The following is a 57,671-nucleotide window of genomic DNA, read 5'->3' as shown; positions in this document are numbered from 1 at the left end:
TCAGTCAATTCTGTAGGTCACGGAGTAATGGTTTTTGTGATGATTTACCGCTTAATTAAATGCTTAAACCAAGGATTGCCATTAGATATTAATGTATATGATAGTGTTTTATGGAGTGCTATTACGCCTCTTTCTGAGTTATCTGTAGCACAGAACAGTAGCTCTATTAAAGTTCCAGATTTTACAGGCGGAACCTGGAAAAACAACAACAAATCAGAAATGTTAAGAGATATTTAATCTATAATCAAAAAACACTAACTTGTAATGAGTTAGTGTTTTTTTAGTATTTATTTTTATCTGTTTTTATAGAAAATTCACTTTAATCTTCTTCCACAACCCCAGTAGAATATATACTGTTACGAATGCAATTCCTGTTAACACCATAGCAATTGTATAATTTCCGTAAATCCAATTTCCAGTTGCAAACAAACTACTAAAGACTAAAATACAACCAGTAAAAGCAGCTAATAAACCATTACCTAAATTAACCGTTTCTTTCTGCTCATCTATTACAATATTTTTCTCTTTTGCTTTAGCTAACACATACAACCATCCTGCTTTTTTAGGTTGAATCTTTTTATAAAAACTAATCAGTACTTCATCATCTTCTGGTTTCGTTAGCAGAGTTACCAACAGCCAAACAATAGTAGTACACAACACCACTAATGGAAATTGCCAATAACTTTCAAACACTCCTTCTGTTCCAAATAAATATTCAGCATTAAAATAAAAAATCAGTGAAAAAATTCCTGATGCTATCATTGCCGAAATCTCACTCCACGCATTGATACGCCACCAAAACCAACGCAATAAAAATATAAGTCCAGTACCTGCACCAAACATTAATATAAATTTAAAAATCTCTAACGCATTGGTAAATAGTAAAGCTAGTATTGCGCTAAAAATCATTAAAACTACGGTTGCTAATTTCCCTACATTTACCAATGTTTTTTCACTAGCATTTGGATTTATATTTTGCTTGTAAAAATCATTTACTATATAAGAAGCTCCCCAATTTAAATGGGTAGAAATTGTACTCATGTATGCTGCTACTAACGATGTAAGTACAATACCTGCTAATCCACTAGGTAAAAACGTTAACATTGCAGGATATGCTAAATCATGCCCTAGTTTGTCATCTGACACATTCGGAAAAGCTTCTTTTATACTCGCTAAATCAGGAAATACCACCAATGAAGCCAATGCTACAATAATCCATGGCCACGGACGCAAAGCATAATGTAAAATATTAAAGAAAAAAGTTGCTCCAATAGCATGATTTTCATCTTTAGAAGCCAGCATTCTTTGAGCAATATATCCTCCTCCACCTGGTTCTGCTCCAGGATACCAAGCACTCCACCACTGTACTGCTAACGGAATAATAAAAATTGATATAAGTAGTTCCTTATTGTTAAAATCTGGTAAAATTGATAATTTATCTACTACATTAGGATGTGTTAATAAATTCTCTAAACCATCTACTTCAGGATGGTTTACTGCTACAAATGCAGCTCCAATAGCTCCAATCATAGCAACAAAAAACAATAAAAAATCGGTGTACACCACCCCTTTGAATCCACCAATAGCACTAAAAATAACCGTAACTACCGAAGCAATTCCTATTGTTTGAATTGGTGTTAAGCCCAACATTACCTCCCCTATTTTTATAGCGGCTAAAGTTACACCTGCCATTGCTAAAACATTAAAAAATATTCCAAGATATAGTGATCGAAATCCTCTTAAAAACCTAGCAGGTTTTCCTCCATATCTAAGTTCATAAAACTCTAAATCTGTCGTTGACTGGCTCTTTCTCCATAATTTCGCATAAATAAAAACCGTTAACATTCCTGTTAGCAAGAAAGCCCACCAAACCCAGTTTCCAGAAACCCCATTGGTTCTAACAATATCTGTAACTAAATTAGGAGTATCAGTTGAAAAAGTTGTAGCTACCATTGAAACTCCCAATAACCACCAAGGCATATTTCTACCCGATAAAAAATACTCAGAAGTACTTTGTTTTGATTTTTTCGAAACCCAGATTCCTATTCCTAATGTAATACTGAAAAAAATAAAGATAAAAGTATAGTCAATCGTAGTTAGATTCATGAAATAAAATTTAATGTCGACCAAAATAATCAATCATATTAAATTATATTGGGCTTTTTAAATAAATATTATGACTTTAGTTATTCTTGCTGCTGGTATGGGAACTAGATATGGCGGATTAAAGCAATTGGACACTATTAGTAATGAAAATGAAACTATTATAGATTTTTCTATTTATGATGCTATTAAACACGGTTTTAAAAAAGTAGTTTTTGTAGTTCGTCAAGATTTTTTAGAAACCATAAAGGCCTTGTATTTACCTAAACTTCAAAACAAAATTAAGGTAGCGTTTGTTTGTCAAGAAGCAACCAATACTCCAGAATAATTTTTAACTGATTACCTAAATAATGATGTTTATTATAAAACTAAACATTCTGAACATAATTTAGACAGAGCCATAAACCAATTTACCTTGGTAGAAAAAATTCGAGAACAGCAACAGGAAATAAATTTCTATATAAACGAAGTATATCTGTCATCTTGTCATTAAGTTTCCTTTGGTATTTTTTTTGACTATTCATTCCACAGAAAATAATATCAAACAAAATATATACTTATGAGTAAAGGAAACATTAATGTATCGGTTGAAAATATATTTCCACTGATTAAAAAATTCTTGTATTCTGACCACGAAATCTTTTTACGTGAGTTGATTTCGAACGGAACTGACGCTACTACTAAATTAAAACACCTTATCTCAATTGGTGAAGCTAAAACAGAATTAGGTGACGCTAAAATTGAAATAAGCATTGATAAAGATGCAAAAACCTTAACTATTAAAGACCAAGGTCTTGGTATGACTATGGAAGAGGTTGAAAAATACATCAACCAAATTGCTTTTTCTGGAGCTGAAGAGTTCTTAGAAAAATACAAAGACGACAAAAACGAAACAGGTGTTATTGGCCACTTCGGATTAGGTTTCTATTCAGCTTTTATGGTGGCTGATAAAGTAGAAATTTTCACCAAATCGTTCAAAGACGAGCCTGCTGCTCACTGGACATGTGATGGTTCTCCTGAATATACTTTAGTAGAACACGACAAAGCTGACAGAGGTACAGAAATCGTATTACATATTGCTGAAGATTCAACTGAATTTTTAGAAGAAGGTAAAATCAGCGGATTGTTAACTAAATACAACCGTTTTAACCAAGTACCAATTAAGTTTGGAACTAAAGAAGAAACTTTACCTTTACCAGAAGGTGCTGCTGAAGATGCAAAACCAGAAACAATAACTGTTGATAATATTATCAACAACACAGATCCTGCTTGGACAAAAAAACCTGCGGATTTAGAAGATGAAGATTATAAAAACTTCTACCGTGAATTGTATCCAATGCAATTTGAAGAGTCTTTATTCCACATTCACTTAAATGTAGATTATCCATTTAACTTAACAGGAATCTTATATTTCCCTAAGTTAACGCAGAACTTGGATATGCAAAAGGATAAAATCCAATTATACCAAAACCAAGTATTTGTTACGGATAATGTAGAAGGAATCGTTCCTGATTTCTTACAAATGTTAAAAGGGGTAATTGATTCTCCAGACATTCCTTTAAACGTTTCTCGTTCTTATTTGCAAGCTGACGGAGCCGTTAAAAAAATCTCTGGATACATTACTAAAAAAGTAGCCGACAAACTTTCTTCTTTATTCAAAAATAATCGTGAAGATTTTGAACAAAAATGGAACGACATCAAGGTTATTATTGAATACGGAATGTTATCGGAAGAAAAATTCTTTGACAAAGCGAAGAAGTTTGCCTTATACCCTACTGTTGATAACAAGTTCTTTACGTTTGACGAATTAGTTGAAAAAACTAAAGATGCCCAAACCGATAAAGACGGAAATCATATCATTTTATACGCTGCAAACAAAGATGCGCAACACAGTTATATTGAAGATGCAAAAGCAAAAGGATACGAAGTATTGTTGTTAGACTCTCCTATCGTTTCGCATTTAATGCAAAAATTAGAAATGGAATCTGGTGATGCTAAAGTACAATTCAAACGTGTAGATGCTGACCATATTGACAATTTAATTAAGAAAGACGATACGGTAATTTCTAAACTTTCTGACGAAGAAAAAGAGAAATTAAAGCCTGTTATTGAAGGAGCTGTAAATAACTCTAGTTATACAGTACAATTAGAAGCAATGGATTCTAACGCCTCTCCTTTCATAATTACTGTACCAGAATTTATGCGTCGTATGAAAGAAATGAGTGCTACTGGCGGTGGCGGAATGATGGGAATGGGTAATTTACCTGAAATGTATAACTTGGTAGTAAACACCAATCATGAGTTAGTATCAGAAATTTTAAATGCTGATGAAGACAAACAAAAACAATTAGTTACACAAGCATTTGATTTGGCTAAATTATCTCAAAACCTATTACATGGTGAAGAGTTAACCAACTTTATCAAGCGTAGCTACGAGTTAATAAAATAATAACAAAACAAGCTATTAGCATCAATAAAAGAGAATGAATACAACTTCATTCTCTTTTTTGTTTTGTAAATTGTAAACATGAATAACAAACCTCATCTTTATTTTAAAACAGACGCTGAATGGCGAGAATGGTTGTTAGAAAACCACAATGAAAGTGATGGTGTACATCTCATTCTTTATAAAGTTGAACTTGATATACCTAGTATGCGTTGGGAAGAAGCGGTTAAAGTTGCGCTATGTTTTGGTTGGATTGATAGCACTGTAAAAAGCCTAGGTGATGGTAAACGACGACAATACTTTTCTCCTAGAAAACCTAAAAGTATTTGGAGTGCTCTAAATAAAAAATACATTGAAGAATTAATTACACAAGATTTAATGCATGCTTCTGGAATTTCTTCTATAAAAATTGCCAAAGAGAACGGATCTTGGTCTGCGTTAGATTCCGTAGAAAATTTAATTGTTCCAGAAGATTTACAAGTTGAATTTGATAAAAATGCAGTAGCATTTAACAACTATCAAAATTTTGCACCTTCTTACCGTAAAGGCTATTTATATTGGTTAAGTCAAGCTAAAAGAGAGGCTACAAGAACAAAGCGAATTTATGAAATCATACGATTATGTGCCATCAATCAAAAGTCTAGGTGATTCTTAGTATATTGTTGTACAATCAATTAACTATATGCAACTAGAATCCCTCGTCAAAAAATTTAAAGCTAAAGACGTTAAAGCTTTTGAAAAGCTGTATGATCTATACAACGAAAGTGTGCAAGGTGTCGTTTTTAACATTGTTAGAGAAAAATCCATTGCCGAAGAAGTAAACCAAGACGTTTTTATAAAAGCTTGGAACAATGCCGAGTCTTATTCAGAAAAAAAAGGACATTTTTTTACTTGGATTATCAATATTGCTCGAAATGCAGCTATAGATAAAATAAGATCTAAAAATTTTAAGAACAATACTAAAAACCTTGATGCCGAATTTTTCGTAGATATATTAGAGAATCACGATAGTTTAGATACAAAAACCGACTTTAAAACTTGACCCTCTTTCTTCTACTAGTTTAGGTACTATAGATAACTTTACAGCAAACGATAGTAAAATATTCACTATTAATACCCCTAACGAATCTCAAGCGTTTGGAATAACATTAGAACCTGCTGGTGGTAGTAAAACACCAACCTTAGAACAATTATACACTTTAGGAGCAGTATAATATTATTTACCTTAAACCTTATAAATCAATATAGCCGCATAAAGCGGCTATATCTTTGTTACCATTTAACCTTCAAAAATGACAACGTTACTAGAAGCCCCCCCGGACAACATTATTGTTAAAAAGTATATCGTATTGTAGCTTTTGCTGAAAAAGGCGTTCCTGGTGTAAAGTGAATTTCTTCTACTGGATTTAGCTCATTTTCTAATCTTGATTCCGTAGCAAACTGTGTTTCGTTCCAAGCTACATCAAAAATATTCTCTAGTGCAACTCCTAATGTTATATTGTTTATTTTATAACTAAGATTTGCATCAGTAATAAAATACCCCTCAGCAACTATTGAATTATCTTCATTCGCAGGTCTATCACCTATATATCTGTAATGTATTCCTCCTGAAAAATTCTTATAATCATTTAAGGATATTCCTCCTGTCACCGTTACTTTAGGTGCTAAAGGAATATTATTTTCTCCTGAAGGATCATCAACACTTTCTGCTTTTGTAAAAGTTGCATCACTATCAAAATATAACCAATCTGTTAATTGATACCTAAGTCCTAAATCGATACCATAACGTTGAGCCTCTCCTGAAGGTTCTACTATACCAGCATCTCCAACATAAACTAATTCATCTTCTGACAATAAATACCATAACGCTGTATTAAAAACTAACTTTTGTGTAGGTTTCCAAACAGTTCCTAAATCAATACCGTAAGCTCTTGGTAATGTTTTTTTATTAGGTTGGGTAGCCACTACCCTTGTATCGTTTGAATGAAACCCAATTCCTGATTTTAAAAACCATTGAATTTTAGTACTTGGAGTATAGGTTACATTAATTTTAGGGTTTACAACTACTTGTGACTTTGAAAATGTTTCATATTCATCTAATAAGTAATCGTTGTAATTGAATTTTAGATAATCCAATCGTACTGCTGGTGCTATCATAAATTTTCCAAGCTCAAATTCACTATTTACAAAAGCATAATAATTTGTTTGATTCACCTTACCCAACTGTAACTGCTCTAACACTTCTTTTCTCTGAAGCGTATGCGATAGCTCTAAATTATCAACAATATCTGCTCTTAAACCTGTTCCAAAAGTAAGTTCTACAGGAGTATTTGATAAATATGTTTTCTTTTTAAACTGTGTATTGAAACCAAAAACATCTCTATTTTCCGTCTGTTTTATTTGATCTCCATTTACAGGATCTTCTAAAAAGAAGGTAAAGTTTGAAAACAAGTTGAAATTATAATTCGAGTAGAAAACATTTGAAGTTACACTAACATCATTCTTTAAAACTTTAGTGTGCTCTAAATTGATATTTGTTCTTGATGTTGTTCCTCCTTCAGTATCATCAATAGCGCCAAAACGAGTAATATTACCGTTGTCTACCTCTCGTTGTGGTATTTGACCCGATGCATCCCATTTACTGGTAAAATGCGATGCTGATATTGCTAAACTGCTATTATCTTTTAAAAAAGTTCTATACTTTGTAAACAGGTTGATTCTGCTAAAATTCTGTGGAGATTCTACAAAACCATCTGTTTCTAAATATTCAATTGCTACGTACGCATTATCTGTGCTGTTTTTATCTAACAAATTAAACATTCCTAAAGTTCTAAAAGTATTGAACTGTCCTAACCCTACTTCAACCTGACTATTTTCTAAAAATGTTTTTGTTTTAAACTCAACATATCCTGCTGTATTAAAATCTCCTTTATTAGCATAGTAAGGCCCTTTTCCGAAGTTAATTTTCTCAATGGTTTCAGGAATAATAAAATGTAAATCGCTATATCCTTGTCCGTGTGCATGAGAAACCATATTTACTGGTGTTCCATCTACCGATAATGCTATATCTGTACCGTGATCGATATCAAAGCCTCTTAAAAAAATTTGTTCTGCTTTTCCTCCTCCTGCATGTTGCCCTATAAAGAGTCCAGGTACTCGTTGTAAAATTTGTTGAGATGAGTTTACTGGTTTTTTATCTAAATCTACCTTAACAATAGTTTGTAACGGATCTCTCTTATTAGACAAAACCATTTCATCTAACAAGAAATCTTTCATTTCTAAAACTATTGTTTTCGAACCTTTTAAATCCTCATTCTTTAATTCAATGTTAATTTTTTTGTATCCTAAAATTCCAAACTCTACATTATCACCTTCTTTTGAATTATCTAAGGTAAACTCTCCTTTTAAGTTAGTATGTGTATGGGTATTACTAGTTGTATTATATACATATACATTCTCTAAAGGCTTTTTGTTGGTATTTAATACCTTTCCTTTAAATTGTTGCGAAAATACATGGTAACTACCTAGCAATAATGCTAAAAATAAAATCTTTGTTTTCAAAATACTGAAGTTTGGTTATATATTTAAAATTTTTTCTGTCATCAACGGACCTAATTCAAAAGAGCTATCTAATAACTCTTCTTTTAAAGCCATAGCTTTATCATTAATTCCATTTGCTTTGTAAATTTCAGCTATATGATACTGTATTTCGGGCTCGAAAGTTTTATCTACTACATATGTATTAATTACTTCTAAAGCTTTTTTAAAGTCTTTATTTTTGTAATAATACCAGGCTAGTAAATCGTAAGATTGTGGCGTAGACCTACTCTCAATTTCTTTTTCGATGTATGATAACGCACTAGATGTGTCATTAAATTCTTCTAAATATAATTTAGCTAAATGCTGATTATACATTACACCATATGAACTATTTTTTACAGCCGATAAATATACCTCTATATTACTTTCTTTTATTGTTAAATTATTCTTAAACTCGGCTATTTCTGCCTTTAACAAAAAATAATCTGGGGCTGAATGTTCTTTACTTATTACGTTCAAAATACGTAACGCTTCATCTGGATTTTTATCATGAGAATATACTATCCAAGCAATACCTTTTTTTGCATACGCGTTACTGTTATCTAGTTCTAATGCTTTTAAATATAATTTATAAGAATCTTGTATTTGCCCATTATGCCCATAAAAATCAGCTAAATTAGTATAGCTCCAAACTTTTAAATCTTTGCCGTTTGCTTCTTCTGCTTTTTTCATGGCTTTTTCCATAAAACGAATTGCAGAAGACAAATATCCTTTATGATCATACCATTTTGAAACTCTTATTAAATAATCAAAGTCAGCATAATTTTCAATTTTTGCTAAGTATTCTGAAGCATTTTGAATATCTCCCAACTCTAAATAAACATCAAACAACATTTTCTGAGTAGCATTAAGGTTTTCTCCGTTTATTTCTGCTTTTTTTAATAGCTCTAACGATTCTTTAAATCGATGTTGAGAAATATAATTCCTTGCTAAAGATCTTATATGAGACGCTTTATTGTAGTTAGTTTTTTGATTGATTTCTAGCAACTTTTGCTCTGCTTCTATCAAATAAGAAATATCTCCTTTTTCTGAGAACAATAATGTGTTTGCCTTTGCTAGCTTACTTAAATACGGATACTGTGTTGGTTGATTTTTTAACTTTTCTTGCCAAAAGTTAAGTTCAGTTTGAGCTAAAGATGTTGATGCAGTTTCTATGTTTTGGATATACTTATTATAATCCCTTTTATCTGCTATTTGTGTTTTTTTTGAAGTTGAACAACTTACTATAACACTAATTAAAATAGTATATATAATTATTTTAAAAGTTTTCATTGTCGAAGGTTTAAGTTAGTTTTTTCATTGTTAAGAATTTTAATAGTTAATTACTCTTTCATCCTTACTTACGAGAAAAACACAATCACGGTTTTTTATTTTTTCATTTTTTTCAAAAAATAAAATTTCACACCTCCTAAAACAATCAATTTCTACCTTATTCTTTTTAAGAAAAACTTCACTAAACTCTTTTCTTTTATTAAAAATGAATTGTTTATTTTTGAGTACTATGGCTACTATTTTAATTACAGGCGGAACTGGTTTAATAGGTAAAGAGTTAACTAAAAAATTAACCAACAGAGGACATGTTGTAAACATTCTTAGTAGGAATCCTAAAAAAAACAATGAGTTTCGTTGGAGTCTTAAAGAAAATTTTATTGATAAAGATGCTTTTACTAATGTGAGCCACATTATTCATTTAGCTGGAGCTGGAATTGCTGATAAACGCTGGACAAACGAACGAAAGCAAGAGCTAATTGACAGTAGAGTAAAAACTGCCAGTTTACTTTTTAACAAAATACAAGAATATAAAACACCTCTAAAAGCATTTATTTCAGCATCGGCTATTGGTTATTACGGAGCTATTACATCAGATGAAATTTTTACTGAAGAAGACGATCCTGAAAATGACTTTATTTCAAAAGTTTGTGTAAAATGGGAAAATGAAGCTCATAAATTTGAACATTTAGATGTTTCTGTAACTATTTTAAGAACAGGTATTGTGCTTACTAAAAGCGATGGTGCTTTACAAAAAATGAACACTCCTCTATTTTTATCTTCACTTGGTAGTGGAAAACAATACATGCCTTGGATTCACATAGATGATTTATGTTCTTTGTATATAAAAGCTGTGGAAGACAAAAAGTTTACAGGAATTTTTAATGCTGTTGCACCAGAACATCAAACCAATGAAAACTTTACTAAAACATTGGCTACAACGTTAAAAAAACCTCTATTTCCCTTCAACGTTCCCTCTTTTGTTTTAAAAACTGTATTAGGTGAAATGGCTTATGTTTTGTTAAACGGCAGTAGAGTTTCTGCTAAAAAAGTAAGTAAATCCTATTCGTTTAATTTTCCTGATTTACAATCAGCTTTAAACAATATTTATAATGGAAAATAAGCTTAAGAACCCTGTTTGGCACTCACTATGTGAAACACATCAAAAGTTTGTAATTGATTATGATGAAGTAAAATTTTACGATCCAAAAATTTGTCCTTTTGGAGCTTTTACAAATAGTTCTAAAACTGCAGCGGCTCTTAATGAATATGCTAAACTAACTGATAAATTCTTTTTAGTTTCTGAAAATGAGACTCCAACCTTCGATAGCAATTATATTAAATTAGACAAAAAAATTGAAGGTTGTCAAATGGTTCTTGATAATTTGGTTGAGCTAGAAATTTCAGAAGAAATTGTTCAACTAACCGAAAAACATATCGATGAAATTTATAATTTGATTTGGTTAGTAATGCCTGGATATTACAAAAAACGAACTTTTGATATGGGAAAATACTTTGGTGTTTTTAAAGACAATCAACTTGTAGCTATTACTGGGCAACGTATGCAAATAGATGATTTTGTAGAAGTTAGTGCCGTAGTTACTCACCCTAACTACACTAGAAGAGGATTAGCAAAACAGCTTACTCATTTTGTTACTCAAGAAATTATCAAAAATGGAAAACACCCTATTTTACATACCACCAAAGGAAATCCTGCCATTGGACTTTATGACAAGTTAGGCTATCAACTTACTCGTGATATGAATTGGTGGTACTATCATAAAAAGTAAAAGCTCAGAATTTCTTCTGAGCTTTTACCTATTATTTGGTTAGTTCTGGCACAGAGGTATAAATGTAATCTCCGTGTTTACCTGTAAAATATTTCCCCATTTTTTTACCAAACTCTTTCCTTTTAGCTTCATCTGACCAATGTTCTTTAAAAAGTTCGATACTTCTTTTCCCCATTTTATCTAAATCCCCCATTGATTCTATTACGAATGCTCTTACATATTCTGTTCTATCCGCTCCCCAAGCATGTCCATGTTGATAAAAGCCTTTTATATATTCATTTTTATTAATCACATTATCAAGATATTCTTTACTAAGAGCCTCAAACTCTTTTCTAGAACCATCTTCAGGAAAAGCAAAATGACCTTTTACAACCAGCCATATCATCTCTTTATCTGATGGGGCCAACATTTTTGCTCCTGCTATTGGCACATAAATTTCATCTGAATGAGTATCTGCGTAATAGGCATTTCTCTCTTTAAAATAAGCTTTTCTTTCTGCTTCATCTGGCCATGCTTCTTTTGCTAATTCATCATTTTACCTATTTCATCTAGTTCTTCATCCTTTTTGGTTGAATCATATGACACGTTAACTCCTCCTTGTTTCATATCCATTGTCATTTTAGTATACTTTGCTGTACTTTCGTAGGTGTCTTTTGAAACATTAGTGATATCATATTCCATTTGAATATCCATATTATTAGTCATCTCTCCCATACCCATTTCTTGAGCCATTTTCATGGTCATTGTATAAGAATCTCCTTTTTCATAGTTTAAACGAAGTAATACCTTTTCTTGAGCTAAAGTTATTGTTGAAACGAATAATAACAAGCCTATAATCTTTTTAGTCATTTTTTATCAGATTTTAATTTTTACACGAATGTATATTTTGATTCTATTTTTTTTTTAGCCACATTTGAAGAACTATAACTTAACCATGAAAACAACTTTTAACACAAACAACGATGTTTCAATGCTTTATAATAAAGAAAACCTTACCAATGATACACTAATTAAGCTATACAAACAACTGCTTTTACCAAGACTGATAGAAGAGAAAATGCTTATTCTATTACGGCAAGGAAAAATATCAAAATGGTTTAGTGGTATTGGTCAAGAAGCTGTATCTGTTGGAGTTACTGCTGCACTAACAAGCGATGAATATATTTTGCCAATGCACCGAAATTTGGGTGTTTTTACTACTCGAGGAATTCCTTTATATCGATTATTTTCTCAATGGCAAGGAAAAGCTAACGGCTTTACCAAAGGAAGAGATCGTAGCTTTCATTTCGGAACCCAAGAATACAAGCTTGTAGGAATGATTTCTCATTTAGGTCCTCAATTAGGAATCGCTGACGGAATCGCTCTTGCCAATAAACTTAGAGGTGATAAAAAAGCCTGCGCTGTTTTTACAGGCGATGGTGGTACCAGCGAAGGTGATTTCCACGAAGCATTAAATGTAGCTTCGGTATGGAATTTACCCGTTTTATTCTGTGTTGAAAATAACGGATATGGACTTTCCACTCCTACTTCAGAACAGTATAACTGTGAACATATTGCAGATAGAGGAATCGGCTACGGAATGGAAGCTCATATTATTGATGGAAATAATATTTTAGAAGTGTACACCAAAGTTTCTGAATTAGCAGAAAGCATTCGTAAAAATCCGAGACCTATTTTACTGGAGTTTAGAACCTTTAGAATGCGTGGACACGAAGAAGCTAGTGGAACTAAATATGTTCCTGAAGAATTGATGGATGCATGGGCTTTAAAAGATCCTATTGAAAATTATAGAAATTTCCTTATTGAAGAGAAAATACTCACACCAGAAGAGGACGATAAATTTAAAAACGAGTTTAAGGACATCATCCAAGAACATTTGAATACGACTTTTGAAGAACCAACCATTACTTCCTCTATTGAAAATGAATTGAATGATGTTTATAAAACATCTTCTCTAGAGACTGTAACTCCTAATTCAGTAACAGAAAATATTCGCTTAATAGACGCTATTTCACAAGGCTTAAAGCAATCTATGGAGCGTTACGACGATTTAGTTATTATGGGTCAAGATGTTGCTGAATATGGTGGTGTATTTAAAATCACTGAAGGATTCGTTGAAGCTTTTGGGAAGGAAAGAGTTCGCAATACGCCAATCTGTGAATCCGCAATTGTCTCTTTAGCTTACGGATTGGTGGTCAACGGAATGAAAGCTGTAATGGAAATGCAATTTGCCGATTTTGTTTCTACAGGCTTCAATCCTATTGTCAATCTATTAGCCAAGTCGCATTATCGTTGGAATCAAAAAGCAGATGTTGTAATACGAATGCCTTGTGGCGCTGGTGTGGGTGCAGGTCCTTTTCATTCTCAAACCAATGAGGCTTGGTTTACCAAAACTCCAGGATTAAAAGTAGTATATCCTGCTTTTCCGTACGATGCAAAAGGATTATTAACCGCTGCTATTAACGATCCGAATCCTGTCTTATTCTTTGAACATAAAGGATTGTACAGAAGTACGTATCAAGATGTTCCTATAGAATATTACACGCTACCTTTAGGTAAAGCGGTTGTTTTAAAGGAAGGAAATGAGGTTACAATTATTAGTTTTGGTGCTGCGGTACATTGGACTTTAGAAACCTTAGAACAGGTAGCCGTATCAGCTGATGTAATTGATTTACGAAGCTTACAACCTTTAGATACCGAAACTATTTACAACTCGGTTAAAAAAACAGGAAAAGTAATTATTTTACAAGAAGATTCTTTATTTGGAAGTGTTTCTAGTGATATTTCTTCTCTTATTATGGAAAACTGTTTTGAGTATTTAGACGCTCCTGTAAAAAGAGTGGCAAGTATTGAAACTCCTATTCCGTTCGCTGGAAATTTAGAAAAGGAATACTTACCCAAAGAGCGTTTTAAAGAAGAATTGCTACAGCTAATCGCTTATTAATACAAAAGCTCACTTTTCAGTGAGCTTTTTTGTTATTTATGAATGATGAAAATAGCGGGACGCTTGTGTAAATCTGGTTTAACGCTTTTCCACTCTTTTATTGTTAGTGTTTTAATATACTCTGTTGGAAGTGTAATATCACATGCAACACAAACCCTTGTTTCAGGAGATAAAGTAGCTCGCAAATCGTCTAACATTTTCTCATTTCTATAAGGAGTTTCAATGAATAATTGTGATTGATTTTTTTCTTTTGATAGCTTCTCTAAGTCTTTGATTGCTTTTTTTCTTTCCGCTTTATCAATTGGTAAATATCCGTTAAAAGCAAAACTCTGCCCATTCATTCCCGATGCCATAATTGCCAACAAAATTGATGATGGACCGACCAATGGCACTACTTGAATTCCTTTTTGATGTGCTAACTTGACAATACTTGCTCCTGGATCAGCCACCGCAGGCACTCCTGCTTCTGAAAGTAAACCTACAGACACTCCGGTTTCGCAAATATCTAGGTAATTCTTAGTTTCTAAATCATCTGAATACTTATCTAACAACATCAATTGTAAAGAAGGTTGAGATTTAGTAGGTGTAATTCTTTTTATAAACCTTCTAGCCGACTTCTCATTTTCAACAATAAAATAATCTAACTGCTCTACCACTTTTTTAACCGACAAAGGCATTACCTCTAAAGGTTCAGTATCTCCTAAAGTCGTAGGAATCAAGTATAATTTACCTTTCATTATTTATCTCTAATTTTGAAGCGATAATTGTACACACTTCATCTAACATTTTATACACATTTTCAAAACCTTGATCTCCTCCATAGTAAGGATCTGGAACACTCCTGTTTTCATTAGGATACAATTCGTTCAAAATCATTTTTACTTTTTCTCGTTGCATACTGTTTTCAGACATTGCTACAATATCATCGTAATTACTTTTATCCATAGCAAAAATCATGTCAAACTTATCAAAATCAGCTTTTTCAAACTTTCTTGAACGTTGATTTGTAATATCTATCCCATATTTTTTTGCTACTTGAACAGAACGTTTATCTGGTAATTCGCCTACATGATAACCAGCAGTTCCTGCAGAATCAACTTCATATAACTCTGAAGATAATTTTGCTTGTAAAATTCCTTCTGCCAATGGTGATCGACAAATATTTCCCAAACAAACCATTAATATTTTTTTCATCTCTATAAAATAAAAAAACCTCACTTAGTGAGGCTATTTTTTAAAGCGTTAATTTCTTCGTTAAATCTTCAACGTACTTTTTAAACTGCTTATCAGTCTCCGTTAAATTATCTACAGTTTTACAAGCATGCAATACAGTAGCGTGGTCTCTTTTACCAATTTGACTTCCAATACTTGCTAATGACGATTTTGTCATACGTTTAGCAAAATACATAGCCAATTGACGTGCTTGTACAATATGACGTTTACGTGTTTTTGATTGTAAGGTTGCTACATCCATATCAAAATACTTCGATACCACTTTTTGAATATAATCAACCGACAACTCTTTTTTCGTGTTCTTTACAAACTTATCTACAATTTGTTTTGCCAACTCAATTGTAAACTCTTTTCTATTGAAAGAAGCTTGTGCAATCATCGAAATAATTACTCCTTCTAACTCACGAACATTCGATTTGATATTTTTAGCAATATACTCTACAATTTCTTCTGGCATTTCAACACCATCTCTATACAATTTGTTTTGTAAGATAGAAATTCTTGTTTCATAATCTGGCACTTGCAATTCAGCTGACAATCCCCATTTAAAACGAGACAATAATCGTTGCTCAATATCTTGCATATCAACAGGTGCTTTATCCGAAGTTAAAATCACCTGCTTTCCATTTTGATGTAAATGATTAAATATATGGAAGAACACGTCTTGTGTTCCTGCTTTTCCTGATAAGAACTGAACATCATCAATAATCAACACATCAATCATTTGATAGAAATGAATAAAATCATTTCTTGTATTTGACTTTACCGAATCGATAAATTGTTGTGTAAATTTTTCCGAAGAAATATATAAAACGGTCTTATCTGGATATTTATCTTTTATTTCAACACCAATAGCATGTGCTAAATGCGTTTTTCCTAAACCAACCCCACCATAAATTAATAATGGATTAAATGAGGTACCTCCTGGTTTATTCGCAACTGCCATACCTGCAGAACGTGCTAATCGGTTTGAATCTCCTTCTACAAAATTCACAAAATTGTAGTTCGGATTTAACTGAGATTCAATCTTTACCTTTTGTAAACCTGGAATAATAAAAGGATTCTTCAATTCGCGTTTCGACTCTAACGGAACTGTTACCTTTTGAGGTTTTAAAGGATTACGGTTGGAACTTGGTATTTTTACCGTTTGCGGACTATTACTACTATACGTATTTTCCATACGTACATCATAGATTAATTTTGCATCACTTCCTAACTGACGAACTAAAGCAACTCTTAGCAATTTAATATAATGCTCTTCTAACCATTCGTAAAAAAACTTACTAGGCACTTGTACAGTTAAAGCTTCCCCCGCTAATTTAATAGGCTTAATTGGCTCGAACCAAGTTTTGTATGCCTGAGGTTTAATATTGTCTTTTATAAAAGACAAGCATTCCATCCAAACTGAATCGGCTGTTTTAGTCATATTCGGTAAAAAATCAATTTTAGTTGTTAATTTTTATTCAGATTTAGGGGACACCAAACACCAACGTCTGGGCGAACAAAAGTGTGAATAAATTTTAGTATAAAAAAATCAAATCGCCATTGACTTTTATTTTTTTTTTGCGTAATGTTAAAGCACATTAAATAAAAAATTCTTTTGCAAAAACATCTTACATCTATACGTGTTCGGTATGCTGAAACTGATCAAATGGGAGTAGTTTACCACGGAAACTACGCGCAATTTTTTGAGATTGGTCGCACCGAATGGCTACGTTCTTTGGGCGTTACATACAAAGATATGGAAAAAACAGGTACCATGCTACCGGTAGTTTCTTTATCTTGTAATTTTAAAAAATCAGCTTTATACGACGATGAATTAACGGTTAGCACTATTCTAAAAAAAACACCTTCAGTTAAAATTGAATTTGATTATGAAATCACCAATCAAAACAACGAACTAATTTGTACAGGCAACACCGTTTTGGCTTTTATTAACATTGAAACCAAAAAACCTATGCGTTGTCCTGATTATATTTTAGATAAATTAGCTGCTTCAAAATAACTAAACAAAAAAATTAATGAAAATATATACGAAAACTGGCGATAAAGGAACTACTGCTCTATTTGGCGGCACTCGAGTACCAAAATACCATTTACGAATAGAAAGTTATGGAACTGTTGACGAATTGAACTCTTACATTGGTTTAATCAGAGACCAAGAAATAGACGGCTCTTTAAAAAAAGCCCTAGCAAAGATTCAAAGCGATTTGTTCACTCTTGGAGCCATGTTGGCCACTCCACCAGAAAAAGAAGTTTTAAAAAGTGGTAAGGAGCGTTTAAACATTCCTAAAATTACCGAGAGCTCTATTCAATTTTTAGAAGATGAAATTGATTTGATGAATAACGACTTACCGCAAATGACGCATTTTATTTTACCAGGTGGACATCAAACCGTGTCATTTTGTCACATAGCCCGCTGTGTATGCCGTCGTTCGGAACGATTAACTGTTGCTTTAAACGAAGAAGAAACGATTAGCGACACCGTTTTGAAGTATTTAAACCGACTTTCTGACTACCTTTTTGTGTTGGCACGAAAGTTGACCCAAGACTTACAAGCTGAGGAAATTAAATGGATTCCTGAAAAGCTTTAACGAAGTTCTTTTTTTATTGATTCACATTTTTTAAAAAAAACTTGACTTTTTACAAAAAAAAATTATTTTTGCGGAAAATCTTATTAAACCGATAAAGAAATGTATTGGACACTTGAATTAGCATCTTATTTAGCAGATGCACCTTGGCCTGCAACTAAAGACGAATTAATCGATTACGCAATTCGTACTGGAGCACCCCTAGAAGTGGTTGAAAACTTACAAGATATCGAAGATGAAGGTGATGCGTACGATTCTATTGTTGAAATCTGGCCAGATTACCCTACAGAAGAAGATTATCTTTGGAACGAAGATGAATACTAGAAAAAATAAATAACAAAAAGTCTCTTTTACAGAGGCTTTTTTTTTGCTTACTTTTAAGCACTTAAAATAAAAACAAAAAAACGTTAGTTAAAACAATTTAACCAACTAAAAAACAATATTTTACAAATGAGCGTTTTAAATTCGATTATAAAACTATTTGTTGGAGACAAACAAGAAAAAGACCTAAAATCACTACAACCGATCGTTGAAAAAGTACGATCTTTTGAAAATTCATTAAGCAATTTATCTAATGATGAATTACGGGCTAAAACCATCGAATTTAAAGCTAAAATTAAAGAAGCTACGCAATCTTTTACCGATAGAATAACTGAGCTTGAAGAAGAAGCTAAAAGTGCAGATATCGATCGTCAAGAAGAAATTTATACTGAAATTGACAAATTAAAAGACGAAGCTTACGAAGCATCAGAAGCTGTTTTATTAGACATCATGCCTGAAGCTTTCGCTACTGTAAAAGAAACTGCTAAACGTTTTGCTAACAATACCGAATTAGAAGTAACCGCCACTCCTTTCGATAGAAAATTATCAGCCACTAGAGAGCATATTACTCTTGAAGATGACAAAGCTTATTGGGCGAACTCATGGGATGCTGCTGGTAAAGATGTTACTTGGGATATGGTTCATTACGACGTGCAGTTAATTGGTGGATCTGTATTGCACCAAGGTAAAATTGCCGAAATGATGACAGGGGAAGGTAAAACTTTAGTTTCTACCCTACCAGTATACTTAAACGCATTAACAGGTAACGGAGTTCACGTTGTTACAGTAAACGACTACTTAGCAAAACGTGACCGTGCATGGATGGCTCCTATTTTTGAATTTCACGGATTAAGTACTGACTGTATTGATTTCCATCAGCCAAACTCTGAAGCACGTAGAGCAGCTTACAACGCTGACATTACTTACGGAACTAATAATGAGTTCGGGTTCGACTACTTACGTGATAACATGGCGAACTCTAAAAAAGATTTAGTACAACGTGCGCCTAACTACGCTATTATTGATGAGGTAGATTCTGTTTTAATTGATGATGCTCGTACGCCATTAATTATTTCTGGACCAGTACCACAAGGTGACCACCATGAGTTTAACGAATTAAAACCTTTAGTAGCCGATTTAGTTTCGCTTCAAAATAAATATTTAGTAGGTGTTTTAGCAGAAGCTAAACGTTTAATTAAAGAAGGAGACACAAAAGAAGGAGGATTCTTATTATTAAGAGTTTACAGAGGTCTTCCTAAAAACAAAGCCTTAATTAAGTTTTTATCTCAAGAAGGAGTTAAACAAATCCTTCAAAAGACAGAAAACTTCTACATGCAAGACAATAACAAACTAATGCCTGAAGTTGATGCAGAATTATGGTTTACTATTGAAGAAAAAAACAATCAAATTGATTTAACTGATAAAGGTATCGCTCACCTTTCTGAAATTACGAAAAACGAAACATTCTTCGTTTTACCAGACATCAGTGTAAAAGTTGGTCAAATAGATAAGAGTGATGCTACTCCAGAAGAGAAAGCTAACCAAAAAGAAGAATTATATCGTGAATTTAGCGTAAAAAGCGAGCGTATCCACACTATGAATCAACTTTTAAAAGCCTACACGGTTTTTGAAAAAGATGTAGAATATGTGGTGATGGATAACAAAGTAATGATTGTAGATGAGCAAACAGGTCGTATTATGGACGGTCGTCGTTACTCTGACGGATTACACCAAGCTATCGAAGCTAAGGAAAATGTAAAGATTGAAGATGCTACCCAAACCTTTGCTACCGTTACGTTACAAAACTACTTTAGAATGTACCGTAAGTTATCTGGTATGACAGGTACGGCGATTACAGAAGCGGGTGAATTCTGGGAAATCTACAAATTAGATGTAGTTGAAATTCCTACAAACAAACCAATTCAAAGAGACGATAAGCAAGATTTAGTTTATAAAACTACACGTGAAAAATACAACGCGGTAATTGAAGATATTGTAAAATTAGTTGGAGAAGGAAGACCAGTATTAGTAGGTACAACTTCTGTTGAAATTTCTGAATTACTAGGAAGAATGTTACAAATTCGTAAGATTCCTCACAATATCTTAAATGCGAAATTACACAAGAAAGAAGCAGATGTAGTTGCTGAAGCTGGTAAACCAGGGGTAGTAACTATCGCAACCAACATGGCTGGTCGTGGTACCGATATTAAATTATCAAACGAAGTAAAAGCTGCAGGTGGTTTAGCTATTATTGGTACAGAACGTCATGATTCTCGTCGTGTAGACCGTCAGTTACGTGGTCGTGCAGGACGTCAAGGAGATGTAGGTTCTTCTCAATTCTATGTTGCTTTAGATGACAACTTAATGCGTTTATTCGGTTCGGAAAGAATTGCGAAGATGATGGATAGAATGGGATTAAAAGAAGGTGAAGTAATTCAACATTCTATGATTTCAAAATCTATTGAAAGAGCTCAGAAAAAAGTAGAGGAAAATAACTTCGGAATCCGTAAGCGTTTATTAGAGTATGATGATATTATGAACGCACAACGTGAATTTGTATACAAACGTCGTCGTCATGCCTTAGATGGAAAACGTTTACAGATTGATATCGCAAACATGATCTATGATACTTGTGATTCTGTAGTAAGACAAAACAAAGAAGCAAAAGATTTCCAAAACTTCGAATTTGAATTAATTCGTTTCTCAGCAATGACTTCTCCTTTCTCAGAAGAAGAATTCAACAAAACACCAGAACAAGAATTAATTGACAAATTATATAAAGTTGTAACTGAGCATTATAAAAATGATGCTGAAAGAAATGCCGCTAACGCATTCCCTGTTATCAAAAATGTTTTTGAAAACGAAGGTGATCGTTACGAGCGCATCGTAGTTCCTTTTACTGACGGAACTAAAACGTTACAAGTAGTTACTAACTTAAAAGAAGCTTACGAAACTGAAGGTAAATCATTAGTAAACGATTTTGAGAAAAACATCACTTTAGCAATTATTGATGAAAACTGGAAGGATCACTTACGTAAAATGGACGAGTTAAAACAAACTGTTCAAAACGCTACGTACGAACAAAAAGATCCGTTATTAGTTTATAAGTTTGAAGCTTTCGAGTTATTCCAAGAAACGATTGATAAGATTAACAAAGAGGTGTTATCATTCTTATTTAAAGGAAAATTACCTAGCCAAGAAGCATCACAAGTATCTGAGGCTCGTGAACAACAACGTGAGCAATTAGATCTACGTAAAGACGAGGTTCAAAACTCTACTCAGCAAGCTATTAATAGCGCACGTAATCAACAAACACAAGAACAACAAATAGTTGAAACAGTTGTACGTGAACAGCCTAAAATTGGTCGTAACGAAAAAGTGACCATCAAAAATGTAATGACTGGTGAAGAAAAAGATGTTAAGTTCAAGCAAGCCATTCCGTTATTAGAACAAGGAACTTGGGTATTACACAATAAATAATCTTTTTTAGAGTGTTAGATTGTTAGATCGTCGGATTATTAGATTAGTGAATTAAAATTTCTAACATCTTATACAGTAAACAACATATAACAATTACAAACTCCAATTTGACAAAGTCAAATTGGAGTTTTTTTTATAGTCTCTTCTCTCTTCTCTCTTCTCTATTTTCTATTTTCTATTTTCTAACCCACAAAACTTTCACATAACCTTTTCAATACTTTTTAATAAAGATTTTATTACCAAGAATTTATAATTACTTCATCTTTTAAAAACATTCGAGAGATAACTTTGAGAAACATCGAAGTATACTCAGAATGAAAAAACACAAAAAACGTAAATTAGATATTGCTGTAATATCAGATGTCCATTTAGGAACCTTTGGTTGTAGAGCTACAGAACTTCACAATTACCTAAAAACTATCAATCCAAAAATTCTAATTCTAAACGGAGATATTATTGATATTTGGCAGTTTAACAAGCGTTACTTTCCTAAACCACACATGAAAGTCATCAAACAATTGATGAATTTTATCACCTCTGGAACAAAAGTATACTACATTACTGGAAATCATGATGAAATGCTACGTAAATTTAGAGGATTCCGTTTAGGAAGCTTTGAAATTGTAAATAAAGTTGTGTTAGATATCGACGGTAAAAAAGGATGGTTTTTTCACGGAGATGTTTTTGATGTTACTATGCAACATTCGAAATGGCTTGCCAAATTAGGCGGAATGGGCTATGACTTTTTAATTCTTATCAACACCATTGTTAATTGGATTAGTCATAAAATAGGATACGGAAGGTTATCCTTCTCTAAAAAGATAAAAAACAGCGTAAAAAGCGCTATAAAATTCATTAATGATTTTGAAACTACCGCAGCAGATATCGCTATAGATGAAGGTTATGATTATGTAGTATGCGGTCATATTCATCAACCAGAAATAAGAATTATTGAAACAGATAAAGGAACTACCACTTACCTAAATTCTGGTGATTGGATAGAAAACTTAACTGCTTTAGAATACAAAAACAACAATTGGTCTTTGTACGAATACGAAAAAGACGAAGTAGCTAAGAACATCCATTTGAACTATACTGTAAAAGACCTAGAGTTTATAAGCTCAAGTCAAAATAGTAGCGAACTTTTTACAGAATTACTTAAAGAGTTTAATATTAAAACTCAATAATTATGAAACCCGTAATGGGCATTTAATTAGAAAACGGTCAACACCATCTATTGACCTTGTTAAATTTCTAAAAAAACAATTAAAAAACAAGCAAATGAAAATACTATACGCTTTTCAAGGAACAGGAAACGGACATGCAAGTAGAGCCTTAGAAATTATTCCTCATTTACAAAGACGTGGTGAGGTAGATATACTTGTAAGTGGATCACAATACGAAATAGGACTTCCTTTTAATATAAAATATAAATTACATGGTTTAGGATTCGTTTTTGGTAAAAAGGGAGGAATTGACCTGATTAGCACTTTAAAAAGCCTAAACTTAAAGAAGGTCTACCAAAAAATTAAAACACTTCCTGTAAAAGAATACGATTTAGTAATCAATGATTTTGAACCTATTTCAGCTTGGGCTTGCTTATTTAGAAATGTACCTATTATTTCTTTAAGCAATCAAAATGCATTGTTAAACGAAAAAAATTCAGCCTATCAAAAATTTAGACTAGAGCGATTAATAATCAAATATTACGCTCCTGCTAAAAATAAATTCGGATTTCACTTTAAAACACACTCGTCTTCTACTTTCTTACCTATCATTCGAAAAGAAATTCGCTACCGAAACACTACTAACAAAGGGCATTATACCGTGTACCTTCCTTCTTATAGTGATGAGAAAATAGTAAAAACACTTTCTAGCATAAAAGATATTAAATGGCAGGTGTTTTCAAAGAAAAGTAAAGAACATCAGTTTTTTCACAACATTACAATACTTCCTATAAACGATGATGCTTTTATTCGAAGTATAGCTTCGTCTAAAGGAGTTATTTGCGGTGCAGGTTTTGCAACTCCTACCGAAGCTTTATATCTGCGTAAAAAACTATTGGTTATTCCTATGAAAAATCAATACGAACAGCAATGCAATGCTATCACTTTAAAAGAAATGGGAGTTACGGTTGTAAAAAAATTAAGTAAAAAACAATTACCAAAAATTGAAAAGTGGATTAACTCAAACAAAATTGTTGAAGTTCACTATCCTGATGTTACTGAAGATATGTTAGATGCCATTATCTTACCCTATTACAACAAAACAATACTCCCTGAAATTACCATTGAATAGTAGCCAAACCAATAGCTTGCAAAAAGTTGTTGGTTTTAGAAAAATGCTTGTTACCAAACCAGTAACCTCGGTTAGCACTTAATGGTGAAGGATGTCCAGAAGTTAAAATGTGATGCTTTTTATCATCTATTAATTTTACTTTTTTCTTAGCAAAGCCACCCCATAACAAAAACACTACATCATTTTTTTCTTCGGAAATTTTCTGAATCACAGCGTCAGTAAACTGTTCCCATCCTTGTTTTTGGTGACTCCCTGCCTCTCCTGCTCTAACCGTCAAAGTAGCATTTAATAGTAGTACTCCTTGTTTTGCCCAACGTGATAAATCACCACTTTTAGGGTACGGAATATTTACATCTGTTTCAATTTCTTTAAAAATATTGATGAGTGATGGTGGATGTGTAATTCCATCATGAACCGAAAAACACAATCCATTTGCTTGCCCCACACCATGGTAAGGATCTTGACCTAGAATAACTACTTTTAAATTATCTAGATCACAAAAATCAAACGCTGCAAAAACATCTGTCCCTTTTGGATAACAGGTGTGTTTTGAATATTCATTTTTAACAAAACTGGTAAGGTTTTCAAAATACGGTTTCTCAAATTCTGATTGTAAAATATTTTTCCAGCTATCGTTAATTTTTACTTGCATTGTTTGTTATTTTTGTGATTCTCAAAAAATTTCTGTCAACTCGAGTTATTTACTCGATATGACATTTAAAAAACAAAAATAGAAATTTGAAAACGAGTATTTCAGAAAAAACACTTCAAGATTTAGAGTTTACAACGGTTTTAGAACAAGTTGCTACACATTGTATCTCCTCTTTAGGAAAAGACAAAACCATGCTAATTCAACCAATAGCTAACAAGAAAAATTTATTTTTCGAATTGAATATGGTTAATGAATACTTAGCTTCTTTTGAAAACGAAAACAGAATTCCTAATCATTATTTTGAAAACATTTCTGAAGAAATTAAGCGACTTGCTATTGAAAATAGTTTTTTAGAAACTGACGGATTTTTAAAAGTAGCTGCTGTTTCTGAAACAGTAAATGAGTTAAAAAAGTTTCTAAAAAAATTTGAGACCTACTACCCTTCATTATTTATTTTAAGTGATGAAGTTGAGTTCACCACAGTTATTATTGATAGTATCAAAAAAATTATCACCCCGTATGGTGAAGTTGCCGACAATGCTTCTGCTACTTTAAAACAAATACGTAAAGATATTGGTGCTGTTAGAGGTAAAATATCAGAGAGTTTTTCTCGCGCTCTAAGTAAAAATTTATCAAGCGGATATTTAGACGACATTAAAGAAACGGTTATTGACAACCAACGTGTGTTAGCTGTTTTGGCAATGCACAGGCGAAAAGTTAAAGGGAGTTTATTAGGCTCATCTAAGTCTGGTAATATCGTATACATTGCTCCGCAAGCTACACTTGCTTACAGTAGAGAATTACAAAACCTATTATACGAAGAAAAGCAAGAAATAGTTCGTATTTTAAGAGCTTTAGCTACCGAAATACGTCCTTATACTCCACTTTTAAACGAGTATCTTACTTTTTTAACACACTTAGATGTGGTAGGTGCTAAAGCTAAATACGCTAAAAACATTAACGGTTTATTACCTAAAATAACTAAAGAAAAAAAGGTGTTTTTAAAAGACGCCTTCCACCCTATTTTATGGCAAAAAAACAAGGCTAAAAATATTGAAACCATACCTCAAACCCTTGAACTAAACGAAAAACAACAAATTATTGTTATTTCTGGTCCAAACGCGGGAGGAAAAAGTATTACATTAAAAACAATTGGCTTATTACAGCTCATGTTGCAAAGCGGATTGTTAATTCCTGTTCATGAACGTAGTGAAACAACATTGTTCAACACGATTTTAACAGATATCGGAGACAATCAATCTATCGAAAATCAACTAAGTACGTATAGTTATCGATTAAAAAACATGCGTTACTTTTTAAGAAAATGTAATGACCAAACCTTATTCTTAATTGATGAATTCGGTACGGGATCTGATCCTGAATTAGGAGGTGCTTTAGCTGAAATTTTCTTAGAAGAATTTTACGAAAATAAAGCCTTCGGAATCATTACTACACACTACGCTAACTTAAAAGTATTGGCAGATGAATTAGAAAACGTTACCAATGCCAATATGCAGTTTGATGAACGTACTTTAGAACCTCTATATCGATTATATATCGGACAAGCTGGAAGTTCTTTTACATTTGAAGTAGCTCAGAAAAACGGAATTCCGTATAGCTTAATTAACAGAGCTAAAAAACGTGTAGAAACTGAAAAAGTACGTTTAGACAAAACGATTTCTAAACTTCAAAAAGAGCGAAATCGCCTACAAAAAACTTCTGAAAGTTTAGACAAGCAAAAATCAAAAGGACAAGAACACATTGAAAATCTTCAAGAAAAAGAATTAAGAATTCGCGAAAAGTTAGAAGGTTTCCAAGAACTATACGACAATAACCAACGTATGCTTACCTTAGGTAGAAAGATTAACGAGTTATTGAATAAGTATTTTCAAACTAACAATAAAAAGGAATTATCTACTAACTTTTTTAAATGGGTTACTGCTGAAAAAACAAAACACTTAAAGAAGAATCCTCCTAAAAAGAAAACGAAAGTAGAAAAGCAGGAAGAAAAAGTAGCAGCACAAAAACAAAAAGAAGCTATTAAAAAAGTAGAGAAAGAAGTGCTTCAAAAAGTAGTAAAAGTTCGAGAAGAGAAGAAAAAAGAAGCTGAAAAAATCGCCCAAGAAAAAGCTGCTTATGTTTTTAAAGTTAATGACAGGGTTCGTTTAGTAGATGGAAATGCTGTAGGTACCATTGACAAAATAGAAAAGAAAAAAGCCTTTATCAATTACGGTTTATTCACAACCGAAGCCAAAATAGAACAATTAGAATTGGTAGAAAGAGCTAAAAAGTAGTTTTAATTTTATCTTTCTTATAACAACATGAAAAACTAACATGATTATTAGAAAAGCTACTCCACAAGACACCAAAGAAATTGCTACTTATATGATGTTAGCAATGGAGGATATCGTGTATGAATTCATAGGAGAAAACTCAAGAGAAAAAGCACTTTCTTTTTTAGAAACATTAATTCTTCAAAAGGAAAATCAATATTCTTACGAAAACTGTTGGGTGATTGACGATAATGGTAATTCTATTGCTGTAGCAAACGTTTATAATGGAGCTGATTTAAAGAAACTAAGAACTCCTGTAGCTTCTTTGGTAAAAACCATGTTCAATCGAGAGTTTCAATGTGAAGACGAAACTGAAAAAGGTGAGTTTTACATTGACTGTATCGGTGTAAACCCTAATTATCAAGGTAAAGGTCTTGGGTCTAAAATGTTGCACTTTTTAATTGATGAATACGTTTCTAAAAGAAAAGAAAACTTAGGTTTATTAGTTGATAAAGATAATCCGAATGCAAAAAGATTGTATTTAAAACTAGGATTTGAAATTACTGGTGAAAAGACACTTACAGGAAAAAAAATGGAACACTTACAAATAAAACCGACTCTTATTTCTTAAAAAATATTATTTCACACTACATGTCACCCTATTCTACGATTTTTTCGTCTTATATATGAACCCGAAACAACTATTCATTTATAAAGATTTCTTGTTAAGCAAACAAGAAATATATGTAGGGTCAAAAGCTGAAGAAATTTTTAACTATAATTATGAGCACTTTTTAACTCTTGCTACTGACAGACAAAAAAATCGTTAAATCGATTTAAAAGCGCAACCTTTTCAAGATCGGTAGGACACGCTCGAAAAAGTCAAGATCCTGAACTTATGAAAGTGGTAATTGAGCGCTATAAGACCGGTGATTATCGCTCAAAATCGGATGATAATTTAACTGTCTACACTATGGATTATTATCGTTATTCTAAAAGTTATGAAGCTTTTAAACACTTAGCTGAGCAGTACATTGATAGTTTAATGAACCAAAAAACTATTAAAGAAATTAAAGAAGAAGATAATAAGTATTATCAGTTGTATTCTAAAAACAAAGAGTTTGGAAAAGATTCGTTTACTGATATCATGCTACAAAATTACAAAGAAGGTAGAGATGCTAACAATATTGTAAAACCTATTATTGAAACAGCTCATTATTACTTTGACTTCGCACAAACGAGAAAAGAAAAAAGAAATTTAGAGAAATGGGTTAAATACTGCTATAAATTAATTCCTGAAAAATATTCAGTAGATAACTTAAAAGCAGATATGTTGTATAAAGCAGGAAAAACAAAAAAGGCAATTGCTCTTAAAGCTATTGCTATTGAAAAAATGCCTTACACCGTAAAAAAGAAAGTTAATTTTGAGCATGAGCTAGAACTCATGAAAGCCAATAAAAAACTATAATTTAATTAAGAAAATTATAACAATTACTACTTAGTTTATTTTATAAGTTTACCACGTGAGAAAGCTTAATAAAATAACCCAAAAATCAACTCTATTTCCTATAATAGGGTTGATTTTTTTGTTGCTATTTTCTCCTTGTAAAGTTAGAAACTTTGTACAAGCAGAACTTAACGTTCCGCAAACAGAAGTTTCAAACAAAAGCCAAACAACTCACAACCAACTAAGTTGTTATGACAGTGAAATTACAGATGCTTCTCTAATACAAGTAGCTTCTTCTACCAAAATTCTAGCAGTTTTTCTAACTAGAGCTTTTAACTTCTCTTTTTACTTTATTGAAAGTTTTCCTAGTAAAATTACTGCTGATTATCAAAAAAAGAGGTTTGTAACATCTTCTATCCCTCTTTATATTTTATTCAAAAACTTCAAGGTTTACCTCTAAGCCTTCCTTCCTCCTTTCAACTTTCTAAAATAAAATACAATCTACATAATACTAACTTATGTAGTTCATCGGCTGTGCTTAAAACTTTTAAATAGCATCAGTCTTCATAACGATATAAAATATTATGATAAACAACAATATAAAAAACGACTCAGGACTTTTAGTTCTGGCAATACGATTGGTTATTGGATGGACTTACTTCTCTGCTTTTTGGAGAAGAACAATTTTAGCTAACAAACTCGATCCTGAAGTTGCAGGATATATCGGAGAAAAATTCAACCACTTTCTTCCAAATGCATTAGGTATTAAACCTATTATTCAATATTTAGTTGAAAATCCAGATATACTCTGGTTAAATATGGTAATATTTACCATTATTGAAGGAATTGTAGGACTCTTCATCATCTTTGGTTTGTTTACCCGAATAATGAGTATTGGTGTATTTGGTCTTGCTATGGGAATTCTTTTGGGTTCTGGTTGGATTGGAACAACCTGCCTTGACGAATGGCAAATTGGTGTACTTGGAATCGCAACAGGATATGTACTCTTTTTAACAGGAAGCGGCAAATATTCGTTAGACAACTACTTTATGAAGAACAATTTTTCCTTCACTAAGAAAAAATGGTTTGCATGGTTAGGATCAGGAATTTTACCGATTAAAAACAACATTTTCCCAAGGTTTGTTTTAATAGGGTCGTTAGCCATTTTAGGAATGACTTTATTTACCAATCAGGTATTTCATGGTGGTGTTTGGGGAACACTTCATAACAAATCGGTTAAACCCAAATTAGAAATAACAGAAGGTAAAATTAACAACGATACGCTTTCTTTTGACGTTTTTAGAACAGAAGGTGTTGATGTATACGGATCGTGGGTTATTGCTATTGAAGTATTAGATCAAAACAATAACGCTATTGTTCAATATTCTCAAAAAGAGTTAGCTTCGTTAGCTGATCAAAACATATCAAACTATTATGTTGCTAAAATTAAACCAGGTAAACATAGCTTAGTTGTTCCTTTAGGAGCCAAAGCAAAAATGACTTTTAGTAATCAAGTTTTTTCACAGCTTTCGAACGGAACATATACCGTAAAAATAACAGATATTAGTGGTGCTTTTTGGACACACCGAATAACTAAATAAACAAAAAACGCCATAGTGTTTGTTTAATCACTATGGCGTTTTCTATTATTCTTAATAAAGTTTATTCTAACCCTTCCATTTCTGCATCATAAAATAAACCTGCTGCTTCAATAAGTCCTTCAAGTTCATTGGCTAAATCTTGTTCGTTTTCATCAGATAAGTCTTCAAACCACTCTATTTCATCATCTTTTAAATTGATTAAAAAACGTGGATATTCTGTATGTAACACAAAAATATCTTCTGGATGATTGCTATTATCTGCTAATAAAAATTTAGGTAAGTTCATTATGTTTGGTTTTAATCAATTGTAAAGTTAATTTATTAAATCGTATAAAAAGTAAAATTGAAGCGGTTGTTAATCCTGCCAATAGTCCAAGCCAAATTCCGAAACTACCATACATTTCTTTTGAACCAAAATAAAAGCTGATTGGAAAACCAACTACCCAATACGATATAAATGTAATTAATGTTGGCATTTTAACGTCTTGTAAACCACGTAAAGCTCCTAACACCATTACTTGTATACTATCGCTAATTTGAAAAATAGCTGCCGCAATTAATAAATTAGCTGCAATATTCATCACCTCCATATTATCTACATAATTTTCAGCATCGCTTAAATCCATGTATAAATTTGGTAATGACTTGTGAAAAACAAAGAAGAAGGTTGCAAAAATAACTGCTAAAATCGTTCCTAAGAAAAATATAGAAAACGCTATTCTTCTCAACTCTTTATAATCTTGTAATCCTTTCTGATTTCCCACTCGAATCATTGAGGCTACACTTAATCCTGTTGCTACCATAAAGGTCATTGAAGATAAGTTCAATGCAATTTGATTCGCTGCTTGTGGGTTCTTTCCTAGCAATCCACTTAACCAAACAGCAGCTGTAAAAATAGCCACCTCAAAAAACATTTGCATAGCACTAGGTGTACCTAAATTGATGATTTTTCGAAGCATTAGCGTATCCAATACGAAAAACTTAATATTCGTTACTAAACGTTTTGAACGTTCCTTTTTACTTAACAACCACCACAAATAGACTACCATTACAAATCTTGATAATAAGGTTCCATAAGCTGCACCTACAATTCCTAACTCTGGGAAACCAAACTTTCCGTAGATTAATAAATAGTTCAACAATACATTTAACACGTTGGCTATTAATGTCGCATACATCGGATAACGCGTCATCGACATTCCATCACTGAATTGTTTAAATGCCTGAAAAACAATCATGGGTATTAATGAAAAAGCCACCAAATCTAAATATGGTATCGCCAACTCAACCACCTCTATTGGTTGTTTCATTAAATACATTAAAGGTTTTGAAAAGAATACTGCTAAAAACAGCATAATTCCCATCATGGTACACAGAAAAAGTCCATGTTTAAAAGCTGATTTTGCCTGATCAAAATTGTTTGACGAATCAGCTTCAGCAATTAAAGGTGTTATAGCGGTAGAAAAACCAATACCTAACGACATGGCAATGAACATAAAACTGTTCCCTAATGAAACCGCTGCTAATTCAGCTGTTCCTAGTTGCCCCACCATAATATTATCTATAAAACTTACAAATGTATGCCCTAGCATTCCTAACATTACAGGTGCTGCAAGTTTCAAGTTATATTTAAACTCCGAAGTATATTGTTGTAAATTCAATTTCTATCCTTTTTTTCAAGCTGCGAAGATAAGTTTTTTAAAAGCGCTCTAACTTTATCTTCTTCATTTTTTAATTTATTTAACTACCTTTGATTTTCATTAAAACTCAAATAAAATGGCTTCAATAACACTAAAAGGAAATCCAATTGAAACAATAGGAAACCTACCTAAAAACGGAACTAAAGCTACTGATTTTTCATTAGTTGCAACTGATTTATCTGTTAAGAACTTAGGTGACTTTAATGGTTCTAAATTAATTTTAAATATTTTCCCTAGCGTCGACACAGGTACTTGTGCAACATCTGTAAGAGAGTTTAATAAAAAGGCTGCTAACTTAGAAAACACCAAAGTTTTATGTATTTCTAGAGATTTACCTTTTGCTCAAGGTCGTTTTTGTGGTGCTGAAGGCATTGAAAACGTAATTATGTTGTCTGATTTTGCCGATGGTCAATTTGGTAAAGATTATGGTTTAGAAATTACTACAGGTCCTTTAGCTGGTTTGCATTCTCGTAGCATTGTTATTATTGATGAAAATGGTAATGTAACTTATACAGAACAAGTAAACGAAACTGTTGACGAGCCTAATTACGAAGCCGCTTTAAAAGCATTGTAATTTACTATGAAAAACCCCAATGACGGCTTTTTAAAAGGACGCCTGCGTAGTATTAAATTTGCTGTAAAAGGAATGTGGTTATTAATTACCACAGAAGATAGTATTAAAACACAGCTTACATTTGCTGTGATTGCTACTATCTTGGGTTTTTATTTTCATATTTCTGCAACGGAATGGATGATTCAATGCTTAGTTATTGGACTCGTTTTGGTTGCAGAAGCTTTAAACACTGCTATTGAAGAGGTCGCTGATTTTATACACCCCGATTATCATGAAAAAATAGGCTTTATAAAAGACATAGCTGCTGGTGCTCCTACCTTTGCTGCTATAACTTCATTAATTATCGCGGGGATAATTTACCTTCCTAAAATAATAGCTATATTGTAGCGTTCAATTTATTTCTAACAAAAATACATGGCAAAAAAAAAGACAACTGTTCAAAAAAAACAACCTAGAAAATCTATTTTTAAAAGAATAGGTACCTTTTTTTCAAATAGACAAAACCAAACAATTCTTGGTTTTTTTCTATTACTGTTTTCTATCTTTTTAACTGTTGCTTTTATTTCTTTTTTCTTTTCGTGGCAAGAAGATCAAAGTACTTTAACCCAGTTTGCTGACAGAACTGTTCAAACAAAAAATCTGTTAGGTAAAATTGGTGCTAAATTGAGTAACTTTTTTGTATATAAAGGTTTTGGTTTAGGAGCTTTTCTAATTCCTATAACCTTATTTTTAACTGGTGCTCGTATTTTACTTCAATCTAATTTAAAACGTATTATTACCTCTTGGAACTGGGGAGTTTTAATCATGCTTTGGATTTCTACTTCACTAGGATTTGTAGAAAAAGAAAATGCCTTATTATCTGGAGTTATCGGTTTTGAATTGAATGAATACTTACAAACATTTTTAGGTAAAACTGGTTTAACCATTTTATTATTATTCTTTTTAGTAGCTTATTTAATCATTCGTTTTAGCATTACACCTGAAGCAATTAGCGAAAAAGTAAAAAGCCAAAAAGAGAAAAGTAAAGCTATTTTTAACGAAAGAGCTACCGTAACTCAAGATGATACTACAATTATAGAGGATTCAACAATTATTGAAGAGACTACTTCTGAAGTTGAAAAACCTAAAACAGACAATAAATCAGACTTTGAATTATCAGTAGAAAATTTACGACCTACTATTTCTAACTATTCTGATGTAAATAACACAAAGGAAACAGAAGATATTCCTTTAAACGTTCACCAAACAAAAGAACCTAGTCTTAATATTGCAGAAGACAGTAAAAACGAAGTTGAAGTTGCTATTGAAAAAATTGCAGAAGAAAAAAGTGTTACCGAAAATTTATCAGATCAATTAATAAAAGATTTTGGTGAATTTGATCCTACGCTAGAACTAGGAAACTTCAAGTTTCCAACCTTCAACTTACTTAAAGAATACAACGAAAGTATTTCTGTTGATCCTACCGAATTAGAAGCCAATAAAAACCAAATTGTAGAAACCCTAAAAAACTACAAAATTGGTATTGCTCAAATTAAAGCTACGGTTGGGCCAACAATTACTTTATACGAAATCGTACCAGAAGCAGGTGTACGTATTTCAAAAATTAAAAACTTAGAAGACGATATTGCTTTATCACTTTCTGCTTTAGGAATTCGTATCGTTGCACCAATTCCAGGAAAAGGAACTATTGGTATTGAAGTTCCTAATAAAAAGGCAACCATCGTTTCTATGCATTCGGTAATTGCCTCTAAGAAATTCCAAGAATCGCCAATGCAACTTCCTATTGCTTTAGGAAAAACGATTTCTAACGAAACCTTTATTGTCGATTTAGCAAAAATGCCTCACTTACTAATGGCAGGTGCTACGGGACAAGGTAAATCGGTTGGATTGAATGCTATTCTTACATCCCTTTTATACAAAAAACATCCTGCGGAAGTAAAATTTGTATTGGTCGATCCTAAAAAAGTAGAATTAACATTATTCAACAAAATAGAGCGTCATTATTTAGCAAAGTTACCAGATGAATCTGATGCAATTATTACCGATACTACAAAGGTTGTTAACACTTTAAATTCGTTATGTATTGAAATGGATAATCGTTACGACTTGTTAAAAGAAGCAATGGTTCGTAACATCAAAGAATACAATGCAAAATTCAAGGCTCGTAAATTGAATCCTGAAAACGGACATCGATTTTTACCTTATATCGTACTAGTTATCGATGAATTTGCTGATTTAATTATGACTGCCGGTAAAGAAGTAGAAACTCCTATTGCTCGTTTAGCACAATTAGCCCGTGCGATTGGTATTCACTTAATTGTAGCTACTCAGCGTCCGTCGGTAAATGTAATTACAGGTATTATCAAAGCGAATTTCCCTTCGAGAATTGCCTTTAGAGTAACTTCAAAAATTGATTCTAGAACAATTTTAGATGCTCCTGGAGCTGATCAATTAATTGGTCGAGGTGATTTATTATATTCCGCAGGAAATGATATTACTCGAATTCAATGTGCTTTTGTTGACACTCCTGAAGTAGAGAAAATCACCGATTTCATTGGTTCTCAGCGTGCTTATCCTGAAGCGTATTTATTACCTGAATATGTAGGTGAAGAAGGTGGCACAAATCTTGATATTGATATTTCAGACAGAGACAAATTATTTAACGACGCTGCTGAAATAATTGTAACTGCGCAACAAGGTTCGGCATCCTTATTGCAACGTAAATTAAAGTTAGGATACAACCGCGCTGGTAGATTGATTGATCAATTAGAAGCCGCAGGTATTGTGGGTCCTTTTGAAGGTAGTAAAGCACGACAAGTACTTGTACCAGATTTAATTGCTTTAGAGCAGTTATTAGAAAACGAAAAGAATTAATAATTATAAACTATTCCGAAAGTGGAAATTAGAAAGACGATGAAAAAAATAGGATTATTATTTATTGGATTATGTATTAGCGTTAGTGCTATGGGACAATCAAAATCTTCAGAAGCAAAAAAACTGCTTGATGAAGTATCTTCTAAAATGGGAGCTTATAAAAACATGGTGATAGGTTTTAACTCATCATTAGTAAACAAAGCTGCAGGTATTACCAACGACCCGCCAATTAGAGGAGAAATAACCCTATCTGGCGAAAAATACAACTTAGATTACTTAGGAAACACGTTTATTTTTGACGGAAAAAAGTTAGTGGTTATCAATCAAGATGAAAAAGAAGTTACAATTACTAATGGTAATATTGAAGAAGAAGACGGATTCATCTACCCTTCTAAATTATTGACTTTTTACAAAGAAGGATACAACTACACGATGGGGTCGTTAAAAAACAGTAACGGACGTAATGTTCAATACGTCAACTTAACTCCTATTGACAGCAATTCTGATATCGTAAAAGTAGAGTTAGGAATTGACGCAAAAACAAAGCACATTTACAAACTTACTCAAATAGGTGCTAACGGTGCTGAAACTACGTTTACAATCACCAAATTTAAGAGCAACCAACCTATTTCAGAAAAACTTTTCTCTTTCGATAGAACCAAGTACGCTAAACAAGGCTACTATATCGACTAAAAAAAATACGCAAAAGTTTTGTTACCGATTTACTCATAAAATCATTAACAAAACTTTTGTGTTTATATGCTACTAACCTACTACCTTTGCATCTGTGAAAACATTAGACAGATATATCTTAAAAAGATTTTTAATACCTTTTTTAGCAACCTTCTTTATCATCTTATTTGTACTGGTAATGCAAGCGTTGTGGTTAGTTTTTGACAACTTTGCAGGAAAAGGTCTTAGCGTTGATATCATTTTAAAATTTCTTTGGTATACCACGCTAATTGTTACCCCACAAGCCCTACCTATTGGAGTATTACTGTCTTCTATTATGACACTGGGTAGTTTATCAGAAAACTATGAATTTGCTGCGGCAAAATCTGCTGGTGTTTCTTTACAACGAATGGTGCGTCCAGTTGTTTTTCTTGCCATTTTTTTAAGCGGAATTAACTTCTTATTTCTTAATTACGTATACCCTTATGCCATGCTAAAACAGCTAAACATGAAGGTAAATATTAAGAAAAAGCAACCTGCCATTGCACTAGTTGCAGGAGGTTTTAATACAGAGCTTCCTAACTTTCAAATAAAGTTTAAAGAAAAATACGGAGAAGAAGACAACCTTTTAAAAGAGGTAATGATTTACGATTTATCTTCTAAAAGAGGAAACAATAAAATTATTACAGCAAAAAAAGGTGAAATTCTTTCGGAAGAAGGAAGTCGTTATATGACGTTGGTTTTATATGATGGTCATTTTTTTGAACACCATATTAAAAACGGTGCTTCTTTTAAAGAGCGAGAAAAAATGCCTGCATCCTATGCCGATTTTGATGAATACACCATCAATATCGATATTTCTTCTTTTAGTGATGACGATCTTGAAGAAGAAAAGTACAAAACGCAGTATAACATGTTAAGTTTGGCTCAGTTAAAAGACACGTTACCAACGATGAAACAAAGTTATCACGACTATGTTGCCAGTAGAGCTAAAAACCTATTTTTAGGGGTTGATGTAGAAGACTTACACCAATATCCTGATTCGTTAATGAACAAAAAACTATCGTCAGATATTCTTGATAATTTTGATTTAAGAGAAAAACAAAATGTGCTTATCACAGCAACTTCAAAGTTAGAACGTACAATAAACAACAATAAAGATTATAAAGAAACCTTAAAAAACAGACGTAAATATTTAAACTTATACGACATTGAATTTTACAACAGGGTTGCTTTTTCTCTTTCGTGTTTACTACTTTTCTTTATCGGAGCTCCGTTAGGATCTATCATTAGAAAAGGAGGTATGGGCTTACCCATGATTTTAGCCATTGCCATTTATGTTCTGTACTTTTTCTCCAACACCTTTGGTAGAAATTTAGCAGAAGAAAGCTCGCTAACAGCAATTGTCGGTTCTTGGCTAAGTGTATTTTTAATGCTACCTTTGGCGGTAACTTTAACACTTAGAGCAACTAAAGACAAAGGATTGTTCGATATTAACAGCTTTTTGGCTCCAATACGAAACTCTTTTAAAAACATATTCTCTAAAAAAGAGAAAACAACAAAATAATGACAACACAAGCATCAACGAATATTCAATTAAATACAATTGAAGAAGCTATAGAAGACATCAAAAATGGTAAAGTTATTATCGTTGTTGATGATGAAGATCGTGAAAATGAAGGTGACTTTTTAGCCGCTGCTGAAAAAATTACTCCGGAAATGATCAACTTTATGGCAACCCATGGTCGTGGACTTATTTGTACGCCACTTACCGAAACTCGCTGTAAAGAATTAGAATTAGGTATGATGGTTAGCAACAATACCGACCCTATGGAAACTGCTTTTACCGTTTCTGTAGATTTACGCGGAAATGGAGTTACTACTGGTATCTCTGCTTCTGATAGAGCTAAAACTATCGAAGCCTTAATAAATCCTGATACAAAACCTTTCGATTTAGCTAGACCAGGACATATTTTCCCACTAAAAGCTAAAAACGGTGGTGTTTTACGTAGAACAGGACATACCGAAGCTGCTATCGATTTTGCTCGTTTGGCTGGTTTACAACCTGCTGGGGTTATCGTTGAAATTATGAATGAAGATGGTACTATGGCGCGCTTACCTCAACTATTAGAAGTTGCTAAAAAATTCGATTTGAAAATTGTTTCTATTGAAGATTTAGTAGCTTATAGAATGGAACACGATTCTTTAATTGAAAAGAAAGAAGATTTTAATGTGCAAACTCGTTTTGGTGACTTCCGTTTACGTGCTTACCAACAAACAACTAACAACCAAGTTCATATTGCGTTAACCAAAGGTACTTGGAGTAAAAACGAACCTATTTTAACTCGTGTAAATTCTACTTTAGTTAACAACGATATTTTAGGAACACTTACCAATAATGCTGATAAAAAGTTAGACCAAATGTTTAAAGTTATTAATGATGAAGGTAGAGGTGCTATCTTATTCATTAACCAACAAATGCAAGCGTTAAACTTATTAAACAGACTTCGTGTGTTGAAAGAAAACCAAGCGAAAGGAGAAATGAAAGCTCCGAATGTGGTAATGGATAACAAAGATTTTGGTATTGGTGCTCAAATTTTACACGATTTACACATACATAAACTACGTTTAGTTTCTAACACTAAACAAACCAAACGTGTAGGTATGATTGGTTACGGATTAGAAATTGTTGATTACGTAAGCTACTAATCGCAAACAACATAAAATCAAAAAAATCCTGAGTTAATTAACTCGGGATTTTTTGTATATATTTGAGAAAACAAAAATTGCTTAAACTTCATTATACCCCATGCTATTGTCGGGATAAAACAACTAAAGTTTGACATATAACAAGTTGGCTGTAATTTGATTACGGCTTGTCTTTAAACCCAAGTTTAAGCTCAAGTTTCTTTAATTCTTTATAATGATTATCTCGGATTTTCTTAATATTTAAACTTGGCACAAATTTATGAGAACTATTACCTTTTTGATAAATTTTATTCCCAGATTTGAATAAAGACTTTATTTTTTCATAAGCGTCCTTCCCCTTCAATTTTGGTGCTTTTTTTAATTTAAGATAACTCAATAGTCCATCTAAATCAGATAAAAACCAATCTTCAATCATTCGTTTGGCAATAATCCTATAAAAATTATTAACACCTAATTCTTTTAACTTTTTTTCTACTATTTTCCAATTTGTTGGTGGTTTTTTTCCTAACTCAAAAACATCTGAGTCATAACAACAGAAAACTGAAATATTTTCCGAACTATATTTCGGCAAAATTTCAAGCTTTATTTTAGAAGCAACCTTATTTTCAAATCGACCAATCCCTTTTAAATTATAAATTTTAACTTTAGGAATATTATCAGAAATTTCACCTCGATAATAATTTATAAGCTCTTGATAGAATTCATTATCTGTATCACCTTCTACAAAAAGAACTATAATTGAATTGTTAACTTCTTTTGCCATTAATTACATAATTCGTTTAACAACTCATAATTACCTGTCGAACATTCAATAACTCTATCAAATATCAAATCACCAACTGAAATACCTTCTTCTTCAGCAATTTTAATAACTTTATTAAATTTAGATTTCTTAATTTCCTTAAATATTGCCAATCCTTCATTGTTAGGAATACCAATTTTAATTTTATTTGTATCCAAATACTGAATTAAATAAGGAGAATGACTTGAGGTTATTATTTTAGTTTTTTCTGTTAAACCATCCAAAATAATTAATAATCTCTGCAATAAACCTGGATGGATAGAATTCTCTAACTCTTCTAAAGAAACTAATTGAACTTTATTTAATTCTGCAGCAATAGTGAGAGCAATAATATAAAATATTTTTTGAGAACCTGACGAGAGACTATTAATACTGCTTTGTTGATTATTATTAATTTCTTTGACCCTAATATCATATAGCTTTTCTGGAAAATCTAACGGAAGTTCCATCTTTTCAGAATCAAATTTAACCTCTTTCTTAAAATCAATTTCTACTGGCTCAAAATCCTCAATATCAGTCAATAAAGACTTTACTGAATCTTCAAATATTTCGTATAAATCAGACTTTTTTTCTCTTAAACTATAAATAAAGTATCCAACATCAGCAGTTCTTGGCATACTCAAAGAATAACCAGTTTTCACAATCTTAGTATTTATTTGTCTAAAAAGTCTATCAGGATGCTGTAATGTATCGATATAAACAACATTCAAGTTTAATATTTCTTCAATAACATTATTGTAAAATAAATCATCAAAATTAGACAACTTGTTAATTATTAATTCAGCTTTTTTTACTTTAATTTTTTTATCACACCTTGCTGTTGGCGAAGAAATATAATTCCCTTCCTTAGTGTTTCGTTTAATATATGTTTTATACTTAGAATCAGATTTAATTGTTTTTATTTTTAAAAACTCATCCTTGATTTGTTTTCCTTTATTCTCATTTTTAATCCAATCGAAAGAATAACCATAAGACACAATACACTCTTCTTCTTGAAAAAAAGTTAAAAACTCAACTTCAAAACTATAAGGATAATCATCAATATGCTTATTGATTGGAATAATAGAACGAATAGCCATCATTTTAGCTTTATCCTCTATAGATTCTTTTAAAAAGTCTATTCCGTATTCAATTGCATTAATAACATTTGATTTTCCATAATTATTAAGAGCAATCAATGCATTGAATTTATCTAAAGACAATTTTACCTTACCAACATTTGCAAATCCACCTACAGTTATATTAAGTATTTCCAATTTTGTTATTTTTAATTTCGTTTATTAATACAAAAGTACAATATTTATCAACATCAAAACTATATACGTAATATTTTATTGCTTATTAAAAAAACCACAACCAAAAATGTATCTTATAAAAAGCACTAATTTAATTTTTAAAAATTACCATCCTTTTTCTGAAGAAAATAAAAAACTACACCGCTTATAAAATATAAGAATACATCAATGAAATCAGCAGTGTATCTTGGATGAAACTTAGGTAGTAAATACTCAAAAATAACTCCGTAGAAAGCGCAGATATAAATAATTACACCAAGAGGGATTGTATAACTTTTATCTCCTCTACTCCATCGTAAAATAAAAAGACAGATCGTTAAAACAATCGGTAGTATTAAAAAATCATTTACATAATTATTAACGATTTTGGGTAGTGTAATTTCAAATTGCTGAGCGAGATAAATAAAGCTTCCTACAGCAACTGAAATGTAGAAGTAATATGGAAGTATCCTTTTTTGCATACACTCCTATCCTGCTGCTACCATTGCTATAAACCATGCAATTAACGCTCCTATAGCACTTACCAGCAAATACGCTGAGTATAAAATCCAACCAACAATACGATACAACCAAAACGAATGTTTTTTTAAGCGCTCTGCTAAATTTGGATTTTCTATTTCATACTTCACCTTTTGAAGCTCTTCTTCTTTATATGCTGCTACTTTTTGTTCTTGTTTTTTTTCAAAAGAAATTAATGTATTACAGTTTTTACAGTAATCGCTATTCTTATTAAAAACTCCGCAGTTTGGACATTTAACGTTTCTAGTAATTGCCATTTTCTTGTTCTTTAAAGCTGTATTTATTTTTCTTTTTATACGGACGGATAATCAACCTTGTTTCACGATCAAAACGAATGTAACTATACACCCAATTCATAAACACTACTGCTTTATTTCTAAATCCAATAAGTGAAAATAAGTGCACAAACATCCATACAAACCAAGCAAAAACTCCTTGAAACTTCCATTTAGGTAAATCAACAACGGCTTTGTTTCTTCCAATAGTCGCCATTGATCCTTTGTCTTTATACTTAAATGGTTTTTGTTTTTTCTTCTTTAATTTTGCTATGATATTTTTCCCTAACAACCTTCCTTGTTGAATTGCAGGTTGTGCCATCATAGGGTGTCCTCTTTCATAATCTTTAGTTTCCATACACGCTACATCTCCAATAGCGTATATGTTATCATAACCGATTATTTTGTTGTATTCATCTACTTTAAATCGATTGGCTCTTTCCACTACACATTCTTCAGCTAAACCATTAACAGCGGCTCCTTTTACTCCTGCTGCCCAAATAACAGTTTGCGCTTTAAAATGGTCTTCGCTATTGGTTGTCACCGTTTCTCCGTCATAATCTAGTACCCGTAAATTTTTCCAAACATCAACTCCTAGTTTTATTAAAAAATCTTCTGATTTTTCTGAAGAAGCTTCGCTCATCCCTTTTAATAACTCTCCTGAACTTTGAATGAGATTAATTTTCATTTCTCGGATATCTAAATCTGGATAATCTTTAGGAAGAATTCCTTTTTTCATTTCCGCTAATGCCCCTGCTAACTCTACTCCTGTTGGCCCTCCTCCTACAATAACAAAGTTCATTAACGCTCTTCGTTTTTCTAAATCGGTAACTAATAATGCCTCTTCAAAGTTTTCTAACACCAAACTACGAATATTCAATGCCTGCGGAACCGATTTCATTTCCATCGCATATTTTTGAATATTGGTATTTCCGAAGAAATTTGTAGTAGATCCTGTGGCAAGAATTAACTCGTCATACTCCAAATTACCAATCGTAGTTTCTACAATTCGTTTCTCTGCATTTATACCCGTAACTTTAGCTAACCGAAAATAAAAATTTTCTATATCGTTAAACCTTTTCCTTAATGGAAATGCTATACTATCTGGCTCTAATCCGCCTGTAGCTACTTGATACAATAAAGGCTGAAATGTATGGTAATTGTGTTTATCGATTAAAACAACTTGTAATTCTTGATTTTCTAATGCTCTTGCAGCTGCCAATCCTGCGAATCCACCTCCTACAATAATAACTCGAGGAAAACTCGTTTGAGGTATGTTCATTATTAATTAGGGTTTTATAACTAATTAGCAAATTTAACTAAAAGAGAAAGGAGTTTCTTAAAAATTATTTTTTAGTTTTACATTTCATCCCTTAAATTCATTAACCTAATAAAATAATTACTATGTTCAATTTTTTTAAGAAAAAAAAGGTAAAAAATTTAGTTATTGAATGCGATACGGATGTTATTCATATAAATAGCAAACCGCTTACTTTTCCTACAAATTACAGTACTTTAATTCAAGTATTGGGTAAGCCTAGTAGAGAATTAAAAAAGAGTAACGAGTACATGATTTGGGATAAACATGGTATTTTTTGTGGTTATACGGATAAGGATAATATTTTATCTATAAACGTTTATCAGAATAAAATAGACCGCAGCGAATACAACACCAAAAAGCAATTTAAAGGAAAGCTTATTTTAAATAATGAGGAAATTACCAACAACGAGTTCGGTAAAATTCCGTTAGGTAAAGTTGCTATTCACAGACTAGGTAGAGAAAGTGACACGCGCTTTGGCTTTAGTCTTGGTGTTAATAGAGATTACAAAGATTTATAACTCCAACTTTAGTTGTTGTAATGTTTTGTTTGTTGTTATGAGTTTGTCGATTATTTTTTTTCTTAAAACATCTATATCTTCTTCATAGTATCGTGCCCACTTATACTCTTTAAACAAGGTTTGTATTTGTTTTAAGCGTTGATGTGCAAATTCTGAGGTCATTAAGAATTCTTTACGCTCTTCGTCAGTTCGTATTCTTTTGATGTTTGCTTTACGCTCTTGATAGTCTAACTCTAGGTAAAACACTTTATCTGTACCATTCAGCGGATAAAAGTCTGACCAATTTGCATAGCCTACATAATATTTCTGATTTTTATAATGGTCTATTCCCTGAATTTTCCAACGGCAGTTTGCAACCCTACCCCAGTGGTTTGAATAACGAAAAACGCCTTCTTCAGTGTAATAGTAATAACTCCCTGATTTACTTTGAAAATGAGCTTTCATATCATCAAAAAAATTGATGTTTTGCATTTCAAACTCACAATAAGTACTTCTGTAAAAGTTAAATTTATGATACTTCATTTAATTTCCAAAAGCTGTTAGTACTACTTTCCTTCTACCTCCATAATTTCTGTGCTCTCCTAAATACACTCCTTGCCAAGATCCTAAATTTAGTTTTCCATTGGTGATCGGAATCTGCACCTGACATCCTAACATCGAGCTTTTAATATGCGCAGGCATATCATCTGCTCCTTCATAATCATGCTTGTAGTATGGCATATTTTCAGGAATCATTTTGTTGATATGCGACTCGAAGTCCATTCGAACAGTTGGGTCAGCATTTTCGTTAATCGTTAAACTTGCTGATGTGTGTTTTATAAACACCTGAAACTGTCCTACCTTAATATTTTTAAGTTCTGGAAATGCTTCTAATAAAATATCTGTAATTAAATGATAACCTCTGTTAAATGCTGGTAATTGAATTTCTTTTTGATAAAATTGCATACCGCAAATCTAAAACACTTCTTTTATAATCTTTAAAAATTCTTGCTTTTTTGTTTTAGAAATAGGTATTGTTGTTTGATTTTGCATCAACAAAAAATCTCCATCTTTTTTTATAAACTTCTCTAAATAATGGAGATTTATTAAGAAAGACCTGTGGCACCTGAAAAATAAGTTATTGCTTTGAAGTTGATTTTCGAAATATGATAACGGTTTACAAATAAGCTGATTTTCTTTATTTGCCAGATTTACCTTTGTATACATACCATCTGCTTCTAAATACAAGATATCTTCATGAGATACAAAAATGATTTCTCCGGGAACTTCTAAAGCTATTTTATGTGACGATAAAGATTGAATTGCTTTTTTTAGCTCTGAAAATTGCGCTGAAACCTTTTTTTGCTCTATGTTTACTTTGGCCTTATTTATAGCTACTCGTAATTCTTCTCTATCAATAGGTTTTACCAAATAATCTATTGCCGATAACTTTAATGCATCTAGCGCATATTGTTGATAGGCTGTTGTAAAAATTAATTGAAATTCGATAGGCTCAGAAATAAAGTCTAAAATTTCTAACCCTGAATACTCTGGCATTTCAATATCTAGAAAAACAATATCAGGCGCATGTTTATTTATTTCTTTTACTCCATTCAACAAGTTGTCAGCTGTAATAATACTTTTTATTTCAGGGAAGAATTCTGTAAGCATCGTTTCCATTACGCTACGTGCTTTTGCCTCATCATCAATTATTAACGCTTTCATTTTTAAATTCTTTTTATTTTTAGTGTTACTACCGTTCCTGTAGCCTTATTATTTTCATCAACTTTATCTGTAAACTCTACTGAAATATCAAATAACTTTTCTTTCTTGTATAGTGAAACTCGCTCTTGAGTGGCGTTCACAGCAAAAGATTTATGTCCCTGTCTTTTCTTATTGATTTCTGATGATTTTTCTCTTCCAATACCATCATCCTCTATAGTTACAATTAACAAATTAGTAGTTTTATTTTTAATTGTTATCCATAAGTTTCCTTGTTCCTTTTTATGAACAAGTCCATGTTTTATGGCATTTTCTACAAACGGTTGTAAAAACAACGGCGGAACTTCAAATTGATCTTTATTTACATTCTTATCTACTAAGAAATGAACTTTAAATTTATTCTCAAATCGCAATTGTTCTAATGCTATATAAATTTCAAGTGAACTGAGTTCTTCTTTTAGCGATATTACATTAACCCTACTATGATTTAAATACATTCTAATTAAACGGGAAAATTTGACCAGATAATCACTCGCTAAATATTTCTCGTTCTTCATTACATAATCTTGAATTGCTCCTAAAGAATTAAAAATAAAATGAGGATTCATTTGTGAGCGTAAGTTCTCTAATCGTAACTTACTTATTCTACTAGCTAAAATCACTTTTTCTAATTCTCGCTCTCCTTCTTTCTCTTTCCACTGTAACTTAATTCTGTAATATATTACTACCACTAAAACTGATGTAAAAAATACAGCAGCTATGAACCACCAATTCTCCCAAAAAGGTTTTTGAACAATAATTTTAACGCCTTTACTTTCTTCCCCAATACTTCCATCTAAACTTTTAGTTCTAAGTAAAAACTCATATTTTCCAGATGGAATTCCAATATACCTAACAACATCATCATTCAGTTCTGATGTTTGCCATTCGGTATTGAAACCTAAAAGCTTATATTGAAAAACATTTTTGCTACTAGCTTTAAATCCGTTTGCATTAAAATTAAATGTAATATCATTGGTTTTATAAGGCAACTCATACTTTGTTTTTATTTCTTGCTCTTTACCTCCAATTTTAACATTGCTTATATAAGCTAATGGGGCTGTTTTAGGTAGCATTAAATCAGGAATAGATATATCTACTCTACATAAAAAATTATTTCCAGGCACCCATAAATAATCGTTTTGAACAACCGGATGTTTGAACTTGATAGCACTTTTATCAGTTAAATTAATTGTTTTTATCGATTCTTTATCTGTATCATATCGCTGTATCCCTTTTTCAGTAACAATCCACAGAAAATTATCTTTTCCTAAAATTCCTTTTATTTGAGATTGCAATAACCCTGTTGAATACGTAATACTGTCGGTAACTTTTCCAGCTTCTAACCCTAAGATTTTATCTCTTGTGGTTGCCCATATTTTACCATTAGAAGTTTGAGTGTATTCAGAAAAAATAATAGGTTTGTTTTGATAACTTACGGGAATGGTTTGTAGTTTTTTATTATAAACTACCGTTCCGTCAATATAAGTTACGTAAATAAGTTTATTTTTAGAATCGTAATGAGTACTAATAGGTCTTTTACTATCTAAAACTATATGCTCTTTATTTTTTGACAAATGGGTGTAAATAATAGCATGTCGGTACGATAAATACACCAGCGAATCCTTACTTATTTGAGCAAAACCTTTAGCTGTTGTAAACAGATTCCCAACATTCGTCATTTTTTTACTCTTTAAATCATAAATATAACTACTTGTTCCGTTGGTACTTATATATGCCCTATCGAGTATTTCATCATATTTAATTCTATTTACTGGTCGTTGATTCGATAAATTCGTAATTGTATAATCGTTATTTTGTGTATTATAATCAATCAAATTACCATTTTGGGTACCCAACAACAAGCGATTTTCTGCTACAGCTTCTATTGAGATAATATCTTCTTTTATCTCTAAAAAACTCTTCTTTGTTATTCCTAAACTTGGTACTACAAAAACACCATTTTGAAGTGTAGTTAACCAATAATTATTTTCATTATCTTTTAAAACATCCGTTATATGATAATCTTTAAAAATTTGTTCGGTATCATTAACTTTTGTTTTTTCTAAAGCTTTATAAATTCCATTTGATGTTAACAACCAGTTTTTCTGAAACTTCTTTGTATTGTATACCTGAGCTTTTTGAAAATTATTCGGAAGTTTTATAAAACTAATTTCTCTTGTATGAATATTTATTGAAAACGCTTTTGATACATCACTATCAAGTTTAACAACAATCTCATCAAACCACTGAAACATCTGAAAATTTCCTTTATCTAAAGAAAATTTTTTTTTATCACATTTTACTTTTTTGAAAACTGGTATTCCCTCTTCTTCATAAACATGAGTAATGGTATTTGTTTCTTTTAAGTTATAGTAAAAAAAACCGTTTTTAGATTTTGCTATTTTAGAAACCTCAGCATTTAAGTCTTTTTTTACTGATCCTGTTTTTTTATCTATCTGATAACTCTTTCTCTGAGAAATAAAGAAAATATCATTTTTTAAAACCATTAAATGAGCAAAGGTTCCTTTTAACTCATTAGAAAAGTCTTTAAATAGCTGTAACTCTTTATTTACAACTTTATAAATATGTCCTGAAATTGTAGAACACCATATTTGCCCCTCATCATCAATTTGTAAATTGAAGATACTTTTAGTGGTAGCAATCGTATTTTTTACCTTAATAAATTTTTTACCATTGTAGTAAAACAATCCTTGTTCTGCACCAACCCAAACAAGATTATCTTTATCTTGAATAATATTAAAATTAGCCAGAGAAGCTAGACCATCATCCGATGTAAATTGCGTATAAAAAGGCTCTTGTGAAAAAACATTTTCAAAGAAAAGAAATACGAAAACAAGTATGTAAAAAGTTTTTTTCACAAATTTAATATCACTATAAAAAAGGTGGCTATGCAATAATACGCAAAACACCACCTTTATTCACAACTGTTCTTAGTTTAAAATTAATTAACTCCTATGATAGTCAATTTATAACCATTGAATGACTTTTCAATTATAACTCTTTTTAACCAAAAAAATTTACCTCTAAAAATTAATGGTATAAATAGGAATTTATGAACCGTATGAGTGTATCTTTTTTTTACACTTCTTTTTCTTACATGAAGTTTCATTGTTATTTTTAAGGCTTTGCGTCACACTTACAATATCCTCCGTAAGGTGCTCCTCCAGTTCGGCTAATTCCATTAAAATAAACTTCTCCGTATTTTCCTCCCCCTGTATAATCTCTTCGTAAAATAAATTGTTGTAACATACACTGCCCATCAGAGTTTTCCTGAACTACGGCTCCAACTACCCATTGGTACAAAGGAACTCCTGTTACTTTATGCTTTACTGTTGACCACTTGTTTGAAGTAACATATTGCTTTAAGTTCTTCATACTTGTTTTACCGTAATAAGCATTTAACCCTTTGGTAGCAATTCCTATCAAACTACTGTTTAAACTTCCTTTTGCTGGCATTGTTACACTATTTAACTTTGCTCCTAACCAATCTTTACGTAAGTTATCAAACTTAGCAAAAGTTGTTTGAGATGTTAATTCAGGATTTTTATAATACTTCTTAATTTTTTCTGGATTTTTAGCAGCAATAACAAACTGTTGTGGTTGAGCATTATTCATCCATTTATGGCCTTCATTATCATTTTTATGATATACTTCAGCCCCTATTAACAACACCCCTGGTTCTAATAAAAGCACATTAGCATTGGTCCACTCTGGTCCACCTCCCATTCCAAACTGAAACTGAATGTTTCCTTTGTCTGCAGATTTTCTATATTGCTCTGGAACTACACCATAACGTTTTTGTTCTGGAGTGAAATAAGCGTTTAATTGATACGTTGTCGGATCATATTCAATAGAAAAGCCTTCGTAAATATCACCTGGATTGCTATCAAAATGACTTGAAGGATTTCTAACAAAGTATTGTGATAAATGGTAGTAACCAGACAGTTCCATCTTATCAGAAAAACCACCATCGTAAGCAGGCATTTTTTTAAATTTCGTTCTGTTTAATACATAAATTTGATTGTCTTTAAATTTATCATTTTCACTACTTTCTATAGGTGAAGGAATTTCATTCACTACTTTCCCTTTACTATTTTCTTTAGCTAACAAAGCCTCATTTTCTGCTGCTTGCTTTTGTTGATATTCTTTATACTTTTTAAAATAAAAATCTTGCTTTTCTTTATCGTTGGGATACTTTTTAGCTAACTCTTTCTTAAACTCTTCATCTGAATACTCATTTGTATTAGACGTTGAATTAGTATCTGAACTTGTAGTTGATTTTTCTATTGATGAAGAAGCTTTCTCTTCTATTTTTTTTGTTACTTTTTGCTTAGCTTTTTTTAACATGTTACCAAACTGAGCATTGGCTGTTTGATGAAACAAAAAACTAGCGAAGAATAAACAAACTAATATTGTATATTTTTTCATTTCTATTACTGTTTTTATGTTATTAAAAGCTACCTGCTTTTACACAGGTAACTTTCTTTCTTGAATTACTATTTAAAGGGAATGTTTTTTTATTGACATGCGACTGTGCTCCAAGAAGCTCCAGATGGCTTAGCCCATTGGTTTGCTTGCGTATTTGGTGGGTTTAAAGGATCAAAACCAGCATCATGTTGAATACACGTTAAGTCATCATTTCCATCTGCAATCATATAAAAGAAATTTACATTATTACCTCTTAACGTTAATCTTGTTATTGCTGTATTCTGACTTAAATCTATACTAGTTAAAGCGTTATTCATTGCATGAAATTGTGAAATATTTTCAAAAGCTTCTAAACCTGTAACATCTGAAATACTCAATCCATCAACACGAATTAAACCTGAGTATGCCTGAGCTTCTAACACTTGAATTTCACTATCTCCATTAGTATTAATGGGGTTATTAGCAACTAAAGCCGTTTTAACATTAGCATCTGGTATATTTACAATAGTACCAGTTGCTGCTTATATCCCCGTGCCATTAATCAAAATAGCATAACTAGGTTTTGTAGGATCGTTACTTTCTACAACTATCATTGCTTGTTTTTGTCCTGCAGATTGTGGTGTAAAACGTGCTGTTACCTCATAAAAACTACCAGGAGCAATCGTTTGTGGTGCAGATACATTTACCAAGGTAAAATCACTTGCGTTAAGTCCGCTCATTCTAATATTACTTACCTCTAAGTTTCCTTGACCATTATTCTGAATAGCAAAAGTTAAATCATTTCCAGAGTTTCCTACAGTAACATCACCAAAACCCAATCCTGTTTCACTAAAAGCAATTGCAGGTTGTGCTGGCGCTGTTCCTGTTCCATTCATAGGTAAAGACACTTTATTTTCACTAGAATTATTAAAAAACCTAATAGATGCTGAAGCAAATCCTTGTGAACTTGGCGTGAACTTAACTTCAAAAGTATATGTATCACCTGGAGCAATAGTTCTTATTAACGAACTTGTTCCTCCTATTACTGTAAAAGATGATGCGGTACTACCTCCTACTATATTTACATTAGTAATATCTAAATCTGCATTTCCTGTATTAGAAATTGTAATATTTTTAGATAATTCTTGACCTACTTCTACGTTACCAAAAACAATTGGCGACTCGCTAAATGTCATTACTGGTTGTGCTGGCGCTGTTCCTGTTCCATTCATTCCTAAAAACACATCACTATCATTAGAATTATTTAAAAACCTAATAGATGCTGAAACATATCCTTGTGAACTTGGCATGAACTTAACTTCAAAAGTATGTGTATCACCTGGGGCAATAGTCTTTATTAATGCAGTTGTTCCTCCTATTACTGTAAAAGATGATGCGGTACTACTTCCAACAATATTTACATTAGTAATCTCTAAATCTGCATTTCCTGTATTAGAAACTGTAATAGTTTTAGATAATTCTTGACCTACTTCTACGTTACCAAAAGCAATTGGCGACTCGCTAAATGTCATTACTGGTTGTGCTACCGCAGTACCCTTACCATCTAACGCTATAATTTTTACACCAACGTTTGTTGTTATCTCTAAACTAGCCGTTTTATTCCCTTCAGTTGTTGGAGCAAACGTTACCGAAACCGTTTTTGTGCCCCCTACAGCTAACGTTTCTGCTGTTGCAGCCGTTGTAAATTCAGAAGCATTTGTTCCTTTTACCTCAAAAGCAGTAATTTCTAAGTCGGCATCTCCACTATTTGTTATGGTGAATGTAGCATCATCTGTTTGGTTAATTTCTACATCTCCAAAAGATAAAGTTGTTACATTTAAGTCTACAGTTGGTAGTGGTTTTGGCTCTGCAACTCCTGTTACTGTTACTTCTTTTTTACCTATGTTAGTAGTAATTTCTAAAATAGCTTCTTTGTTTCCTTCAGTTAAAGGAGCAAAAGTAATTTCGAAGCTATAAGCCTCTCCTTTTCTAATTACTTTAGGCACTGCACTTGTAGAAAAATCTGCTGCATCTGTTCCTTTTATAACAAACTCATCAATTTCTAAATCTGCTTCTCCTTTATTTGTTACTTCAAATGAATAACTAGTAGACTGCTCTACTTCTACTGTTCCGAAGTCCTTTTCTATTTGATCAATAGAAAATACTGCTGGAATAATTTCTTCATCTTTATCACAACTTGTGATACTTGCAAGTACAAAAAGAATAGCACCTGCATACATGGTAATTTTTTTTCTCATGTGTGTCTTTTTTTTAATTTTTATTTTTTTGCACTTCTATATAAAAGTGCTTTTCCCTTATTTGGGCATAAAAGTATAAGCACAGTAACTAACACACTGAAAAACTTGCTGAAAGGGGTTTATTCTTTTCTAAAACGTTTCTTTTTCTTTCTAAAAGAAATCCTGCAACTTTATAAAAAACAAAAAAGCTCGCCAATAGGCGAGCTTTTAAAAACTTATGTATGTAAAAAATTATTTCACTTCTTCGAAGTCTACATCTTCTACATTATCTCCTTCTGATGAAGAACCTGTATTTGCATTTCCTTGTGCATCTGCTCCGTTAGCTTGTGCATCTTGTTGTGCTTTATACATTTCTTCTGAAGCAACTTTCCAAGCTTCGTTGATCTTTTCCATTGCAGCATCGATAGCAGCAAGATCTTTAGATTCGTGTGCTTTCTTTAACTCTTCTAAAGCAGCTTCGATTGGTTCTTTTTTATCTGCTGATAATTTATCACCAAACTCTTTTAATTGCTTTTCAGTTTGGAAAATCATAGAATCTGCTCCGTTAATTTTATCTGCAGTTTCTTTAGCCTTTGCATCTGCATCTGCATTTGCTTCTGCATCTGCTTTCATCTTTTGAATTTCTTCATCTGTTAATCCAGAAGAAGCTTCGATACGGATGTTTTGAGATTTACCTGTTGCTTTATCCGCTGCAGATACGTTGATGATTCCGTTTGCATCAATATCAAAAGTTACTTCAATTTGAGGAACTCCTCTTGGTGCTGGTGGAATATCTGTTAATTGGAAACGACCAATTGTTTTATTGTCTGCTGCCATCGCTCTTTCACCTTGTAATACGTGAATATCTACCGATGGTTGGTTATCTACTGCTGTAGAGAATACTTGCGACTTTTTAGTTGGAATGGTTGTATTTGCATCGATTAACTTTGTAAATACATTACCCATTGTTTCAATTCCTAATGATAATGGTGTTACATCTAATAATAATACGTCTTTTACATCACCAGTTAACACTCCTCCTTGAATTGCTGCTCCTAACGATACAACTTCGTCTGGATTTACTCCTTTACTTGGCGCTTTTCCGAAGAACTTCTCAACTGCTTCTTGAATTGCAGGAATACGAGTTGAACCTCCTACTAAGATAATCTCATCGATATCAGAAGTTGATAAATCAGCATTTTTTAACGCTGTTTGACAAGGCTCGATAGTTCTTTTTACTAAATCATCAATTAATTGCTCAAACTTAGCTCTACTTAACGTTCTTACCAAGTGCTTTGGTCCACTAGCTGTAGCAGTGATATATGGTAAGTTAATTTCTGTAGAAGTTGTGCTTGATAATTCTATCTTCGCTTTTTCAGCAGCTTCTTTTAAACGTTGTAATGCCATAGGATCTTTACGTAAATCCATATTCTCTTCAGCATTAAACTCGTCTGCTAACCAGTTAATGATTTTTTCATCTACATCATCACCTCCTAAGTGAGTATCTCCATCTGTAGCTAATACTTCAAATACTCCGTCTCCTAATTCTAAGATAGAAACATCATGCGTACCACCACCAAAATCGAATACTACAATTTTCTTATCATCATTTGCTTTATCTAATCCGTAAGCTAATGCTGCTGCAGTTGGCTCGTTGATAATACGACGAACTGTTAATCCTGCAATTTCACCTGCTTCTTTAGTAGCTTGACGTTGTGCATCGTTAAAATATGCTGGTACTGTAATTACCGCTTCAGAAACACCTTGACCTAAATAGTCTTCAGCAGTTTTCTTCATTTTCTGTAAAATCATTGCAGAAATTTCTTGCGGTGTATATAAACGATCATCAATTTTTACTCTTGGTGTATCGTTATCTCCTTTTACTACCTCATAAGGTACTCTACCTGCTTCTTTTTCAGACTCAGAATACTTGTTCCCCATAAAACGTTTAACAGAATAAACTGTTTTTGTTGGGTTTGTTACTGCTTGACGTTTTGCAGGATCTCCTACTTTACGTTCACCACCTTCTACGAATGCTACAATAGATGGTGTAGTTCTTTTTCCTTCAGCATTTGGAATTACTACTGGCTCATTTCCTTCCATTACAGAAACACATGAGTTTGTAGTACCTAAATCTATACCTATAATTTTACTCATAATATTTTTATCTTATTTTAAAGTTTTTAATTCAAATTTACGAGTAGTATTAGTCAAAGTGTATGCCAACAGAGTTCATCTTTTATTTTGGCAGAAAAAGAACAAAAAGTAATTGTTTTTTATGACAGAGTGTCATAAACTTATCCTTTTACGTAAGAATTGTAGACAAGTTGTATGTTAGCGTAGCTATTCATTAAGGCTTCTTGGGTTGCTTTCTCATCTTTAAAAGCTACTTCTGTTATTCCTTCTTCTAATTGTGGAATTAACTCCCCGTCATAATCAGAATGCATTAAATACCAATGAGTTTCTTTTAAACGGTATTCATTATCCATTACAAATAAATGGTAAGTATCAATAAGTTTTCTTTGTATTGTTAGATTTTCAACACCACATTCTTCTTCTACTTCTCTAATAGCTGTTTCTTCTATTTCTTCTCCTTCTTCAATTCTTCCTTTGGGTAAATCCCATTTGCTACCTCTATATATAAACAGCACTTCATTGTTGTCATTTAAAACCAATCCACCCCCAGCAACAATTACCTTAAACTTTTCTTTAAATACTGGCCAAACTTCATCTAAGTTATTCGAAAACAAGTAAACACCTTCAATTTTACCTACTTTTAACTTATAAATAAGTTCTTCAATAATTGTATTTTTGTAAATATAAACAGGAAAATCCCCTTCATTTTTAATTGAAGTTGTAAAAATTATTGGTTTATCATTAACAAAAACTTTATACATTTGCGACATGGATTTTAACAAAGATACAGCAAAAAAAACTGCCGAGCTTCTTTTGCAAATTAAAGCGATAAAATTGAGCCCGAAAGAGCCTTTTACATGGGCTTCTGGATGGAAATCTCCAATTTATTGCGATAACAGAATTACATTATCATATCCTCCTGTTAGGAATTTTTTGAAACAAGAAATTGCTAAACTGGTTGAAGAAAAGCATGGTAAACCTGATGTGATTGCAGGTGTAGCAACCGGAGCTATTGCGATTGGTATATTAGTTGCTCAAGAACTAGGAGTGCCTTTTGTATATGTAAGACCAGAACCTAAAAAACATGGTAGACAAAACCAAATTGAAGGGCATATAGAAAGCGGCCAAAATGTTGTAGTAATTGAGGATTTAATTAGTACTGGAAAAAGTAGTTTAAATGCAGTAAAAGCCTTAAAAGAAGCGCATGCTAATGTAAAAGGTATGGTAGCTATTTTCTCTTACGGATTTAGTATTGCTTCTGAAAATTTTAAAGCAGACGGTGTAGAGCTAACTACATTAAGTAACTATGAATACTTATTAGAACAAGCTTTAGACAGTAAATATATAACTAGCGAAGAACTCCGTACTTTGGAAGACTGGAGGATTGAACCTAGTAAATGGAAACAAAACGAAAACTAACAGCACAATGAATATAGAAGGAAATACAGTAACTGTAAAAAAGTCATCTAAAGACTTATTTGATTTTTTAACCAAACTTGAAAACTTTGAGCAATTAATGCCTGAGAATACTCAAAAATTTGAGGTAGATGGTGATAGCTTTATTTTTGGTTTAAAAGGAATGCCTGAAATTAGATTGGTTATGAAAGATAAAACCGAATACTCAAATGTTACTTTAGGTGCTGCAAGCAGTAAGTTACCTTTTACATTAGCTGCTGACATTAATGAGGTTTCTGAAAACGAAAGTGAGGTAACTTTAAAGTTTGATGGTGAGTTCAATGCTATGATGGCAATGATGGTGAAAGCTCCGTTAACAAAGTTTATTGGTACTTTAACTGAAAACTTAGCAAAATTATAAATTAGCAAACGAAACTTCTTTCAACCCAAATTCTTGAATCGTTTCGTCTTCTAATTCAATTTGGAGATTTCCATTTTCTGAAACTCCAATTATTTTACCCATAAATAAAATGTTCTGATTGTTTTTAAACATCGTCGGAACATTTTTTTTATACAACACTTTTAAATAATTCTCTTCTAACAACTGATATTCGTTTTTTTCTAAAAGCTCTAAATTTTCTTTTAATTTAAATAGTACAATTTCTAATAAAGTATCTAAATCTGTTTCTTTATTTAAAATCATTTTGATTGAAGAAGCATTAGGTAATTTTTCAGAAAAAACACCCTGATTCACATTTATACCTATTCCTATTACAGAAGAACTTATATTACTACCTTTTAAAGAGTTCTCTATTAAAATCCCTACTATTTTTTTATTTCCTGACAGAATGTCGTTAGGCCATTTCACCGCCAAATTGGGTATTTCTATCTCTTTCAACGCTTCCAAAACACTTAACGAAACACAGAAATTTAAATACTTATGATTTTCAATACGCAAAGCTTCAAACCTACAAAACACACTAAAAGTCAAGTTTTTACCTTCTTCAACTACCCATTCTGAGTTCATTTGTCCCCTACCCTTTGTTTGAGTTTTAGCAACCACTACTGTAAAATCATCAATTGACATTTTTGACACCATATCTTTCAAAAAAGTGTTGGTTGAATCGATGGCATTAAGTTTGATTATTTTCATGTAAATTTAGTGAGTGAAACAAGTATCAATATTACATAAATTACTCACAAAAAAACAATAACTTTGCTAAAACTTAATTTTATTTAATGACAATAAAACAAACAAACACAGACGATCTTTTAGCTGTGATTATTAAAGGGATAGATGATGTAAAGGGAGAAGACATCCAATTACTAGATTTAAGGGAGATAGAAAACACTGTTTGTGATTATTTTGTAGTTTGTTCTGCTAACTCGAACACACAAGTTAATGCCATTTCTGGCTCTGTACAAAAAGTAGTAAGCAAAGAACTTAAAGACAAACCTTGGCACGTTGAAGGTCTTGGTAACGCTGAATGGGTTCTTATGGATTACGTAAATGTTGTTGTACATATCTTTCAAAAACAAGTTCGTGAATTTTACGACATTGAAAGTCTTTGGGGAGATGCAAAAATTACCGAAATCAACCCTGCTTAATTGCTAACATTTTATACACCTATTTATGAGTGATAATAAAAAAAACACGCCAAAATTTACGTTTAGCTCGTTTTGGCTGTACATACCAATACTAATTATATTATTAGGGTTAAGTTTTTTTAACTCTGGTAATTTAGGATCTCGTAATATTTCTAAAAACGAGTTCACTAAAATTTTAGAAGCCAACGATATTCAAAAAATAGTTGTTGAAAACAACAATGTTGCTCAAATCTTTTTAAAGCCTGAAGCAGAAAAAAAAGAAGAGCATAAAAAATTAGTTGAATCTCCTTTCTTTAGAAAAGGTTCTCCGTTGTACAGCTACAATTTTGGTGATTTACAAAATTTTGAAAACGAGATCGAAAAAGAAAAGAAAGAAAACAACCTTGATTTTGATAAAGTAAATATTGAAAGAACAAGCATGATGGATACTCTTATCAGCTTCCTTCCTTTTATTTTATTAATTGCGATTTGGTTGTTCTTTATGAGAAGAATGTCAGGAGCTGCTGGAGGCGGTGGTGCTGGAGGTCAAATTTTCAACATCGGAAAATCTAAAGCTAAACTTTTTGACGAGAATACTAAAGTTAAAACTACTTTTAAAAATGTAGCTGGTTTAGAAGGTGCTAAAGAAGAGGTTCAAGAAATTGTTGACTTCTTAAAGAGCCCTGAAAAATATACTAAACTAGGAGGTAAAATTCCTAAAGGAGCCTTGTTAGTAGGACCTCCTGGTACTGGTAAAACTTTATTAGCTAAAGCTGTTGCTGGTGAAGCTGGCGTACCTTTCTTCTCTTTATCAGGTTCTGATTTTGTTGAAATGTTT

General features: G+C 32.1%; 56 protein-coding genes and 1 pseudogene (2 of these 57 cut by a window edge). 31 read left to right on the top strand and 26 right to left on the bottom strand.

Features of this window, described 5'->3' with window-relative positions; all coding sequences use genetic code 11:
* Nucleotides 1-237: the 3' portion of a hypothetical protein gene (locus tag ACR9ES_RS13640; RefSeq protein ID WP_435254585.1), read on the top strand. 75 nt of this gene lie to the left of the window's left edge; 237 of the gene's 312 nt are visible here — the last part of the coding sequence; its start codon lies beyond the left edge, outside the window; it ends in the stop codon at nucleotides 235-237.
* A 66-nt stretch (nucleotides 238-303) separates the two neighbouring features.
* Here the strand turns inward: ACR9ES_RS13640 and ACR9ES_RS13635 are convergent, their stop codons facing one another.
* Nucleotides 304-2,106 (bottom strand): sodium:solute symporter family protein, encoded by a 1,803-nt coding sequence (locus ACR9ES_RS13635; RefSeq protein WP_435254584.1) that lies wholly within the window; start codon nucleotides 2,104-2,106, stop codon nucleotides 304-306.
* 70 nt (nucleotides 2,107-2,176) lie between these two features.
* Between ACR9ES_RS13635 and ACR9ES_RS13630 the strand changes: the two genes are divergently transcribed.
* The 5 genes and pseudogenes from ACR9ES_RS13630 to ACR9ES_RS13610 all read left to right on the top strand — a co-directional run.
* Nucleotides 2,177-2,431, top strand: a complete 255-nt coding sequence (locus ACR9ES_RS13630; RefSeq protein WP_435254583.1) for a hypothetical protein — start codon at nucleotides 2,177-2,179, stop codon at nucleotides 2,429-2,431.
* Nucleotides 2,432-2,662: 231 nt separating this feature from the next.
* Nucleotides 2,663-4,552, top strand: a complete 1,890-nt coding sequence (htpG, locus tag ACR9ES_RS13625) for a molecular chaperone HtpG (RefSeq protein WP_299002001.1) — start codon at nucleotides 2,663-2,665, stop codon at nucleotides 4,550-4,552.
* A gap of 78 nt (nucleotides 4,553-4,630) precedes the next feature.
* Nucleotides 4,631-5,197 carry a YdeI/OmpD-associated family protein gene (locus ACR9ES_RS13620; protein ID WP_435254582.1) on the top strand — a complete coding sequence of 189 codons (567 nt, stop codon included), beginning with the start codon at nucleotides 4,631-4,633 and terminating at the stop codon, nucleotides 5,195-5,197.
* A 34-nt stretch (nucleotides 5,198-5,231) separates the two neighbouring features.
* A complete protein-coding gene (locus tag ACR9ES_RS13615) occupies nucleotides 5,232-5,591 on the top strand; it encodes an RNA polymerase sigma factor (protein ID WP_435254581.1) in 360 nt (119 codons plus the stop codon).
* Nucleotides 5,578-5,763: pseudogene (locus ACR9ES_RS13610) on the top strand (anti-sigma factor); the annotation flags it as partial. The gene ACR9ES_RS13615 and the pseudogene ACR9ES_RS13610, both read left to right, overlap by 14 nt.
* A 118-nt stretch (nucleotides 5,764-5,881) precedes the next feature.
* Here the strand turns inward: ACR9ES_RS13610 and ACR9ES_RS13605 are convergent.
* A complete protein-coding gene (locus ACR9ES_RS13605) occupies nucleotides 5,882-8,110 on the bottom strand; it encodes a TonB-dependent receptor (protein ID WP_435254580.1) in 2,229 nt (742 codons plus the stop codon).
* A gap of 15 nt (nucleotides 8,111-8,125) precedes the next feature.
* Complete coding sequence (locus ACR9ES_RS13600) at nucleotides 8,126-9,421, bottom strand: tetratricopeptide repeat protein (RefSeq protein ID WP_435254579.1); 1,296 nt, start codon at nucleotides 9,419-9,421, stop codon at nucleotides 8,126-8,128.
* Nucleotides 9,422-9,626: 205 nt separating this feature from the next.
* On the opposite strand from ACR9ES_RS13600, the gene ACR9ES_RS13595 reads away from it, so the two are divergent.
* A complete protein-coding gene (locus tag ACR9ES_RS13595; protein WP_435254578.1) occupies nucleotides 9,627-10,541 on the top strand; it encodes a TIGR01777 family oxidoreductase in 915 nt (304 codons plus the stop codon).
* Nucleotides 10,531-11,208, top strand: coding sequence for a GNAT family N-acetyltransferase (locus ACR9ES_RS13590; protein ID WP_435254577.1), 678 nt, complete (start codon nucleotides 10,531-10,533; stop codon nucleotides 11,206-11,208). Before ACR9ES_RS13595 ends, ACR9ES_RS13590 begins: the two co-directional genes overlap by 11 nt.
* 31 nt (nucleotides 11,209-11,239) lie before the next feature.
* Here the strand turns inward: ACR9ES_RS13590 and ACR9ES_RS13585 are convergent, their stop codons facing one another.
* On the bottom strand, nucleotides 11,240-11,638 hold the full coding sequence (locus ACR9ES_RS13585; protein ID WP_435254576.1) for a hypothetical protein: 399 nt from the start codon (nucleotides 11,636-11,638) through the stop codon (nucleotides 11,240-11,242).
* Between the two features lie 92 nt (nucleotides 11,639-11,730).
* Nucleotides 11,731-12,057, bottom strand: coding sequence for a hypothetical protein (locus ACR9ES_RS13580; protein ID WP_435254575.1), 327 nt, complete (start codon nucleotides 12,055-12,057; stop codon nucleotides 11,731-11,733).
* Between the two features lie 121 nt (nucleotides 12,058-12,178).
* Here ACR9ES_RS13580 and ACR9ES_RS13575 point away from each other — a divergent pair, with 121 nt between their 5' ends.
* On the top strand, nucleotides 12,179-14,152 hold the full coding sequence (locus tag ACR9ES_RS13575; RefSeq protein ID WP_435255655.1) for an alpha-ketoacid dehydrogenase subunit alpha/beta: 1,974 nt from the start codon (nucleotides 12,179-12,181) through the stop codon (nucleotides 14,150-14,152).
* Between the two features lie 32 nt (nucleotides 14,153-14,184).
* Here the strand turns inward: ACR9ES_RS13575 and ACR9ES_RS13570 are convergent, their stop codons facing one another.
* The 3 genes from ACR9ES_RS13570 to dnaA are packed head-to-tail and all read right to left on the bottom strand — an operon-like array spanning nucleotide 14,185 to nucleotide 16,811.
* Nucleotides 14,185-14,889, bottom strand: coding sequence for an SAM-dependent methyltransferase (locus ACR9ES_RS13570; protein ID WP_435254574.1), 705 nt, complete (start codon nucleotides 14,887-14,889; stop codon nucleotides 14,185-14,187).
* Nucleotides 14,879-15,346, bottom strand: a complete 468-nt coding sequence (locus ACR9ES_RS13565; RefSeq protein ID WP_435254573.1) for a low molecular weight protein-tyrosine-phosphatase — start codon at nucleotides 15,344-15,346, stop codon at nucleotides 14,879-14,881. Before ACR9ES_RS13565 ends, ACR9ES_RS13570 begins: the two co-directional genes overlap by 11 nt.
* A 40-nt stretch (nucleotides 15,347-15,386) precedes the next feature.
* Nucleotides 15,387-16,811 carry a chromosomal replication initiator protein DnaA gene (gene dnaA / locus ACR9ES_RS13560; RefSeq protein ID WP_274634360.1) on the bottom strand — a complete coding sequence of 475 codons (1,425 nt, stop codon included), beginning with the start codon at nucleotides 16,809-16,811 and terminating at the stop codon, nucleotides 15,387-15,389.
* 174 nt (nucleotides 16,812-16,985) lie between these two features.
* Between dnaA and ACR9ES_RS13555 the strand changes: the two genes are divergently transcribed.
* The 6 genes from ACR9ES_RS13555 (at nucleotide 16,986) to ACR9ES_RS13530 (ending at nucleotide 24,075) form a co-directional block, all read left to right on the top strand.
* Nucleotides 16,986-17,390 carry an acyl-CoA thioesterase gene (locus ACR9ES_RS13555; RefSeq protein WP_435254572.1) on the top strand — a complete coding sequence of 135 codons (405 nt, stop codon included), beginning with the start codon at nucleotides 16,986-16,988 and terminating at the stop codon, nucleotides 17,388-17,390.
* Between the two features lie 16 nt (nucleotides 17,391-17,406).
* A complete protein-coding gene (locus ACR9ES_RS13550) occupies nucleotides 17,407-17,979 on the top strand; it encodes a cob(I)yrinic acid a,c-diamide adenosyltransferase (protein ID WP_435254571.1) in 573 nt (190 codons plus the stop codon).
* Between the two features lie 99 nt (nucleotides 17,980-18,078).
* A complete protein-coding gene (locus tag ACR9ES_RS13545) occupies nucleotides 18,079-18,300 on the top strand; it encodes a DUF2795 domain-containing protein (protein ID WP_274635479.1) in 222 nt (73 codons plus the stop codon).
* Nucleotides 18,301-18,426: 126 nt separating this feature from the next.
* Nucleotides 18,427-21,777, top strand: coding sequence for a preprotein translocase subunit SecA (gene secA, locus ACR9ES_RS13540; RefSeq protein WP_435254570.1), 3,351 nt, complete (start codon nucleotides 18,427-18,429; stop codon nucleotides 21,775-21,777).
* A 314-nt stretch (nucleotides 21,778-22,091) separates the two neighbouring features.
* Nucleotides 22,092-22,964 (top strand): UDP-2,3-diacylglucosamine diphosphatase, encoded by an 873-nt coding sequence (locus tag ACR9ES_RS13535; RefSeq protein ID WP_435254569.1) that lies wholly within the window; start codon nucleotides 22,092-22,094, stop codon nucleotides 22,962-22,964.
* 94 nt (nucleotides 22,965-23,058) lie between these two features.
* A complete protein-coding gene (locus tag ACR9ES_RS13530) occupies nucleotides 23,059-24,075 on the top strand; it encodes a glycosyltransferase family protein (RefSeq protein WP_435254568.1) in 1,017 nt (338 codons plus the stop codon).
* Here ACR9ES_RS13530 and ACR9ES_RS13525 read toward each other — a convergent pair.
* Nucleotides 24,062-24,727 (bottom strand): uracil-DNA glycosylase, encoded by a 666-nt coding sequence (locus ACR9ES_RS13525; RefSeq protein ID WP_435254567.1) that lies wholly within the window; start codon nucleotides 24,725-24,727, stop codon nucleotides 24,062-24,064. The genes ACR9ES_RS13530 and ACR9ES_RS13525 overlap by 14 nt on opposite strands.
* An 86-nt stretch (nucleotides 24,728-24,813) precedes the next feature.
* Here ACR9ES_RS13525 and ACR9ES_RS13520 point away from each other — a divergent pair, with 86 nt between their 5' ends.
* The 5 genes from ACR9ES_RS13520 (at nucleotide 24,814) to ACR9ES_RS13500 (ending at nucleotide 30,048) form a co-directional block, all read left to right on the top strand.
* Nucleotides 24,814-27,021: an endonuclease MutS2 gene (locus ACR9ES_RS13520; protein ID WP_435254566.1), complete on the top strand. Its 2,208-nt coding sequence runs from the start codon at nucleotides 24,814-24,816 to the stop codon at nucleotides 27,019-27,021.
* A gap of 40 nt (nucleotides 27,022-27,061) precedes the next feature.
* Complete coding sequence (locus tag ACR9ES_RS13515; protein WP_435254565.1) at nucleotides 27,062-27,631, top strand: GNAT family N-acetyltransferase; 570 nt, start codon at nucleotides 27,062-27,064, stop codon at nucleotides 27,629-27,631.
* A 267-nt stretch (nucleotides 27,632-27,898) separates the two neighbouring features.
* Entirely contained in the window at nucleotides 27,899-28,468 is a 570-nt protein-coding gene (locus ACR9ES_RS13510) for a hypothetical protein (protein ID WP_435254564.1), read from the top strand.
* A 55-nt stretch (nucleotides 28,469-28,523) separates the two neighbouring features.
* Nucleotides 28,524-28,907, top strand: a complete 384-nt coding sequence (locus ACR9ES_RS13505; RefSeq protein WP_435254563.1) for a hypothetical protein — start codon at nucleotides 28,524-28,526, stop codon at nucleotides 28,905-28,907.
* Nucleotides 28,908-29,031: 124 nt separating this feature from the next.
* Nucleotides 29,032-30,048 (top strand): TQO small subunit DoxA domain-containing protein, encoded by a 1,017-nt coding sequence (locus tag ACR9ES_RS13500; RefSeq protein ID WP_435254562.1) that lies wholly within the window; start codon nucleotides 29,032-29,034, stop codon nucleotides 30,046-30,048.
* Between the two features lie 61 nt (nucleotides 30,049-30,109).
* Here the strand turns inward: ACR9ES_RS13500 and ACR9ES_RS13495 are convergent, their stop codons facing one another.
* Together ACR9ES_RS13495 and ACR9ES_RS13490 are read right to left on the bottom strand one after the other, a co-directional pair.
* Entirely contained in the window at nucleotides 30,110-30,334 is a 225-nt protein-coding gene (locus ACR9ES_RS13495; RefSeq protein WP_028892684.1) for a hypothetical protein, read from the bottom strand.
* The gene (locus tag ACR9ES_RS13490; RefSeq protein WP_435254561.1) at nucleotides 30,321-31,709 is read right to left on the bottom strand and encodes an MATE family efflux transporter; all 1,389 of its coding nucleotides are present in this window, start codon (nucleotides 31,707-31,709) and stop codon (nucleotides 30,321-30,323) included. The genes ACR9ES_RS13495 and ACR9ES_RS13490 overlap by 14 nt, the downstream gene beginning before the upstream one ends.
* Nucleotides 31,710-31,824: 115 nt before the next feature.
* On the opposite strand from ACR9ES_RS13490, the gene tpx reads away from it, so the two are divergent.
* The 6 genes from tpx to ribB all read left to right on the top strand — a co-directional run bounded on the left by tpx (nucleotide 31,825) and on the right by ribB (nucleotide 38,577).
* Nucleotides 31,825-32,322, top strand: coding sequence for a thiol peroxidase (gene tpx / locus ACR9ES_RS13485; RefSeq protein ID WP_435254560.1), 498 nt, complete (start codon nucleotides 31,825-31,827; stop codon nucleotides 32,320-32,322).
* 6 nt (nucleotides 32,323-32,328) lie between these two features.
* Nucleotides 32,329-32,709, top strand: coding sequence for a diacylglycerol kinase family protein (locus ACR9ES_RS13480; RefSeq protein WP_299002756.1), 381 nt, complete (start codon nucleotides 32,329-32,331; stop codon nucleotides 32,707-32,709).
* 27 nt (nucleotides 32,710-32,736) lie between these two features.
* Nucleotides 32,737-35,196, top strand: coding sequence for a DNA translocase FtsK (locus ACR9ES_RS13475; RefSeq protein ID WP_435254559.1), 2,460 nt, complete (start codon nucleotides 32,737-32,739; stop codon nucleotides 35,194-35,196).
* Between the two features lie 39 nt (nucleotides 35,197-35,235).
* Nucleotides 35,236-35,889: a LolA family protein gene (locus ACR9ES_RS13470; RefSeq protein WP_435254558.1), complete on the top strand. Its 654-nt coding sequence runs from the start codon at nucleotides 35,236-35,238 to the stop codon at nucleotides 35,887-35,889.
* A gap of 94 nt (nucleotides 35,890-35,983) precedes the next feature.
* The gene (locus ACR9ES_RS13465) at nucleotides 35,984-37,435 is read left to right on the top strand and encodes an LptF/LptG family permease (protein ID WP_299002748.1); all 1,452 of its coding nucleotides are present in this window, start codon (nucleotides 35,984-35,986) and stop codon (nucleotides 37,433-37,435) included.
* The gene (ribB, locus tag ACR9ES_RS13460; protein ID WP_435254557.1) at nucleotides 37,435-38,577 is read left to right on the top strand and encodes a 3,4-dihydroxy-2-butanone-4-phosphate synthase; all 1,143 of its coding nucleotides are present in this window, start codon (nucleotides 37,435-37,437) and stop codon (nucleotides 38,575-38,577) included. The genes ACR9ES_RS13465 and ribB overlap by 1 nt, the downstream gene beginning before the upstream one ends.
* Nucleotides 38,578-38,737: 160 nt before the next feature.
* Here the strand turns inward: ribB and ACR9ES_RS13455 are convergent, their stop codons facing one another.
* From ACR9ES_RS13455 to ACR9ES_RS13435, 5 genes are all read right to left on the bottom strand, one after another.
* Nucleotides 38,738-39,340: a hypothetical protein gene (locus ACR9ES_RS13455; RefSeq protein WP_435254556.1), complete on the bottom strand. Its 603-nt coding sequence runs from the start codon at nucleotides 39,338-39,340 to the stop codon at nucleotides 38,738-38,740.
* The gene (locus tag ACR9ES_RS13450) at nucleotides 39,340-40,635 is read right to left on the bottom strand and encodes an AAA family ATPase (RefSeq protein WP_435254555.1); all 1,296 of its coding nucleotides are present in this window, start codon (nucleotides 40,633-40,635) and stop codon (nucleotides 39,340-39,342) included. Before ACR9ES_RS13450 ends, ACR9ES_RS13455 begins: the two co-directional genes overlap by 1 nt.
* A 137-nt stretch (nucleotides 40,636-40,772) precedes the next feature.
* Nucleotides 40,773-41,135 carry a hypothetical protein gene (locus tag ACR9ES_RS13445; protein WP_435254554.1) on the bottom strand — a complete coding sequence of 121 codons (363 nt, stop codon included), beginning with the start codon at nucleotides 41,133-41,135 and terminating at the stop codon, nucleotides 40,773-40,775.
* Between the two features lie 6 nt (nucleotides 41,136-41,141).
* The gene (locus tag ACR9ES_RS13440; RefSeq protein ID WP_408035210.1) at nucleotides 41,142-41,450 is read right to left on the bottom strand and encodes a hypothetical protein; all 309 of its coding nucleotides are present in this window, start codon (nucleotides 41,448-41,450) and stop codon (nucleotides 41,142-41,144) included.
* Nucleotides 41,437-42,750 (bottom strand): NAD(P)/FAD-dependent oxidoreductase, encoded by a 1,314-nt coding sequence (locus ACR9ES_RS13435; protein ID WP_435254553.1) that lies wholly within the window; start codon nucleotides 42,748-42,750, stop codon nucleotides 41,437-41,439. The genes ACR9ES_RS13440 and ACR9ES_RS13435 overlap by 14 nt, the downstream gene beginning before the upstream one ends.
* A 122-nt stretch (nucleotides 42,751-42,872) precedes the next feature.
* Between ACR9ES_RS13435 and ACR9ES_RS13430 the strand changes: the two genes are divergently transcribed.
* Nucleotides 42,873-43,307 carry a DUF7738 domain-containing protein gene (locus ACR9ES_RS13430; protein WP_274635138.1) on the top strand — a complete coding sequence of 145 codons (435 nt, stop codon included), beginning with the start codon at nucleotides 42,873-42,875 and terminating at the stop codon, nucleotides 43,305-43,307.
* Here ACR9ES_RS13430 and ACR9ES_RS13425 read toward each other — a convergent pair.
* The 9 genes from ACR9ES_RS13425 to ACR9ES_RS13385 all read right to left on the bottom strand — a co-directional run bounded on the left by ACR9ES_RS13425 (nucleotide 43,302) and on the right by ACR9ES_RS13385 (nucleotide 54,612).
* On the bottom strand, nucleotides 43,302-43,829 hold the full coding sequence (locus ACR9ES_RS13425; protein ID WP_435254552.1) for a hypothetical protein: 528 nt from the start codon (nucleotides 43,827-43,829) through the stop codon (nucleotides 43,302-43,304). The genes ACR9ES_RS13430 and ACR9ES_RS13425 overlap by 6 nt on opposite strands.
* A complete protein-coding gene (locus ACR9ES_RS13420; RefSeq protein WP_435254551.1) occupies nucleotides 43,830-44,252 on the bottom strand; it encodes a secondary thiamine-phosphate synthase enzyme YjbQ in 423 nt (140 codons plus the stop codon).
* Between the two features lie 9 nt (nucleotides 44,253-44,261).
* Complete coding sequence (locus ACR9ES_RS13415) at nucleotides 44,262-45,011, bottom strand: LytR/AlgR family response regulator transcription factor (RefSeq protein WP_435254550.1); 750 nt, start codon at nucleotides 45,009-45,011, stop codon at nucleotides 44,262-44,264.
* A 2-nt stretch (nucleotides 45,012-45,013) separates the two neighbouring features.
* Nucleotides 45,014-47,929, bottom strand: coding sequence for a histidine kinase (locus ACR9ES_RS13410; RefSeq protein WP_435254549.1), 2,916 nt, complete (start codon nucleotides 47,927-47,929; stop codon nucleotides 45,014-45,016).
* A 259-nt stretch (nucleotides 47,930-48,188) separates the two neighbouring features.
* On the bottom strand, nucleotides 48,189-49,499 hold the full coding sequence (locus ACR9ES_RS13405) for a hypothetical protein (RefSeq protein WP_435254548.1): 1,311 nt from the start codon (nucleotides 49,497-49,499) through the stop codon (nucleotides 48,189-48,191).
* Nucleotides 49,500-49,588: 89 nt separating this feature from the next.
* The gene (locus tag ACR9ES_RS13400; protein WP_435254547.1) at nucleotides 49,589-49,921 is read right to left on the bottom strand and encodes a hypothetical protein; all 333 of its coding nucleotides are present in this window, start codon (nucleotides 49,919-49,921) and stop codon (nucleotides 49,589-49,591) included.
* 99 nt (nucleotides 49,922-50,020) lie between these two features.
* Nucleotides 50,021-51,736: a choice-of-anchor D domain-containing protein gene (locus ACR9ES_RS13395; RefSeq protein ID WP_435254546.1), complete on the bottom strand. Its 1,716-nt coding sequence runs from the start codon at nucleotides 51,734-51,736 to the stop codon at nucleotides 50,021-50,023.
* Nucleotides 51,737-51,967: 231 nt separating this feature from the next.
* Nucleotides 51,968-53,872, bottom strand: a complete 1,905-nt coding sequence (gene dnaK / locus ACR9ES_RS13390) for a molecular chaperone DnaK (RefSeq protein WP_435254545.1) — start codon at nucleotides 53,870-53,872, stop codon at nucleotides 51,968-51,970.
* Between the two features lie 140 nt (nucleotides 53,873-54,012).
* A complete protein-coding gene (locus ACR9ES_RS13385) occupies nucleotides 54,013-54,612 on the bottom strand; it encodes an NUDIX hydrolase (protein WP_435254544.1) in 600 nt (199 codons plus the stop codon).
* A gap of 7 nt (nucleotides 54,613-54,619) precedes the next feature.
* Between ACR9ES_RS13385 and pyrE the strand changes: the two genes are divergently transcribed.
* Nucleotides 54,620-55,270, top strand: a complete 651-nt coding sequence (gene pyrE, locus ACR9ES_RS13380; protein ID WP_028893078.1) for an orotate phosphoribosyltransferase — start codon at nucleotides 54,620-54,622, stop codon at nucleotides 55,268-55,270.
* 7 nt (nucleotides 55,271-55,277) lie between these two features.
* The gene (locus tag ACR9ES_RS13375; RefSeq protein ID WP_408035198.1) at nucleotides 55,278-55,667 is read left to right on the top strand and encodes an SRPBCC family protein; all 390 of its coding nucleotides are present in this window, start codon (nucleotides 55,278-55,280) and stop codon (nucleotides 55,665-55,667) included.
* Here ACR9ES_RS13375 and ACR9ES_RS13370 read toward each other — a convergent pair.
* Nucleotides 55,662-56,399, bottom strand: a complete 738-nt coding sequence (locus tag ACR9ES_RS13370; RefSeq protein WP_435254543.1) for a biotin--[acetyl-CoA-carboxylase] ligase — start codon at nucleotides 56,397-56,399, stop codon at nucleotides 55,662-55,664. The genes ACR9ES_RS13375 and ACR9ES_RS13370 overlap by 6 nt on opposite strands.
* 86 nt (nucleotides 56,400-56,485) lie before the next feature.
* On the opposite strand from ACR9ES_RS13370, the gene rsfS reads away from it, so the two are divergent.
* Nucleotides 56,486-56,854 (top strand): ribosome silencing factor, encoded by a 369-nt coding sequence (gene rsfS, locus ACR9ES_RS13365; protein ID WP_028893075.1) that lies wholly within the window; start codon nucleotides 56,486-56,488, stop codon nucleotides 56,852-56,854.
* 25 nt (nucleotides 56,855-56,879) lie between these two features.
* Nucleotides 56,880-57,671, top strand: the start of a protein-coding gene (ftsH, locus tag ACR9ES_RS13360; protein ID WP_435254542.1) for an ATP-dependent zinc metalloprotease FtsH. The gene runs 1,137 nt beyond the window's last position; 792 of the gene's 1,929 nt are visible here — the first part of the coding sequence; it begins with the start codon at nucleotides 56,880-56,882; its stop codon lies beyond the right edge, outside the window.

It is taken from the genome of Tenacibaculum sp. A30, assembly GCF_051200845.1.
Lineage (GTDB): Bacteria > Bacteroidota > Bacteroidia > Flavobacteriales > Flavobacteriaceae > Polaribacter.
Note: the sequence above shows the minus strand (reverse complement) of the source record. Positions and strands in the feature narration are given on the sequence as shown.

What these genes read in the sequence shown, in the direction of transcription:
- secA (WP_435254570.1), top strand. Translation starts at nt 18,427, where the DNA reads ATGAGCGTTTTAAATTCGATTATAAAACTATTTGTTGGAGACAAACAA.
- ACR9ES_RS13510 (WP_435254564.1), top strand. Translation starts at nt 27,899, where the DNA reads ATGAAAGTGGTAATTGAGCGCTATAAGACCGGTGATTATCGCTCAAAA.
- ACR9ES_RS13440 (WP_408035210.1), bottom strand. Translation starts at nt 41,450, where the DNA reads ATGGCAATTACTAGAAACGTTAAATGTCCAAACTGCGGAGTTTTTAAT.
- ACR9ES_RS13525 (WP_435254567.1), bottom strand. Translation starts at nt 24,727, where the DNA reads ATGCAAGTAAAAATTAACGATAGCTGGAAAAATATTTTACAATCAGAA.
- rsfS (WP_028893075.1), top strand. Translation starts at nt 56,486, where the DNA reads ATGACAATAAAACAAACAAACACAGACGATCTTTTAGCTGTGATTATT.
- ACR9ES_RS13630 (WP_435254583.1), top strand. Translation starts at nt 2,177, where the DNA reads ATGACTTTAGTTATTCTTGCTGCTGGTATGGGAACTAGATATGGCGGA.
- ACR9ES_RS13385 (WP_435254544.1), bottom strand. Translation starts at nt 54,612, where the DNA reads ATGTATAAAGTTTTTGTTAATGATAAACCAATAATTTTTACAACTTCA.
- ACR9ES_RS13575 (WP_435255655.1), top strand. Translation starts at nt 12,179, where the DNA reads ATGCTTTATAATAAAGAAAACCTTACCAATGATACACTAATTAAGCTA.
- ACR9ES_RS13430 (WP_274635138.1), top strand. Translation starts at nt 42,873, where the DNA reads ATGTTCAATTTTTTTAAGAAAAAAAAGGTAAAAAATTTAGTTATTGAA.
- ACR9ES_RS13480 (WP_299002756.1), top strand. Translation starts at nt 32,329, where the DNA reads ATGAAAAACCCCAATGACGGCTTTTTAAAAGGACGCCTGCGTAGTATT.
- ACR9ES_RS13565 (WP_435254573.1), bottom strand. Translation starts at nt 15,346, where the DNA reads ATGAAAAAAATATTAATGGTTTGTTTGGGAAATATTTGTCGATCACCA.
- dnaK (WP_435254545.1), bottom strand. Translation starts at nt 53,872, where the DNA reads ATGAGTAAAATTATAGGTATAGATTTAGGTACTACAAACTCATGTGTT.
- ACR9ES_RS13375 (WP_408035198.1), top strand. Translation starts at nt 55,278, where the DNA reads ATGAATATAGAAGGAAATACAGTAACTGTAAAAAAGTCATCTAAAGAC.
- ACR9ES_RS13535 (WP_435254569.1), top strand. Translation starts at nt 22,092, where the DNA reads ATGAAAAAACACAAAAAACGTAAATTAGATATTGCTGTAATATCAGAT.
- ACR9ES_RS13395 (WP_435254546.1), bottom strand. Translation starts at nt 51,736, where the DNA reads ATGAGAAAAAAAATTACCATGTATGCAGGTGCTATTCTTTTTGTACTT.
- tpx (WP_435254560.1), top strand. Translation starts at nt 31,825, where the DNA reads ATGGCTTCAATAACACTAAAAGGAAATCCAATTGAAACAATAGGAAAC.
- htpG (WP_299002001.1), top strand. Translation starts at nt 2,663, where the DNA reads ATGAGTAAAGGAAACATTAATGTATCGGTTGAAAATATATTTCCACTG.
- ACR9ES_RS13615 (WP_435254581.1), top strand. Translation starts at nt 5,232, where the DNA reads ATGCAACTAGAATCCCTCGTCAAAAAATTTAAAGCTAAAGACGTTAAA.
- ACR9ES_RS13550 (WP_435254571.1), top strand. Translation starts at nt 17,407, where the DNA reads ATGAAAATATATACGAAAACTGGCGATAAAGGAACTACTGCTCTATTT.
- ACR9ES_RS13515 (WP_435254565.1), top strand. Translation starts at nt 27,062, where the DNA reads ATGATTATTAGAAAAGCTACTCCACAAGACACCAAAGAAATTGCTACT.
- ACR9ES_RS13370 (WP_435254543.1), bottom strand. Translation starts at nt 56,399, where the DNA reads ATGAAAATAATCAAACTTAATGCCATCGATTCAACCAACACTTTTTTG.
- ACR9ES_RS13570 (WP_435254574.1), bottom strand. Translation starts at nt 14,889, where the DNA reads ATGAAAGGTAAATTATACTTGATTCCTACGACTTTAGGAGATACTGAA.
- ACR9ES_RS13500 (WP_435254562.1), top strand. Translation starts at nt 29,032, where the DNA reads ATGATAAACAACAATATAAAAAACGACTCAGGACTTTTAGTTCTGGCA.
- ACR9ES_RS13420 (WP_435254551.1), bottom strand. Translation starts at nt 44,252, where the DNA reads ATGCAATTTTATCAAAAAGAAATTCAATTACCAGCATTTAACAGAGGT.
- ACR9ES_RS13405 (WP_435254548.1), bottom strand. Translation starts at nt 49,499, where the DNA reads ATGAAAAAATATACAATATTAGTTTGTTTATTCTTCGCTAGTTTTTTG.
- dnaA (WP_274634360.1), bottom strand. Translation starts at nt 16,811, where the DNA reads ATGACTAAAACAGCCGATTCAGTTTGGATGGAATGCTTGTCTTTTATA.
- ribB (WP_435254557.1), top strand. Translation starts at nt 37,435, where the DNA reads ATGACAACACAAGCATCAACGAATATTCAATTAAATACAATTGAAGAA.
- ACR9ES_RS13590 (WP_435254577.1), top strand. Translation starts at nt 10,531, where the DNA reads ATGGAAAATAAGCTTAAGAACCCTGTTTGGCACTCACTATGTGAAACA.
- ACR9ES_RS13530 (WP_435254568.1), top strand. Translation starts at nt 23,059, where the DNA reads ATGAAAATACTATACGCTTTTCAAGGAACAGGAAACGGACATGCAAGT.
- ACR9ES_RS13415 (WP_435254550.1), bottom strand. Translation starts at nt 45,011, where the DNA reads ATGAAAGCGTTAATAATTGATGATGAGGCAAAAGCACGTAGCGTAATG.
- ACR9ES_RS13445 (WP_435254554.1), bottom strand. Translation starts at nt 41,135, where the DNA reads ATGCAAAAAAGGATACTTCCATATTACTTCTACATTTCAGTTGCTGTA.
- ACR9ES_RS13600 (WP_435254579.1), bottom strand. Translation starts at nt 9,421, where the DNA reads ATGAAAACTTTTAAAATAATTATATATACTATTTTAATTAGTGTTATA.
- ACR9ES_RS13470 (WP_435254558.1), top strand. Translation starts at nt 35,236, where the DNA reads ATGAAAAAAATAGGATTATTATTTATTGGATTATGTATTAGCGTTAGT.
- ACR9ES_RS13425 (WP_435254552.1), bottom strand. Translation starts at nt 43,829, where the DNA reads ATGAAGTATCATAAATTTAACTTTTACAGAAGTACTTATTGTGAGTTT.
- ACR9ES_RS13435 (WP_435254553.1), bottom strand. Translation starts at nt 42,750, where the DNA reads ATGAACATACCTCAAACGAGTTTTCCTCGAGTTATTATTGTAGGAGGT.
- ACR9ES_RS13620 (WP_435254582.1), top strand. Translation starts at nt 4,631, where the DNA reads ATGAATAACAAACCTCATCTTTATTTTAAAACAGACGCTGAATGGCGA.
- ACR9ES_RS13545 (WP_274635479.1), top strand. Translation starts at nt 18,079, where the DNA reads ATGTATTGGACACTTGAATTAGCATCTTATTTAGCAGATGCACCTTGG.
- ACR9ES_RS13495 (WP_028892684.1), bottom strand. Translation starts at nt 30,334, where the DNA reads ATGAACTTACCTAAATTTTTATTAGCAGATAATAGCAATCATCCAGAA.
- ACR9ES_RS13475 (WP_435254559.1), top strand. Translation starts at nt 32,737, where the DNA reads ATGGCAAAAAAAAAGACAACTGTTCAAAAAAAACAACCTAGAAAATCT.
- ACR9ES_RS13455 (WP_435254556.1), bottom strand. Translation starts at nt 39,340, where the DNA reads ATGGCAAAAGAAGTTAACAATTCAATTATAGTTCTTTTTGTAGAAGGT.
- pyrE (WP_028893078.1), top strand. Translation starts at nt 54,620, where the DNA reads ATGGATTTTAACAAAGATACAGCAAAAAAAACTGCCGAGCTTCTTTTG.
- ACR9ES_RS13580 (WP_435254575.1), bottom strand. Translation starts at nt 12,057, where the DNA reads ATGACTAAAAAGATTATAGGCTTGTTATTATTCGTTTCAACAATAACT.
- ACR9ES_RS13635 (WP_435254584.1), bottom strand. Translation starts at nt 2,106, where the DNA reads ATGAATCTAACTACGATTGACTATACTTTTATCTTTATTTTTTTCAGT.
- ACR9ES_RS13595 (WP_435254578.1), top strand. Translation starts at nt 9,627, where the DNA reads ATGAATTGTTTATTTTTGAGTACTATGGCTACTATTTTAATTACAGGC.